Annotated in this window: 55 protein-coding genes and 2 tRNA genes (2 of these 57 running past the window's edge); 22 read left to right on the top strand and 35 right to left on the bottom strand. The window is 65.3% G+C overall.

The window, feature by feature from the left end; all coding sequences use genetic code 11:
* Window positions 1–137 carry the 3' end of an FKBP-type peptidyl-prolyl cis-trans isomerase gene (locus tag ACVWZ5_RS18520; protein ID WP_084943141.1) on the top strand. The gene continues 481 nt to the left of window position 1, outside the view, so 137 of the gene's 618 nt are visible here — the last part of the coding sequence; the start codon falls outside the window, past its left edge; it ends in the stop codon at window positions 135–137.
* 76 nt (window positions 138–213) lie between these two features.
* On the opposite strand, the gene ACVWZ5_RS18515 is transcribed toward ACVWZ5_RS18520, so the two are convergent.
* The 3 genes from ACVWZ5_RS18515 to ACVWZ5_RS18505 form a co-directional block, all read right to left on the bottom strand.
* Complete coding sequence (locus tag ACVWZ5_RS18515) at window positions 214–459, bottom strand: PA4570 family protein (protein ID WP_028691179.1); 246 nt, start codon at window positions 457–459, stop codon at window positions 214–216.
* A 151-nt stretch (window positions 460–610) separates the two neighbouring features.
* Entirely contained in the window at window positions 611–952 is a 342-nt protein-coding gene (locus ACVWZ5_RS18510; protein ID WP_023382397.1) for a zinc ribbon domain-containing protein YjdM, read from the bottom strand.
* 155 nt (window positions 953–1,107) lie between these two features.
* Complete coding sequence (locus ACVWZ5_RS18505; protein WP_062572777.1) at window positions 1,108–2,076, bottom strand: polyprenyl synthetase family protein; 969 nt, start codon at window positions 2,074–2,076, stop codon at window positions 1,108–1,110.
* Window positions 2,077–2,321: 245 nt separating this feature from the next.
* Here ACVWZ5_RS18505 and rplU point away from each other — a divergent pair, with 245 nt between their 5' ends.
* The 5 genes from rplU to ACVWZ5_RS18480 all read left to right on the top strand — a co-directional run bounded on the left by rplU (window position 2,322) and on the right by ACVWZ5_RS18480 (window position 6,019).
* Entirely contained in the window at window positions 2,322–2,636 is a 315-nt protein-coding gene (gene rplU / locus ACVWZ5_RS18500) for a 50S ribosomal protein L21 (protein WP_003247466.1), read from the top strand.
* Window positions 2,637–2,673: 37 nt separating this feature from the next.
* The gene (rpmA, locus tag ACVWZ5_RS18495; protein WP_003247464.1) at window positions 2,674–2,931 is read left to right on the top strand and encodes a 50S ribosomal protein L27; all 258 of its coding nucleotides are present in this window, start codon (window positions 2,674–2,676) and stop codon (window positions 2,929–2,931) included.
* Window positions 2,932–3,119: 188 nt separating this feature from the next.
* Window positions 3,120–4,343 (top strand): Obg family GTPase CgtA, encoded by a 1,224-nt coding sequence (gene cgtA, locus ACVWZ5_RS18490; protein ID WP_062572778.1) that lies wholly within the window; start codon window positions 3,120–3,122, stop codon window positions 4,341–4,343.
* Between the two features lie 87 nt (window positions 4,344–4,430).
* Window positions 4,431–5,549, top strand: coding sequence for a glutamate 5-kinase (gene proB / locus ACVWZ5_RS18485; RefSeq protein ID WP_028691175.1), 1,119 nt, complete (start codon window positions 4,431–4,433; stop codon window positions 5,547–5,549).
* A gap of 23 nt (window positions 5,550–5,572) precedes the next feature.
* Window positions 5,573–6,019 (top strand): CreA family protein, encoded by a 447-nt coding sequence (locus tag ACVWZ5_RS18480; RefSeq protein WP_162175267.1) that lies wholly within the window; start codon window positions 5,573–5,575, stop codon window positions 6,017–6,019.
* A gap of 96 nt (window positions 6,020–6,115) precedes the next feature.
* Here ACVWZ5_RS18480 and mksF read toward each other — a convergent pair whose 3' ends face one another.
* The 3 genes from mksF to mksB are packed head-to-tail and all read right to left on the bottom strand — an operon-like array spanning window position 6,116 to window position 10,930.
* Window positions 6,116–8,947: an Mks condensin complex protein MksF gene (gene mksF / locus ACVWZ5_RS18475; protein WP_457340780.1), complete on the bottom strand. Its 2,832-nt coding sequence runs from the start codon at window positions 8,945–8,947 to the stop codon at window positions 6,116–6,118.
* A complete protein-coding gene (gene mksE, locus ACVWZ5_RS18470; RefSeq protein ID WP_011532174.1) occupies window positions 8,944–9,651 on the bottom strand; it encodes an Mks condensin complex protein MksE in 708 nt (235 codons plus the stop codon). The genes mksF and mksE overlap by 4 nt, the downstream gene beginning before the upstream one ends.
* Window positions 9,641–10,930 (bottom strand): Mks condensin complex protein MksB, encoded by a 1,290-nt coding sequence (gene mksB / locus ACVWZ5_RS18465; RefSeq protein WP_050706885.1) that lies wholly within the window; start codon window positions 10,928–10,930, stop codon window positions 9,641–9,643. The genes mksE and mksB overlap by 11 nt, the downstream gene beginning before the upstream one ends.
* Window positions 10,931–11,149: 219 nt before the next feature.
* Between mksB and ACVWZ5_RS18460 the strand changes: the two genes are divergently transcribed.
* Both ACVWZ5_RS18460 and rimI read left to right on the top strand, forming a co-directional pair.
* A complete protein-coding gene (locus ACVWZ5_RS18460; RefSeq protein ID WP_062572781.1) occupies window positions 11,150–11,941 on the top strand; it encodes a hypothetical protein in 792 nt (263 codons plus the stop codon).
* Window positions 11,938–12,393 (top strand): ribosomal protein S18-alanine N-acetyltransferase, encoded by a 456-nt coding sequence (rimI, locus tag ACVWZ5_RS18455; protein ID WP_050706883.1) that lies wholly within the window; start codon window positions 11,938–11,940, stop codon window positions 12,391–12,393. Before ACVWZ5_RS18460 ends, rimI begins: the two co-directional genes overlap by 4 nt.
* Before the next feature lie 126 nt (window positions 12,394–12,519).
* On the opposite strand, the gene ACVWZ5_RS18450 is transcribed toward rimI, so the two are convergent.
* Window positions 12,520–13,683 (bottom strand): hypothetical protein, encoded by a 1,164-nt coding sequence (locus ACVWZ5_RS18450; protein ID WP_062572782.1) that lies wholly within the window; start codon window positions 13,681–13,683, stop codon window positions 12,520–12,522.
* 66 nt (window positions 13,684–13,749) lie between these two features.
* Between ACVWZ5_RS18450 and ACVWZ5_RS18445 the strand changes: the two genes are divergently transcribed.
* On the top strand, window positions 13,750–14,334 hold the full coding sequence (locus ACVWZ5_RS18445; protein WP_186599268.1) for a YcbK family protein: 585 nt from the start codon (window positions 13,750–13,752) through the stop codon (window positions 14,332–14,334).
* Here the strand turns inward: ACVWZ5_RS18445 and ACVWZ5_RS18440 are convergent.
* The gene (locus ACVWZ5_RS18440; RefSeq protein WP_186599269.1) at window positions 14,274–15,179 is read right to left on the bottom strand and encodes a LysR substrate-binding domain-containing protein; all 906 of its coding nucleotides are present in this window, start codon (window positions 15,177–15,179) and stop codon (window positions 14,274–14,276) included. The genes ACVWZ5_RS18445 and ACVWZ5_RS18440 overlap by 61 nt on opposite strands.
* 219 nt (window positions 15,180–15,398) lie before the next feature.
* Between ACVWZ5_RS18440 and ACVWZ5_RS18435 the strand changes: the two genes are divergently transcribed.
* Window positions 15,399–16,013 (top strand): LysE family translocator, encoded by a 615-nt coding sequence (locus tag ACVWZ5_RS18435; protein ID WP_096048718.1) that lies wholly within the window; start codon window positions 15,399–15,401, stop codon window positions 16,011–16,013.
* Between the two features lie 54 nt (window positions 16,014–16,067).
* Here the strand turns inward: ACVWZ5_RS18435 and ACVWZ5_RS18430 are convergent.
* Window positions 16,068–16,144, bottom strand: a tRNA-Met gene (locus ACVWZ5_RS18430).
* Window positions 16,145–16,240: 96 nt separating this feature from the next.
* Entirely contained in the window at window positions 16,241–17,164 is a 924-nt protein-coding gene (locus ACVWZ5_RS18425; protein ID WP_457340782.1) for a FecR family protein, read from the bottom strand.
* A gap of 201 nt (window positions 17,165–17,365) precedes the next feature.
* Here ACVWZ5_RS18425 and ACVWZ5_RS18420 point away from each other — a divergent pair, with 201 nt between their 5' ends.
* On the top strand, window positions 17,366–18,580 hold the full coding sequence (locus ACVWZ5_RS18420) for an MFS transporter (protein WP_186599270.1): 1,215 nt from the start codon (window positions 17,366–17,368) through the stop codon (window positions 18,578–18,580).
* Between the two features lie 42 nt (window positions 18,581–18,622).
* Here ACVWZ5_RS18420 and ACVWZ5_RS18415 read toward each other — a convergent pair whose 3' ends face one another.
* Window positions 18,623–19,375, bottom strand: a complete 753-nt coding sequence (locus ACVWZ5_RS18415; protein WP_084943152.1) for an RHS repeat-associated core domain-containing protein — start codon at window positions 19,373–19,375, stop codon at window positions 18,623–18,625.
* Between the two features lie 500 nt (window positions 19,376–19,875).
* Here ACVWZ5_RS18415 and ACVWZ5_RS18410 point away from each other — a divergent pair, with 500 nt between their 5' ends.
* Window positions 19,876–21,036 (top strand): MFS transporter, encoded by a 1,161-nt coding sequence (locus tag ACVWZ5_RS18410; protein ID WP_028691163.1) that lies wholly within the window; start codon window positions 19,876–19,878, stop codon window positions 21,034–21,036.
* Between the two features lie 22 nt (window positions 21,037–21,058).
* Here ACVWZ5_RS18410 and ACVWZ5_RS18405 read toward each other — a convergent pair whose 3' ends face one another.
* The 3 genes from ACVWZ5_RS18405 to ACVWZ5_RS18395 form a co-directional block, all read right to left on the bottom strand.
* A complete protein-coding gene (locus ACVWZ5_RS18405; protein WP_457340779.1) occupies window positions 21,059–23,533 on the bottom strand; it encodes a TonB-dependent siderophore receptor in 2,475 nt (824 codons plus the stop codon).
* Window positions 23,534–23,628: 95 nt separating this feature from the next.
* Window positions 23,629–24,579, bottom strand: coding sequence for a FecR domain-containing protein (locus ACVWZ5_RS18400; protein WP_336198035.1), 951 nt, complete (start codon window positions 24,577–24,579; stop codon window positions 23,629–23,631).
* On the bottom strand, window positions 24,572–25,087 hold the full coding sequence (locus ACVWZ5_RS18395; protein ID WP_336198034.1) for a sigma-70 family RNA polymerase sigma factor: 516 nt from the start codon (window positions 25,085–25,087) through the stop codon (window positions 24,572–24,574). The genes ACVWZ5_RS18400 and ACVWZ5_RS18395 overlap by 8 nt, the downstream gene beginning before the upstream one ends.
* Window positions 25,088–25,255: 168 nt before the next feature.
* On the opposite strand from ACVWZ5_RS18395, the gene ACVWZ5_RS18390 reads away from it, so the two are divergent.
* The 3 genes from ACVWZ5_RS18390 to ACVWZ5_RS18380 all read left to right on the top strand — a co-directional run bounded on the left by ACVWZ5_RS18390 (window position 25,256) and on the right by ACVWZ5_RS18380 (window position 29,511).
* On the top strand, window positions 25,256–25,882 hold the full coding sequence (locus ACVWZ5_RS18390; protein WP_084943160.1) for a DNA-3-methyladenine glycosylase family protein: 627 nt from the start codon (window positions 25,256–25,258) through the stop codon (window positions 25,880–25,882).
* Between the two features lie 113 nt (window positions 25,883–25,995).
* A complete protein-coding gene (gene ada / locus ACVWZ5_RS18385; RefSeq protein WP_062572792.1) occupies window positions 25,996–27,054 on the top strand; it encodes a bifunctional DNA-binding transcriptional regulator/O6-methylguanine-DNA methyltransferase Ada in 1,059 nt (352 codons plus the stop codon).
* A gap of 54 nt (window positions 27,055–27,108) precedes the next feature.
* Window positions 27,109–29,511 (top strand): DUF3772 domain-containing protein, encoded by a 2,403-nt coding sequence (locus tag ACVWZ5_RS18380; protein ID WP_062572793.1) that lies wholly within the window; start codon window positions 27,109–27,111, stop codon window positions 29,509–29,511.
* 158 nt (window positions 29,512–29,669) lie between these two features.
* On the opposite strand, the gene ACVWZ5_RS18375 is transcribed toward ACVWZ5_RS18380, so the two are convergent.
* The 4 genes from ACVWZ5_RS18375 to ACVWZ5_RS18360 form a co-directional block, all read right to left on the bottom strand.
* A complete protein-coding gene (locus ACVWZ5_RS18375; protein ID WP_084943163.1) occupies window positions 29,670–29,927 on the bottom strand; it encodes a hypothetical protein in 258 nt (85 codons plus the stop codon).
* 756 nt (window positions 29,928–30,683) lie between these two features.
* Complete coding sequence (locus ACVWZ5_RS18370; protein ID WP_457340778.1) at window positions 30,684–32,114, bottom strand: aldehyde dehydrogenase family protein; 1,431 nt, start codon at window positions 32,112–32,114, stop codon at window positions 30,684–30,686.
* Between the two features lie 13 nt (window positions 32,115–32,127).
* On the bottom strand, window positions 32,128–33,627 hold the full coding sequence (locus ACVWZ5_RS18365) for a cytosine permease (protein ID WP_435768248.1): 1,500 nt from the start codon (window positions 33,625–33,627) through the stop codon (window positions 32,128–32,130).
* Window positions 33,628–33,714: 87 nt separating this feature from the next.
* Entirely contained in the window at window positions 33,715–34,104 is a 390-nt protein-coding gene (locus tag ACVWZ5_RS18360; protein WP_062572798.1) for a YybH family protein, read from the bottom strand.
* 444 nt (window positions 34,105–34,548) lie between these two features.
* Between ACVWZ5_RS18360 and ACVWZ5_RS18355 the strand changes: the two genes are divergently transcribed.
* From ACVWZ5_RS18355 to ACVWZ5_RS18330, 6 genes are read left to right on the top strand one after another with little or no spacing between them, the layout of a single operon-like run.
* A complete protein-coding gene (locus tag ACVWZ5_RS18355) occupies window positions 34,549–34,695 on the top strand; it encodes a hypothetical protein (RefSeq protein ID WP_155721629.1) in 147 nt (48 codons plus the stop codon).
* Window positions 34,696–34,731: 36 nt separating this feature from the next.
* Window positions 34,732–35,352 carry an isochorismate family cysteine hydrolase YcaC gene (ycaC, locus tag ACVWZ5_RS18350; RefSeq protein WP_062572799.1) on the top strand — a complete coding sequence of 207 codons (621 nt, stop codon included), beginning with the start codon at window positions 34,732–34,734 and terminating at the stop codon, window positions 35,350–35,352.
* Between the two features lie 60 nt (window positions 35,353–35,412).
* On the top strand, window positions 35,413–37,569 hold the full coding sequence (locus tag ACVWZ5_RS18345; protein WP_457340777.1) for an FUSC family protein: 2,157 nt from the start codon (window positions 35,413–35,415) through the stop codon (window positions 37,567–37,569).
* Entirely contained in the window at window positions 37,559–37,765 is a 207-nt protein-coding gene (locus ACVWZ5_RS18340) for a DUF1656 domain-containing protein (RefSeq protein ID WP_050703708.1), read from the top strand. Before ACVWZ5_RS18345 ends, ACVWZ5_RS18340 begins: the two co-directional genes overlap by 11 nt.
* Before the next feature lie 9 nt (window positions 37,766–37,774).
* The gene (locus tag ACVWZ5_RS18335) at window positions 37,775–38,719 is read left to right on the top strand and encodes an HlyD family efflux transporter periplasmic adaptor subunit (RefSeq protein ID WP_084943184.1); all 945 of its coding nucleotides are present in this window, start codon (window positions 37,775–37,777) and stop codon (window positions 38,717–38,719) included.
* A gap of 38 nt (window positions 38,720–38,757) precedes the next feature.
* Window positions 38,758–39,684: a LysR substrate-binding domain-containing protein gene (locus ACVWZ5_RS18330; protein WP_062572801.1), complete on the top strand. Its 927-nt coding sequence runs from the start codon at window positions 38,758–38,760 to the stop codon at window positions 39,682–39,684.
* Here ACVWZ5_RS18330 and ACVWZ5_RS18325 read toward each other — a convergent pair.
* The 11 genes from ACVWZ5_RS18325 to ACVWZ5_RS18275 form a co-directional block, all read right to left on the bottom strand.
* Window positions 39,662–40,831, bottom strand: a complete 1,170-nt coding sequence (locus tag ACVWZ5_RS18325) for an MFS transporter (RefSeq protein WP_062572802.1) — start codon at window positions 40,829–40,831, stop codon at window positions 39,662–39,664. The genes ACVWZ5_RS18330 and ACVWZ5_RS18325 overlap by 23 nt on opposite strands.
* 211 nt (window positions 40,832–41,042) lie before the next feature.
* Window positions 41,043–41,333 (bottom strand): cupin domain-containing protein, encoded by a 291-nt coding sequence (locus ACVWZ5_RS18320; protein ID WP_062572803.1) that lies wholly within the window; start codon window positions 41,331–41,333, stop codon window positions 41,043–41,045.
* 167 nt (window positions 41,334–41,500) lie between these two features.
* On the bottom strand, window positions 41,501–42,601 hold the full coding sequence (ychF, locus tag ACVWZ5_RS18315; RefSeq protein WP_062572804.1) for a redox-regulated ATPase YchF: 1,101 nt from the start codon (window positions 42,599–42,601) through the stop codon (window positions 41,501–41,503).
* A gap of 23 nt (window positions 42,602–42,624) precedes the next feature.
* Entirely contained in the window at window positions 42,625–43,209 is a 585-nt protein-coding gene (gene pth / locus ACVWZ5_RS18310; protein ID WP_023629555.1) for an aminoacyl-tRNA hydrolase, read from the bottom strand.
* A gap of 79 nt (window positions 43,210–43,288) precedes the next feature.
* Window positions 43,289–43,885 carry a 50S ribosomal protein L25/general stress protein Ctc gene (locus ACVWZ5_RS18305; RefSeq protein WP_062572805.1) on the bottom strand — a complete coding sequence of 199 codons (597 nt, stop codon included), beginning with the start codon at window positions 43,883–43,885 and terminating at the stop codon, window positions 43,289–43,291.
* Window positions 43,886–44,008: 123 nt separating this feature from the next.
* Window positions 44,009–44,950, bottom strand: a complete 942-nt coding sequence (locus ACVWZ5_RS18300; protein ID WP_016391678.1) for a ribose-phosphate pyrophosphokinase — start codon at window positions 44,948–44,950, stop codon at window positions 44,009–44,011.
* Between the two features lie 45 nt (window positions 44,951–44,995).
* Window positions 44,996–45,070 (bottom strand) — tRNA-Gln (locus ACVWZ5_RS18295).
* 20 nt (window positions 45,071–45,090) lie between these two features.
* Entirely contained in the window at window positions 45,091–45,951 is an 861-nt protein-coding gene (ispE, locus tag ACVWZ5_RS18290) for a 4-(cytidine 5'-diphospho)-2-C-methyl-D-erythritol kinase (RefSeq protein ID WP_062572806.1), read from the bottom strand.
* Between the two features lie 4 nt (window positions 45,952–45,955).
* Window positions 45,956–46,573 (bottom strand): lipoprotein insertase outer membrane protein LolB, encoded by a 618-nt coding sequence (gene lolB / locus ACVWZ5_RS18285; RefSeq protein WP_028691147.1) that lies wholly within the window; start codon window positions 46,571–46,573, stop codon window positions 45,956–45,958.
* A 3-nt stretch (window positions 46,574–46,576) separates the two neighbouring features.
* Window positions 46,577–48,298: a tetratricopeptide repeat protein gene (locus ACVWZ5_RS18280; RefSeq protein WP_062572807.1), complete on the bottom strand. Its 1,722-nt coding sequence runs from the start codon at window positions 48,296–48,298 to the stop codon at window positions 46,577–46,579.
* Between the two features lie 557 nt (window positions 48,299–48,855).
* A complete protein-coding gene (locus ACVWZ5_RS18275) occupies window positions 48,856–49,638 on the bottom strand; it encodes a class I SAM-dependent methyltransferase (RefSeq protein ID WP_028691558.1) in 783 nt (260 codons plus the stop codon).
* A 96-nt stretch (window positions 49,639–49,734) separates the two neighbouring features.
* On the opposite strand from ACVWZ5_RS18275, the gene ACVWZ5_RS18270 reads away from it, so the two are divergent.
* Complete coding sequence (locus ACVWZ5_RS18270; RefSeq protein ID WP_280071465.1) at window positions 49,735–50,355, top strand: energy transducer TonB; 621 nt, start codon at window positions 49,735–49,737, stop codon at window positions 50,353–50,355.
* A gap of 2 nt (window positions 50,356–50,357) precedes the next feature.
* Here the strand turns inward: ACVWZ5_RS18270 and ACVWZ5_RS18265 are convergent, their stop codons facing one another.
* The 6 genes from ACVWZ5_RS18265 to adk form a co-directional block, all read right to left on the bottom strand.
* The gene (locus ACVWZ5_RS18265; protein ID WP_280071464.1) at window positions 50,358–51,047 is read right to left on the bottom strand and encodes an extensin-like domain-containing protein; all 690 of its coding nucleotides are present in this window, start codon (window positions 51,045–51,047) and stop codon (window positions 50,358–50,360) included.
* A gap of 6 nt (window positions 51,048–51,053) precedes the next feature.
* Window positions 51,054–51,884, bottom strand: coding sequence for an isocitrate lyase/PEP mutase family protein (locus ACVWZ5_RS18260; protein WP_457340776.1), 831 nt, complete (start codon window positions 51,882–51,884; stop codon window positions 51,054–51,056).
* Window positions 51,885–51,906: 22 nt separating this feature from the next.
* On the bottom strand, window positions 51,907–52,776 hold the full coding sequence (locus tag ACVWZ5_RS18255; RefSeq protein WP_084943548.1) for a DUF72 domain-containing protein: 870 nt from the start codon (window positions 52,774–52,776) through the stop codon (window positions 51,907–51,909).
* A 3-nt stretch (window positions 52,777–52,779) separates the two neighbouring features.
* Window positions 52,780–53,070, bottom strand: coding sequence for a hypothetical protein (locus tag ACVWZ5_RS18250; RefSeq protein WP_028691563.1), 291 nt, complete (start codon window positions 53,068–53,070; stop codon window positions 52,780–52,782).
* A gap of 132 nt (window positions 53,071–53,202) precedes the next feature.
* On the bottom strand, window positions 53,203–53,877 hold the full coding sequence (gene tsaB, locus ACVWZ5_RS18245; protein WP_280071463.1) for a tRNA (adenosine(37)-N6)-threonylcarbamoyltransferase complex dimerization subunit type 1 TsaB: 675 nt from the start codon (window positions 53,875–53,877) through the stop codon (window positions 53,203–53,205).
* 90 nt (window positions 53,878–53,967) lie between these two features.
* Window positions 53,968–54,058, bottom strand: partial view of an adenylate kinase gene (gene adk, locus ACVWZ5_RS18240; RefSeq protein WP_028691565.1) — the 3' end only. 560 nt of this gene lie beyond the right edge of the window; only the last 91 of its 651 coding nucleotides appear in the window; its start codon lies beyond the right edge, outside the window; its stop codon occupies window positions 53,968–53,970.

Raw genomic sequence — 54,058 nt, 5'->3', positions numbered from 1 at the left:
CCCTGCAACTGATGAGCGCCGGCAGCAAATGGCGCCTGTACGTGCCGAGCGAGCTGGCCTACGGCGCCCAGGGCGTCGGCAGCATCCCGCCGCACAGCACCCTGGTGTTCGACGTCGAGCTGCTCGACGTTCTGTAATGCCTGATCGCGGGGCAAGCCCGCTCCCACTGGTGCTCTGCTACCTCGTGGGAGCGGGCTTGCCCCGCGATGCGTTTCAGTTCCAATCCGTTCCCCCCGGGCGCAACGCCCGCGCGTAGCAGAACAGAAACAGATTCCTCACCAGCTCCTTTAGCACCCCGGGTTCACTCGAATTCAGCCCCGTGAGGTCCAGGTCACCCTGGTCACGCAGTTCGTCGAGCGCGTCTTCCTCGAGCACGGCGCACACTTCGCCGGTTTCGCGATGCAGGATGCGCAGGTAGGGGTGGGGGCGGTCGAGCCAGGCGTCGATCAGATAGGTCATGGCTACTCTCCTTGGATAGCGTTTCCAATGAGAATAATTCTTATTATCAAAATAGCAAGTGACTATTGGAAGAATTCTTCCGAATGGTGCAGGCGATCCTGTTGCAGGATCTGTCAGGGCCGCCCGTTGGGCAGCCCTGGGGGGCAGGCGATCAGACCTTGCGCACGAACTCGGACTTGAGCTTCATCGCGCCGATGCCGTCGATCTTGCAGTCGATGTCGTGGTCGCCGTCGCACAGGCGGATGTTCTTGACCTTGGTGCCGACCTTGACCACCAGGGACGACCCCTTGACCTTGAGGTCCTTGATCACGGTGACGGTGTCGCCGTCCTGCAGGACATTGCCGACCGAATCCTTCTTCACCACGTCGTCGCTGGCGGCTTCGGCTTCGCCGCTGGCCGACCACTCGTGGGCGCATTCGGGGCAGATCAGTTGAGTGCCATCCTCATAGGTGTATTCGGAGTTGCATTTGGGGCAGGGTGGCAGAGTGCTCACGGCGTTTCCTTTCAAGTACAGGCGGGTAAAGGCGCACATTGTATAGGGTTTAGTGATTTCCTGCACAAACGCATCGCGGGGCAAGCCCGCTCCCACGCCATGATGTGTGCTGGCGTGGGAGCGGGCTTGCCCCGCGATGAGGGTGTTGCGATGAATCAGTGGGTACGCGCGACCGCGAACTCGCTCAGCTCGACCAGGGCATCCCGGTACTCGCTGGCCGGCAGCACTTCCAGGCAGGCGATGGCGCGGGCGACGTAGTCGCGGGCCATCTGCGCGGTGTAGTCCAGGGCGCCGGACGCCTCGACGGCGATGCGGATCTGCTCGAGGTCTTCCAGGCCACCCTTCTGGATCGCCTGGCGCACCAGCGCGGCCTGCTCCGGGGTGCCTTCGCGCATGGTGTAGATCAGCGGCAGGGTCGGCTTGCCTTCGGCCAGGTCGTCACCGACGTTCTTGCCCAGGGTCTCGGAGTCGCCCTTGTAGTCCAGCAGGTCGTCGACCAGCTGGAAGGCCACGCCCAGGTGGTCGCCGAAGGTGCGCAGGGCTTCGCGCTGCTCGTCGCTGGCCTGGGCGAGGGCGGCGGCGCTGTGGGTCGAGGCCTCGAACAGCATGGCGGTCTTGCCGCGGATGACGTCCATGTAAACCTCTTCGGTGGTGCTGGCGTCGCGCACGCGCGACAGCTGCAGTACCTCGCCCTCGGCGATCACCCGGGTGGCCTTGGACAGGATCTGCATGACCGGCATCGAGCCCAGCTCGACCATCATCTCGAACGAACGCGAATAGAGGAAGTCGCCCACCAGCACGCTCGGCGCGTTGCCCCACAGGGCGTTGGCGGTGGAGCGGCCACGGCGCATGCCGGACATGTCGACCACGTCGTCGTGCAGCAGGGTGGCGGTGTGCAGGAACTCGATGGTCGCCGCCAGCAGACGCAGGTCGTCGCCTTCGCGGCCCAGGGCCTTGCCGCACAGCAGCACCAGCAGGGGACGCAGGCGCTTGCCGCCAGCGGACGTGATATAGTCACCGATCTTCGATACCAGCGGGACGCGCGAGGTCAGCTGCTTCTTGATGATCTCGTCGACGGCGCTGAAATCGTCAGCTACCGCGCGGTAGAAGGATTGGGGTTGCATCGGCTGCTCCATTGAGGTTGCGCGGCATGCTAGGTCGCAGGTACCGGTGTGTCAAGGCGCGCTGCCCGTGGCCCCGGGCCGGCACTTGCAAGCATTTATAGGGTTGCGTACAATCGCGCACCCTAACTTTCCTGGGCAGCACCTGCCTTACGCAATTGCACCGGGCCGTTCCAGCCCTGTGCAGCCATGCCAGCCAATACTCATCATATAAAGCGCTGGGTGAGCAGGATTATCGGAGAAATACCATGTCTTACGCAGTAATCGTTACCGGCGGCAAGCAGTACAAAGTCGCTGAAGGTGAATTCCTCAAGATCGAAAAACTGGAAGTCGCCACTGGCGAATCCGTGACCTTCGATCGCGTTCTGCTGGTCGCCAACGGTGAAGAAGTCACCATCGGCGCTCCAGTTGTTGCTGGCGCTAAAGTAGTGGCCGAAGTCGTTTCGCAAGGCCGCCACGACAAGGTTCGCATCATCAAGTTCCGTCGTCGTAAGCACCACATGAAGCGCATGGGCCACCGCCAGTGGTTCACCGAAATCAAAATCACCGGTATCCAGGCTTAATCGCCCCGATCCCCTGAATTTATTGGAGAATTGAACCATGGCTCACAAGAAGGCTGGTGGTAGTACTCGTAACGGTCGCGACTCAGAATCTAAACGCCTTGGCGTGAAGATGTATGGCGGCCAGGTGATCAAGCCGGGCAACATCATCGTCCGTCAGCGCGGCACCGAATTCCACGCTGGCTACGGCGTTGGCATGGGCAAGGATCACACCCTGTTCGCCAAGATCGAAGGCGTGATCAAGTTCGAGAAGAAAGGCGAGTTCATGCGCCGTTACGTGAGCATCGTCGCCGCTTAATCGCGACGTCGCTCCAGAAGCCCCGTCATGCGACGGGGCTTTTTCGTTTGTGGTGAGCCTCTTGCAAAGCTGTTTGAATGGGCTGCCGGCGTTGGTTTCTGGTTCGTACGGGGCCGCCGCGCTCATCTTCGCAAGAGCCTCATGGTTTTCTGGTTTTCGACTCGTCATCCGACGAGAGGCGGTTTTGAATGAAGTTTGTAGACGAAGTATCGATCCGGGTTAAGGCCGGTGACGGCGGCAACGGTTGCATGAGCTTCCGCCGCGAGAAGTTCATCGAGAACGGCGGTCCCAACGGCGGTGACGGCGGCGATGGCGGCTCGGTGTACATGGTGGCCGACGAGAACCTCAATACCCTCGTCGACTACCGCTACACCCGTCACCACGAAGCCCAGCGCGGCTCCAACGGCGGCAGCACAGACTGCACCGGCAAGAAGGGTGACGACCTGTTCCTGCGCGTGCCGGTGGGCACCACCGTGATCGACGCAGCCACCCAGGAAGTCATCGGTGACCTGGTCACCCCGGGGCAGAAGCTGATGGTCGCCCAGGGCGGCTGGCACGGCCTGGGCAACACCCGCTTCAAGTCCAGCACCAACCGTGCGCCGCGCCAGACTACCCCGGGCAAGCCCGGCGATCAGCGCGACCTGAAGATGGAAATGAAGGTCCTGGCCGACGTCGGCCTGCTGGGCCTGCCGAACGCCGGCAAGAGCACCTTCATCCGTTCGGTCTCGGCCGCCAAGCCGAAAGTCGCCGACTACCCGTTCACCACCCTGGTGCCGAACCTGGGCGTGGTCAGCGTCGACCGCTGGAAGAGCTTCGTCATCGCCGACATCCCCGGCCTGATCGAAGGCGCCTCCGAAGGCGCCGGCCTGGGTATCCGCTTCCTCAAGCACCTGGCCCGTACCCGCGTGCTGCTGCACCTGGTCGACCTGGCGCCGCTGGACGGCAGCAGCCCGGCCGATGCCGCCGAGATCATCATCAACGAGCTGGCGCAGTTCAGCCCGGCGCTGGTCGACCGTGAACGCTGGCTGGTGCTGAACAAGGCCGACATGATCATGGACGACGAGCGTGACGAGCGCGTCAAGGAAGTGGTCGAGCGCCTGAACTGGGAGGGCCCGGTCTATGTGATCTCGGCCATCGCCAAGCAGGGCACCGAGAAGCTCAGCCACGACCTGATGCGCTACCTCGAGGACCGTGCCGACCGTATGGCCAACGACCCGGCCTACGCCGAGGAACTGGCCGAGCTCGACCAGCGCATTGAGGACGAGGCCCGCGCCCAGCTGCAGGCCCTGGACGATGCCCGCACCCTGCGCCGCACCGGTGTCAAGAGCGTGCACGACATCGGCGACGATGACGACTGGGATGATTTCGAGGACGACGAAGACGGCCCGGAAATCATTTACGTGCGCGACTGATCGGTTGCAGTACACTAAACGCCGCTCTCTGGAGCGGCGTTTTTGTATCCACGGTATCTACAGATTCGACATAGGTTGGAAGAGAAGATGCGAAGCAAGGTGACTGGCGCCAGGCGCTGGGTCGTGAAGATCGGTAGCGCGCTGCTGACCGCCGATGGCAAGGGCCTCGATCGCGGCGCCATGGCGGTATGGGTCGAGCAGATGGTGGCCCTGCGCGAAGCGGGCGTGGAACTGGTGCTGGTCTCTTCCGGAGCCGTGGCCGCCGGCATGAGCCAGCTGGGCTGGACCTCGCGACCGAGCGCGATGAACGAGCTGCAGGCCGCCGCCTCGATCGGCCAGATGCGCCTGGTGCAGGCCTGGGAGTCGAGCTTCGGCGAGCACGGCAAGCACACCGCGCAGATCTTGCTGACCCACGACGACCTCTCCGACCGCAAGCGTTACCTCAACGCCCGCAGCACCCTGCGCACCCTGGTCGACCTGGGCGTGGTGCCGGTGATCAACGAGAACGACACCGTGGTCACCGACGAGATCCGCTTCGGCGACAACGACACCCTGGCTGCGCTGGTGGCCAACCTGGTGGAAGCCGACCTGCTGGTGATCCTCACCGACCGCGACGGCATGTTCGACGCCGACCCGCGCAACAACCCCGAAGCCCAGCTGATCTACGAAGCCCGTGCCGACGATCCGTCGCTGGATGCCGTGGCCGGCGGCACCGGCGGTGCCCTGGGCCGCGGCGGCATGCAGACCAAGCTGCGCGCCGCGCGCCTGGCCGCCCGTTCCGGTGCCCATACCATCATCATCGGTGGCCGTATCGAGCGCGTGCTGGATCGCCTCAAGGCTGGTGAACGCCTGGGCACCCTGCTTTCGCCCGAGCGCGGTATGCTCGCCGCGCGCAAGCAGTGGCTGGCCGGCCACCTGCAGACCCGTGGCACCCTGGTGCTCGACGACGGCGCCGTGAAGGCCTTGCGCGAATCGAACAAGAGCCTGCTGCCGGTGGGCGTGAAGACCGTGCAGGGCAGCTTCCGTCGCGGCGAGATGGTGGTCTGCGTCGGCCCCGACGGCCTGGAAGTGGCCCGTGGCCTGGCCAACTACAGCGCCCTGGAGGCGCAGAAGATCATCGGCCAGCCGTCCGACGCCATCGAGAGCCTGCTGGGCTACAGCGCCGAGCCTGAGCTGGTGCACCGCGACAACCTGGTCCTGGTCTGAAGGAGATCACCGTGCTGAAAAGGATGTTTGCCGTGGCGGCGATGCTGCTGCCGATGCTGGCCGGGGCCGAGGAGATCGGCCAGGTGTCCACTGTGTTCAAGTTCGTCGGGCCCAACGACCGTATCGTGGTCGAGGCGTTCGATGATCCGAAGGTCGACGGCGTGACCTGCTACCTGTCGCGGGCCAAGACTGGCGGTATCAAGGGGGGCTTGGGGTTGGCCGAGGACCGTGCCGAGGCGTCGATCGCCTGCCGTCAGGTCGGGCCGATCCACTTCAAGGGTGACTTGAAGGATGGCGAGGAAGTGTTCAAGGAGCGCACGTCGCTGGTGTTCAAGACCATGCAGGTGGTGCGTTTTCTCGACAAGAAGCGCAATACGCTGGTGTACCTGGTGTACAGCGATCGCCTGATCGAAGGCAGCCCGCAAAATGCGGTAACGGCGATTCCGATTGTGCCTTGGGCGCAGCAGTAATACCCGGTTGAAATGATCGCGGGGCAAGCCCGCTCCCACGCCATGAGTGCTTGGCGTGGGAGCGGGCTTGCCCCGCGATGCTTTCTGCTGTCTGAATCAGGCCAGTTCCTCGGCCTCATCCTCACGCACGATCGCCTTCACCTCGTCGCGACGGCTGATGTACTTCCAGTCCGCTTCGTCGATGTAGATGCCATTCGGCCCGCTGCCGCCTTCCAGGTCGATCGCCACCCGGGCCGACACCTGCGGCTTCACGCTCGCCAGGATCGGCACGAAGCCCAGCTGCTGGCTGGTCTCCAGCAACGCCGCCTGGTTGCGTTCGTCGATGTCCGCCGCCTCGTCGAGGTAGTACGGCAGGCGAATGCGCCCGGCCAGGTCGCGGTCCATCAGGTGCAGCAACAGGTACATGTTGGTCAGCGCCTTGATGGTCATGGTGGTGCCGTTGGACGCGGCGCCGTCGATGTCGGCGTGGATCACCGGCTGGCCGTTGATCTTGGTGATCTCGAAGGCCAGTTCGAACAGGTCCTTCAGGCCCAGCTGGTTGTGGTTGGCCGCCACCAGCCGCGCCAGGTACTCCTTGGCCTCTTCGTTCTTGTGATCCTGTTCGGCGCTTTGCGTCAGGTCGAACACCGACAGGGTTTCGCCTTCTTCGTACTGGCCGGCGCTGTGGATGATCTGGTCGATGTGCCGGAGCGCTTCCTTGTTCGGTGCCAGCACCACGCGGAAGCTCTCCAGGTTGGACACCTGGCGCTTGTTGATCTCGCGGTTGAACAGCGCCAGCTGGTGCTCGAGGCTGTCGTAGTCGCTGCGGATGTTGCGCAGGGTCCGGGCGATGTCGGTGACTGCGGCGCGGCGGGCCTTGGCCAGGGTCAGCGCTTCCTCGGTGCGGTGCGAGTAGGCGTTGATCAACAGCTGCAGGCGGCGCTCCATGTCGTCCTCGCTGTCGAACTTGGCCACGCCTTTGAGGCGCACCTGGGCGTACAGCGCCTCGATCTGGTTGTCCACGCGCTGCAGCGCCTGCCAGCTGTCCTGGTAGTCGTTGAGCAGCGGCAGCAGGTTGTCCATGGAGTCGTCGATGGCTTCCATGAACGGCGTGCCGAACGGCAGGTCGGCCGGCAGCAACTGGCGGCGGCGCAGGGCGTCTTCGAGGGTGCGCTGCTTGGCTTCGAGGTCGGCGATCTGCCGACCCACCAGCTGCAGCTTGGCCGACAGCTGCTGGACGCGCTCGGTGAAGGCGTCGCTGGAGCGCTTGAGCTCATCCTGGGCGGCTTCCAGCTGGCCCAGTTGCTCCATCTTCTCCGGCTCTTCGGCGGCCAGGGTCTCGGTGCGGCGGAAGTCTTCCAGGGCCTTCTGCGCATCCAGCACCTGCTGGTACAGGGCCTCGGTCTGCGCCTTGCTGGCGGCGCGGTCGAGGGCCACGGCCTGCTGGGTCTTGAGCTGCTTGAGTTCTTTTTCCAGGCGCTCCTTCTGGTCGCGCAGGGCGGCGCGGTCGGCCAGGGCCTGCAGCGCGGGTGGGTCGATGTGCGAGATGTCGATGGACAGGCCCGGCACTTCGAAGCGTTCGCCCTTGAAGCGGTCGAGCACGCCTTCGAGGGTCTTCACCCACACATCGCTGTCGTCCAGCTCGATGCCACGGTCGCCCAGCGGCAGGCTGAACAGCGCGCCGTTGAACAGGCGCATCAGGCGGTCGACGTCCTGCTGCGAGAACTCTTCGCGCAGGCGGGCATAGCTGTTGTTGTCGGCGTGGTCGAGTTGCTGCTTGACCGCCTTGACGCGTTTTTCCAGGTCGCGCACGCGCTCGTCGAGGTCTTCGGCGGAGAACTGGCGCGACTGGGCCAGGGCACCGGCCAGTTCGTCGTGGGCATCCTTGGCGGCCAGCAGCTGCTGTTCCAGCACCTTGACGTCGGTGACCAGGGCGAAGCGGTGCTTGAGCACCGACAGCTCACCCAGCCAGCGCTGGATACCGGTGATCTCCCGTTCCAGGCGCATCAGCTCCTGGGTGCCGCCGCGCTGGTCGTTCTGCAGGCGGTCCTGCTCGCCACGGTAGTGCTCGGCCTGGATGGTCAGCTCTTCCTTGCGCGCCATGGCGTATTCCTGCCAGGTGCCCAGCAGGTTGTCGAGCAAGGGCGAGATGCGGTGCAGCTTGCCGCGCAGGATGTCGCGCTGGGCCACGCCGCCGGCCAGGGCCTCGACCAGCGGGCCTGCGGCCACCAGGGCGTTGTAGTCGCCCTCCATGCGGCGCACGTCGCGGAAGGCCTCTTCGCAGGCGGCGATGTAGTCGACGCTGCCCGAGCGCAGGCTGTGCTCGAAGGCATCGAGGAACAGCTGCTTGAGCTTGGCGGCGGTGATCTCGCGCATGTGCAGCAGGTTGATGAACAGCGCGCGGAAGGTCTTAAGGCTCTGCTCGCTGGTCGAGCGCAGCGGGATCAGGGTCAGGTCCAGCGGCACCGAGGTGTGGCCGCCGACCAGCAGCCGGCGCAGTTCATCCGGCTTGAGCTCGTAGGCTTTCAGGCCATGGCGCTCGAGGTTGGTGAACAGCTCCTTCTGGCGCAGGCAGGTGTCGTCTTTCTGGTAGTGGGCCAGGTCCAGCTCGCCCTGGTAGGCGAAGAACTGGTGGCCGAAGCCGCCGCCCGGGCCGCGGCCGACCACGCCGATCACGTGCGGGCCGTGGGGCAGGTTCAGCTCGGTGAGGATGTAGCTGGTGTCGCTGGCGAAGTAGAAGCGGCGCGACTGCTCCAGGCTGTACTTGCCGAAGCTCATGTCGGACATGCGCGCCAGGATCGGGAACTGCAGGGCGTTGATCGACGCCGATTTACCCAGGTTGTTGGCGCCATAGACCGACAGCGGGTGCTCCAGGGGGAACAGGCCGAGGCTGTAGCCGGCAGTGTTGAGCAGTGCGAAGCGGCGGATGCCGTAGCGTTCCTGGCTCATGCGTCAATCTCCTGTTGCTCTTCGCGGATCGCCCGGGCCAGGGCATCCTCTTCGCTTTCCTCGCCATCGAACGGGGTGAGGTCGAGCGGGTCGTCGGTGCGGTTGAGTTCTTCGGGCGTCTCTTCCACCACCAGCACGGGCACCGGCAGCGGCAGGTCGCTGTGCAGGGTGGCGGCCAGGTCGCGGTCCTGCTGGACTGACAGGCAGACATCGAGGAAGCGGTGCATCGGCGGCATGAAGCGATAGATGCCGCCTTCCTCGAAGGCGAAGCCCAGCTGGGTCATGCGGCGCATGATCTTTTCTTCGAGCTCGTCGACGGTCTGCACTTCGGCCTGCAGGAACAGGTCGCGGTACTTGTCCAGCAGCGACGGCAGTTCGTCGCGGCCGATGCTGCCGCCGTCGAGCACGGCCATCGGGTCGCGGCCCTGGTCGGCCAGGTGCTCGACCAGGATGAAGGTGAACAGCGACAGGCGCTGGGCGGTCTTGTTGACCTGCGCGGCGGCCTGCTCGGGGACGAAGTAGTAGAAGCCGCGGGTGTCGCAGACCAGCTCGAAGCCCAGGGCCTTGAACAGGGTGCGGTACTGGTCCTGGAAGTTCGACAGCTGGGCGTACAGCTCCGGATCGCGGCGGCTGATATGGAAGCCCTTGAACAGCTCGCGGAAGATCGGCGCGAGCTGGGACAGTTCGGAAAGATCAAGATGCATGGACGGGGCTCGCGGTGGATTCGGTCGGGGTCGCCGGCTTGTTGTCGCGGCTGGAGGTCAGGGCGAAGGAGCGCAGGCTGACCAGGTGTTCGCGGGTGAGGTATTGCTGGCGATCGAGGCGCTCGCGGCTGAAGCGCTTCTCGCGCGACAGGCGCGAGAACCAGTACAGCAGTTCGTCGGTGGCGCCCTCGGGCTCCTGCTCCAGCAGCCAGACCATCAGGTCCGGCAGCGGCAGGGCGTCCTCGCAGCGTTCGAGCATCTCTTTGACCGTGCGCGGGGCACGGGGCAGCGGGCCCTTTTGCGTCTTGTGCGCCTTGGGGAAACGCGCAGGCTTGGGCTCGAAGCGGGCCAGGGCGTAGACGTACGCCTCGACCTGGCTGGCGCTGCCGAGGAAGGTGCTCTGCGGACGGGTGAACAGCGGCATGGCGGCCTGCGGCACGGCGTCGATGCCCTTCTTGCGGATCACCGACAAGGCCAGGGCAGCGCCACGGGTCACGGCATTGTGCCGGCGCGCTTCTTCACGCAGCGGCAGCAGCAGTTCGCGGGCGTGACGCAGGGTCAGCTGGGCGCTGGTCTGCATTTCGAGAATGCGCGCATGGGTGCGCAGCAGCATGTCGTCGTCGACCAGGTGGCCGAGGCGCGCCTGCTCGCCCAAAAGGCGCAGCAGCACGGTCTCGACCTTGCGCACGCCCTGCTCGAAGGCGCCGTCGGCATTGACCAGCTGGATCATCGGCTCGACGTACTCGTCCCAGGTCGCCAGTACTTCGGCGTAGCGCTGGCGCAGGGGGATCTGCCGGTTGCTGGTCTTGGCCCGCTCGGCCACGGCCACCAGCGCCTGCTCGTCGTTGTCGAGCTTCTTCAGCACGTCGCGCACGCGCATGTCGAGCAGGCGCAACTGGCGCGCCAGGTCGTCGCTGTCGCGGTTGTCGAAGGCGTCCTGGATATGCCCGGCCAGGCGTTCCAGGTGGCGCAGGTAGGCCTCGATCTCCAGGCACAGGCCCAGCCGGTGTTCGCGGCGCAGGTAGGCGAGGAAGTCGTGGATCTGCGCGTTGAGCTCGAATCGGTTCGGGCTCTTGGCCACCGGGACCAGGATGTCCAGGCGGATCCACACGTCGAGCAGCTGGGTGATGTCCTGCGGTGTGCTTTCCACCTGCTGGCGGGCCAGCTGCTGGCGCAGCTCGACCAGGCTCAGGGTGCCCTGGTCGAAGCGCTCGCACAGCGGCTCGATCAGGGCCCAGTGTTCGGCTAGGGCGCGCAGGACGCGCTTGGGTTCGATCATTGGCGGGTCGACTCGTTGCCAAATAAAAGGGGCGATTGTACTGCATCCAAGGGGGAGGATTTCACCCCTTGGTCTGTTATGGGGATAACCCTGATGCTCAAAGGGGGATTCACCCCGTCGGAGCGGGCTTGGCCCGCGCTGGCTGACAATCTGTTGCGGCGCATCCTGGGCAACGGCGTTAGAATGCTCGCCTGATTTCGTCCACCGGATACCCGCGCCTTGCTGATCGAGTCCCGCCGCCGTGCCTACCTGTCCGCCATGCAAGTGGTGCACTGGCTGCCGCGCGCCGAACTGCCGTTCGCCGCGCCGTCGCGGCCGGAGCTGCTGTTGCCGGTGGCGCCGGTCGAGGACGTTGGCTTCGAGGTGCGTCCAGCCGCCCCCACGCCTGCGCCGGGCGCCACCCCGACGGCGCCCCAGGCGCGCGCCGAGCGGCCGAAGATCGAAATCCCGCGCCCGGGCAGCGTGCCGAAACCGGCCGCCAAGCCGGTCGAGGCCGAGCAGGAGGCCCCCGCGCCACGCCCGGCGCCGGTGCCGCCACCGCGCTTCGCCCTGCAGTTGCTGCGCGCCGGCAGTTGCCTGCTGCTGGTCGAGCTGGCAACCGGCCAGCCGTTCCAGAGCCGCGACCCGTCCTACCTGCTGCTCAAGGACATGCTGCGTGCCGCCGGCCTGCCGGATGCGCCGCAGATAATCGGCGAGCCGGTGCGCTGGCCGCTGCTGATGCGCGGCAACATGGACCAGGGCCCGGACGCCGCCCGCGACTTCGTCCAGGGTTTCATCGCCGCGCGCCTGGAAGAGGCGCCGTGCACCTGCTTGTGGCTGTTTGGCCTGCCGGCCATCCGCTTCGCCGGCCAGGCCGATGCCCAAGCCTACTACCAAGAACTTGAGGTCGACCTGCTCGGCAACGCCTGGGCCTTGCCCGGCCTTGAACTGTTGATGGACGAGCCGCAACGCAAGGCGGACGTCTGGAAAGCCATGCGCCGGCTGATGGCGCGCTGGAAGAGCGTTGAATGAGTGACTCGATCAGTTTCCGCCCGGCAACCGAGGCGGATCTGGATGCCCTGCTTAAGATCGAATATGCCGCCTTCAGCCACCCCTGGACCCGCGGCATCTTCCTGGATGCGCTGAAGTCCTACGAAGTGTGGCTGATGTTCGTTGGCCAGCAGCAGGTCGGCCATGGCGTGATCAACGTGATCATCGACGAGGCGCACCTGCTCAACATCACCGTCAAGCCTGAGAACCAGGGCTGCGGGCTGGGCCTGCGCCTGCTCGAGCACCTGATGGCGCGGGCCTACCAGCTCAATGGCCGCGAGTGTTTCCTCGAAGTGCGCGCCAGCAACCAGTCGGCCTATCGCCTGTATGAGCGCTATGGGTTCAACGAGATTGGCCGGCGCCGTGACTACTACCCGGTGGCGGGTGGGCGGGAAGACGCACTGGTGATGGCCTGTACGTTGCTCGAAGACTGAGCGCTATGCCCTGTAGGGGATAATCCAGCCCTTCAGGATGCGCTGTCGTGCAGGGAACTATCCCTTGCGGGAGCGGCCTCGTGCCGTGAAAGGGCCGCTCCTGCAGGGATCGCGTGAGCAGTCGGCTCAGATCTGCGGGTGTTCCACTTCGATCGGCTTGCGCAGATCTCGCAGGCTGCGCGTCACCGTCCCGGTATTGCACTTGGCCGCCGCCTGCTCCGGCGTCATGTCACGGATTGTGCGGTAGAACAGCTCGCAGGTCTGCTTCTTCTGGGTTACCTGCCACTTGCTGGTGCAGGCCTGCAGGGTGAGCTTGGCGTCGGCCTGCGGGTTGCGTCCCATGCCGGCCTGCCAGCAGGCGGCGGAGAGGTCCTGGCCCATCATCTTCAGGCCTGCGGCGTCGGCCTTGTCCTGGTCGCCGTCGTAGCTTTTCGGATCGGCCGCGTACCAGATCGCGCTCGGGTGGTTGGCGCCGAGCACGGGTACCTTGGCGCCGCCCGGCTCGGGCGTGATGCTGACCAGCCCCAGCACGTTGACCTTCGGCCCGTACTGCTGCTGGATCCAGCTGCGCACCGGCGCGCCGAAGGCGACCATCGGCAGGGCACCCTTGCCGTCATGGGTGAGGGCGACTTCCTTGACCATGCGCACCTGATAGTCGTTGAAGTAGCTGTAGACCCCCTCCAGGTCCTTGCCCGCGCTGGCGGGCGCGGCGATCGGGGCGATGTCGACGATGGTCTGGTAGGCCGGGGTCTGGGTGGCCTCGACACCGTTGAAGGTCAGAAGCGCGGCCCAGCGGTCGGTGGTGTTTGACTTCAGGTAGTCCTGGTAGCGGGTCAGCGAGTAGTCCGGCGGGAAGTGCAGCAGCTCGATACTGCGGCGGTTCTCCAAGGCCATTCCCAGGGGCAGGAACAGGTACCAGCTGTAGTCCCAGCCGCCTTTCTGGTTGAGGCGGGTGGCGCCCTGGTAGGCCAGCTCGCCGCTGTCGAGCAGCTTGCGCAAGGGTTCGGTATAGCTGGCCGGCACGCCGGTGATGCTGGCATGCAGCTTGTCGTTGTCGCGGTTCACCGTGACCTTGGCGTTGGCGTAGCCATCGCGTTGCACGCTCTGGGTGAGGTAGTGCTCGACCGTCTGTTCGAGTGTCCAGTCGCGGTAGCAGATCACGTTGCAGTTGTTGGGGTAGGCGAACAAGCGGGTGACCCGTTGGGCATCGCCCAGGTCGATCTGCGCGTCGGCCATGGCCAGGCCGCTGAAGGTGAGGGCGGCCAGGCCCGATACCGCAATCTTGTGCATGCTTAACTCCTTGTCAGTGGCCGCCGGGACGGCGGGCGCGTCCATGGTGGATGAAGAGGTGGGGCAATGAAAAGCGCCAGGACATGGCTATTGGCTAGCGCGCTGGTCGGGCTGGGTGCGGTCCAGGCCGATGAACGCGATGTGTGGATGTTCGCCCAATGGGCCGGGGATCACGAGAACCGCAAGTTTCGTGAAATGCTGGTGGAGGCCCGGCTATATGGCGTGGTGCCGATCCATCAGTTGCTGCGCTCGGCCTCGGACTGGCGCCTGTGCCAGGCCTCGCCCTTCGCGGTGCCGCCGGCGAGCCACTGGCCGGCGGTGCGCTCGACGCTGGCCTTGATCCAGACCCTGGACCGCCAGGGCATCCTGCCTCAGTTCGAAGTGGTGTCGGCCTACCGCGATCCCAGGCTCAATGCCTGTGCCGGCGGCGCGCCGAGCAGTGCGCACATGCGCGCCTTCGCCGTCGACCTGCTGCTACCGCGCGGGGTCGACCCGAGCCCGCTGTGCCGCTTCTGGCAGCAGCACGGCCAGGCCTGGAACATGGGCCTTGGCCGTTACCCCTCGGGGCGCATCCATATCGACACGGCCGGCTATCGCACCTGGGGCGGTGACGGCGAGGCCGGATCGTCGTTCTGCAGCAAGCCCAGGTGAGCCAGGCAGGCCTGGCACTCATTGCCGACCCACTGCGCGAAACGCTGGCGCTTGCTGCCGTCATCCAGTGGTTGCGGGCTGAGCAGGTGGTAGCCGGAGCCATCGCGCAGGAAGCCGAAGGGCGCTTGTAGCTGGCCATTATCCAGTTCGTCGCGGACCATCAGCGCGGAGGCGATGGCCAGCCCCATGCCCGCGCTGGCGGCCTGGATCGACAGATAGAAGTGCTCGAAGTCGCTGCGCGCCGTTTGCCGGATATCCTGGCCGCTCAGGCGCAGCCAAGTGGCCCAGGCATCGGGGCGGGTGGCGCTGTGCAGCAGGCGTTGGCCCTTGGGACCCGGCGTGGCGACCGGGCCGATCCATTCATCGCAGATCTTCAGGCTGTGCAGTTGGCGGTCCCAGTGGAAGTCATCGCGGCGCAGGGCCAGGTCGATGCCGCTGCGGGCGAAGTCCACCGGGCCGCCGGCGGCCACCAGGTGCAGTTGCAGGTCCGGGTGCCGGGCATGGAAGCGTGGCAGTCGAGGGATCAGCCAGCGCATGGCGATGGTCGGCTCGCACGACACCACCAGTACGTTGTCGTGGGCTTGCTGGTGCAGGCGCTGCACGGCGCCTTCCAGCTGCTCGAAGATCGCCTGGGTGGTGGCCTGCAGGTCGCGCCCGGCGCGGGTGAGGAAGATCGCCCGGTTGCGCCGCTCGAACAGTTCCACGCCGAGGCTTTCCTCCAGCAGGCGCACCTGGCGGCTGACAGCGCCGTGGGTGACGTGCAACTGCTCGGCGGCGCGCACGAAGCTTTCGCTGCGTGCGGCAATGTCGAAGTAGCGAAAGGCAGTGAGGGGAGGCAGTTTCATGTGCTGGCCTGTTCCGGTGCTATCGCGGGGCAAGCCCGCTCCCACAAGTGCGGCGTGAAGCGCTCGTGGGAGCGGGCTTGCCCCGCGACGGCGCCGGTAGAATTCATGATGATCTGTCAGGAAAACTAGCAGATCAGCCTCACTATAAATCGATTTTTACTCGTTCAAAGCAACAGGATAATCCCATCTTCCGTGAATTTTCATCGAGGATACCTGTTCGTGAACGAACTCATCGCCGTCGCCCTCTTCACCCTCCTGGCCGTCATCAGCCCCGGCGCCGACTTCGCCATGGTCACCCGCAGCAGTTACGCACAGGGCCGCAAGGCCGGTCTCGCGGCAGCGGTAGGTATCGCCCTGGGCGTGCAGGTGCATGTGTTGTACACCGTGCTCGGTATCGCCGTGATCATCAGCCAGAGCCCAACCCTGTTCCTGGCCATGAAGGTGGTGGGAGCGGGCTACCTGGTGTACCTGGGCTATAAATCGCTGACCAACACCACGCGCATAAGTCTCGAAGGCCTGGCGCACAGCGAGGCCAGTGTGGCCAGTGCATTACGCACGGGCTTTCTGACCAATGCGTTGAACCCCAAGACCATGCTCTTCGTGGTCAGTGCCTACACCCAGGTGGTGCAGCCCGGCAGCCCACTGGCACTGGACTTCGCCTATGGCGCGTTCATGTCGTTCGCCCATTGGGTGTGGTTCAGCCTGGTGGCGGTGTTTTTCTCCAATCACCTGTTGCGTCGGGCGATGATCGAGCGACAGGTGGTGGTCGATCGGGTCATCGGCGTGGCGTTGATCGGGCTGGGGCTGGCCGTGGTCGTGGCGGGTGTGAAGTAGATTTTTCGCAGGCAAAGAAAAAGGGCTTATCTTTCGATAAGCCCTTTTAGAAGGTGGTGGCTACACAGGGACTTGAACCCCGGACCCCAGCATTATGAATGCTATGCTCTAACCAACTGAGCTATGTAGCCAACTTGGCGCGCATTATTAGCTCGAATCGCGATCCTGTCAACAACGTTTTCAAAAAAAATTTCCAACCTTTCAAAAACTTAGCCGGGCAGGGCGCTTCAGCGCACGACCAGCCAGTGGCCGAGCAGGTTGTGCAGGCGCAGTTGCTGATCGGCAGCCAGGCGCTCGAGGCTCTGCGCCGGGTGGTCGAGGTCGAAATCGCCGCTGACCCGCTGGTAGGTGGCCTGCTCGTTCAGCATCAAGACACGCTGGCCTCGGTAATCGGCCAGGCGTTCCAGCACTTCGCTCAACGGCAGGTTCCTGGCCTTCAACTGGCCGTTGCGCCAGGCATCGGCCAATTTGGCGTCGATCTTCTCGACCGGATTGATGCGGCTTTCGCTGAAAGTCACCCGCTCGCCGGCATTGACCAGGCGCTGGTCGCCACCCTGCAACACCGCAGCCTTGCCGGCGAACACCACCAGTTCGTCGTAGTCGGCATGGCGGGCGATCTGCAGGCGGGTGCCGAACACCTGGATCCGGGTGTCATCGACCTGCACCTCCAGGGCACGGCCATCGAGCATCACCTCCAGGTAAACCTGCCCCTGCACCAGGTGCAACTGGCGGGTGCGGCCACGCAGGTCGACATTTATCGCGCTGGCGCTGTCCAGGTGCAGGGTCGAGCCATCGGCCAGGCGCACGCTGCGGCGCTCGCCGCTGTCGGTGTGCAGTTCGCTGCCCAGGCGCTGCATCACGGGCCAGTAGAGCCAGGCCAATGCGCCCACCAGCAGCAGAAACAGTAGCGCCAGGCACAACCTGGCCCAGCTGCGGCGGACCTTGGCGATGCGTGGTCGCGGGCGCGCCGCTGGAACCTGCAATTGCTGCCAGTAGGCTTCGAGCTGGGCATAGGCCCTGGCGTTGAGCGGGTCCTGGCACCAGCTGGCGAATGCCTGGCGCAGGGCCTCGTCGCAGCCGGGTTGGCGCAGGCGCGAGAACCAGTCCAGGGCTTCCTGCTCGGGGTCGGGCGTTGGCTGCAAGGCGGGCATCGGGCTCATGGGATCGGTCTGCTCGCAGGGGGAGGGCGGTTTCGCCCCGCATTTACAGGGAAGAGGAGAAAGGATGCTAAATATATTGAGAATTATTTACAAGTACGTGTCGGATGGAAGGCTCTCCGAAATAAAAAGGTAGCTTCGTATCTATTTGTTTCACGATAATCGGATCCCAATCCGCGGACGGACATCCAGCCCATGGCCATCAGCAGTACCACGACCTCCAGCGCCAGCAACCCGGCCAACCAGGCCTCGCCGCTGGTGATGCGCATCATCGGTTTCTGCGCCCTGGCGCACCTGATCAACGACCTGATCCAGTCGGTGCTGCCGGCGATCTACCCGATGCTCAAGGCCAACTACGGCCTGAGCTTCGCCCAGATCGGCCTGATCACCCTGACCTTCCAGATCACTGCCTCGTTATTGCAGCCGTGGGTGGGCTTTTTCACCGACAAGCGGCCTACACCGAACCTGTTGCCGCTAGGCACCCTGTGCACCCTGGTGGGTATCGTGATGCTGGCCTTCGTCGGCAGCTTCCCGATGATCCTGCTGGCCTCGGCGCTGGTGGGCATCGGTTCGTCGACCTTCCACCCCGAGACCTCGCGCATCGCCCGGCTGGCCTCCGGCGGGCGCTTCGGCCTGGCCCAGTCGAGCTTCCAGGTCGGCGGCAATGCCGGCTCCGCGCTCGGCCCGCTGCTGGCGGCGGCGATCGTCATTCCCTTCGGCCAGACCCATGTCGCCTGGTTCGGCCTGGCCGGTCTGTTCTTCTTCGCCGTGACCCTGATGCTGCGCCGCTGGTACAAGGAGCACCTCAACCAGGCCAAGGCGCGCAAGGCGGTGCAGGCCACCCACGGTATCTCGCGCCAGCGGGTGATCCTGGCGCTGGTGGTGCTGGGCCTGCTGGTGTTCTCCAAGTACTTCTATATGTCCAGCTTCACCAGCTACTTCACCTTCTACCTGATCGAGAAGTTCCAGCTGTCGGTGGCGAGTTCCCAGTTGCACCTGTTCCTGTTCCTCGGCGCGGTGGCGGCGGGCACGTTCTTCGGCGGGCCGATCGGTGACCGTATCGGGCGCAAGGCGGTGATCTGGTTCTCGATCCTCGGGGTGGCGCCGTTCACCCTGGCGCTGCCGTATGCCGACCTGTTCTGGACCACCGTGCTCAGCGTTGTGATCGGTTTCGTCCTGGCGTCGGCGTTCTCGGCCATCGTGGTGTATGCCCAGGAACTGGTGCCGGGCAATGTCGGGATGATCGCCGGGATCTTCTTCGGGTTGATGTTCGGCTTCGGCGGGATTGGCGCGGCGCTGCTGGGGTATGTGGCGGATCTGCGTGGGATCGAGTATGTGTATGGGGTTTGCTCGTTCCTGCCGTTGTTTGGGTTGTTGGCGGTGTTTTTGCCGGCTACGGCCAAGAAATGACGGGTTTGGACTAGGCCTCTCTATAGAGAGGCCTAATGTTTTTCAGGCTTCACTTCTGATTTCGCTCAAGATATCTCGGGGTTGGCTGTCTTGTAATACGTCAAGGCGTTTAATAGTTGCTGTTATTTTTTCTGTTAATGGCGAGACCTTTTTTAGTAGGTAGTTTGAGTATTTTGCATTGTCTTTGGGGTTGTTGGATCTAGCCGCTATTTTAAGTAATTCTAGTTTGCTTTTGCGGTGTTCTAGTTTTGCTTCCCTGATCTCCAGTTTCTTGATATGTTGCGTGTCTTTTTTTGTAATGCCTACATAATTTTCCCAGCTTGGGTAGTAATGTAGTGTGCTGTTCTCGGCTATGGTTTTGCTCGCGACAGCATCATTGAATGATATTCTGATAGTCTTCCCTAAACTGACGTCGTAGTTTTTAGGTGTTGACTTTAGTATTCCTTTAGGGGCGGCTGGTGAGTGACCTGAGGAATCAAGCAAGTTAATGGGGTCTCCTAAACAGTAGGCATAGGTGTTGATTCCACCATCGTCAAAAGGGCTGACGCTGTCGGGAGAGCCGAATCGCATAATTGTGGAGTGGTATGCCCGATAGCCATCTCCGAGTAAATAGTAGTTTAATAGATCGCGGGGCTCAGCATTGAATCCAAGCAGCGATAACATTCGGTTGCTGGCTTGATCATATCCAAATGCGCAAAATTTTAGGCGATGGATCGTCTGAGAGTTCTGCAGCAAAAGAGGCGAACCTTGCACATCAGTGCCCAGTAAAGTTGTTTGTGCAGTGTTGACTGGCATGGCAGCGGCCTGAGAGAGCTAATAAAAGCTTGAATTTGGGCCGTCTGTGGTGGGTTGGCAACTGTCAGAAATATCAGGTGGTTGTTTCAAGGCTGCGTAATGGTGGGGTTGCAAACCGGCCCTTCGCTGCTTGACCATTGGACCAAGAACCGCTGTTGTGATTAGCGGATTGACGCCTCAGGGCTCCCTGGCCTAGAGTGCCGCCTCCTCTCCACCTGCGTAGTCGATGCAATGCGCCGTACCCGTAGTCTCCGCTCACACCGCCAGCCTGTCGCCCCGACAGCGCGCCGCGCGTGGCCGATCGACACGGTGCTCAAGCGTCGACGCAGCGTGCTGTTCGCCTTCACCTTCTCGCCACACCTTGCCCTGAACTGATCCGCGCCCCTGCATCCCGCACCTTCGCGGCGTGATCGCGGGCGCCTGCGTTCGAACATCTTTCAGCGGATTTTCCAGTCGGCCAGGGCCAGAGCCCCTGCGCGCCGGCTTGCAAGGAGTGGTACATGAACATGCGTTTGCTGGCGGGCCTGTTGTTCGCCGTGTCGGTGGTCGGTTTCAGCCTCGGGGCGAGCCTGCCGCTGGTGTCGTTGCGCCTGCACGAGGCGGGGGCGGGGACACTGGAGATCGGCATCATCTCGGCGATCCCGGCGGCGGGCATGATGCTCTCGGCGTTCATGGTCGACGCCTGCTGCCGGCACCTGACCCGCCGGGTCATCTACCTGCTCAGCTTCAGCCTGTGCACCCTGAGCATCGCCCTGCTGGAATGGGCCTTCGACTCGATGCTGTGGCTGGCGCTGCTGCGCCTGGGGCTCGGCATCGGCATGGGCATCGCGATCATCCTCGGCGAGTCGTGGGTCAACGAGCTGTGCCCGGAGCACAACCGCGGCAAGATCATGGCCCTGTACGCCACCAGCTTCACCGGCTTCCAGGTACTCGGCCCGGCGTTGCTGGCGCTGCTCGGCGCCGACAGTCCTTGGCTGACCGGCGTGGTCACCGTCTGTTACGGCCTGGCGCTGCTGTGCATCCTGTTCACCGTGCCCAATGACCATGTCGAGCATGGCGACGAAGGCGAGAAGAGCTTCGGCCTGGCCGGCTTCTTCCGCGTCGCCCCGGCGCTGTGCGTGGCGGTGCTGTTCTTCTCGTTCTTCGATGCCGTGGTGCTGTCGCTGCTGCCGGTGTATGCCAGCAGTCACGGCTTTGCCGTGGGCGTGGCGGCGCTGATGGTGACCGTGGTGTTCGCCGGCGACATGATCTTCCAGCTGCCGCTGGGCTGGCTTGCCGACCGGGTCGAGCGTACCGGGCTGCACCTGGTGTGCGGGCTGGTGGCGATGAGCATCGGCATCGCCTTGCCCTGGCTGCTGCAGATGACCTGGCTGCTGTGGCCGTTGCTGGTGGTGCTCGGGGCAGTGGCGGGCGGCATCTACACACTGGCGCTGGTGCTGATCGGGCAGCGCTTCAGGGGTCAGGACCTGGTGACGGCCAACGCCAGTGTTGGCCTGCTGTGGGGTGTCGGCAGCCTGGTCGGGCCGCTGGTCAGCGGCGCGGCGATGGATGTGGCGCCCCATGGCCTGCCCATGGCGCTGGCGCTGATGGCGGGACTGTTCGTGTGCTTCGCCCGCCAGGCCTATCGCCGGGCGGGCAAGCTTCAGGCGGTGGCGGACTGACCCCCAGCCATCGCGGGGCAGGTCAGAACGTTCCGCGCAAGGTCACCGACACGTTGCGCGGGTCGCCCCAGTAGTAGCCGGTCGGCGTCGGCGCCACCTGGCGGTAGTACTTCTTGTCGAACAGGTTGTTGGCGTTCAGCTGCAGCGAGTAGTTGTCGTTGAAGCGGTAGTTCACCATCGCGTTGTACACCGCATACCCCGACTGCGAGGCTTCGGCGCTGCCGCTGCGGTTGTAGATGTCGCTCTGCGCCTGCACGCCGCCGCCCACGGTCCAGGCCTGCAGCTCGCCCGGCAGGCGATAGCTGGTGAACAGGCGCAGCATGCGCTTGGGGTCGGTGGTGCGGATCGGGTTGCCGTTGTTGCCGGTGGTGTCCTTGAGGTATTCGGTGGTGTTGTAGGTGTAGCCGCCGGTCACGTTCCAGCCCGGCAGCACTTCGCCGGAAATCTCCAGCTCGAAGCCCTGGCTGCGGTTCTTGCCCGCGGCGACCTTGCAATAGCCGCTGGTGTAGTTGGGCAGGCACGGGTTCGGCCCGCTGAGGTCGTCCAGCGCGTTGCCGACCTGGTAGATGCGGAAGAACGCCAGCGAGGTGTTCAGCCGGCCCTCGTAGAACTCGCCCTTGATCCCCGTCTCGTAGGCTTCGCCGGTGACCGGTTCGAGCACGGAGCCGGCGGCATCGGTGTTGGTCTGCGGGTTGAAGATCTCGGTATAGCTGGCGTAGGTGCTGAAGTTCTCGTTCAGGTCGTAGATCAGCGCGGCGTACGGCACGATCTCGTTGTCGACGCTGAACTTGCCGCTGGCCTTGGTGTTGTTCTCCTGCTCGTAGTCGTACCAGTTGGCGCGTGCGCCGATGATCGCGGTCAGCGGGTCGGCCAGGGAGATGCGCCAGGTGGCGTAGGCGCCTTCCTGGGTGGTGCGGGTGCGCACCGGGTGGGCGGTGATGTTGATGTGCGGGTTGGCCAGGCTGGTCTTCGGGTCCCAGGTGCGGATGTCGAACACGCCCGATTGCACATTGTTGGTGGCCGAGGCGTAGGAGTCGTTGCGGATGCGCTCGACACCCAGCATCAGCTCGTGGGTGCGGCCGAGCAAATCGAACGGGCCGTTGAGGGTGGCGCTGAGGTTGTTCTGCAGGCTCTCGCCGCCATCGCCTTCGGTCACCTGGTAGCTCATCAGGTAAGGGTTGCGGGTCGGGTTGGCGGTGCCGGTGGCGCGGGTGAAGTAGGTCTGCTTGAAGCCGTTGTCGTCCAGCTCGAAGTGGGTGCGCTGGGCCATCAGCTTGAGCGTCCAGTCGTTGTCGAAACGGTGTTCGAGCTCGGCGAAAGCCTGCAGGTTGCTGCGGTTCCAGCGGTTCCAGTCGGCGCCCAGGTAGGTGCTGCGGCCGAACGGCAGCGGCGAGCCGTCGTAGTCGGCCGGCAGGTTGCCCCAGGCGCCGGTGGCGTCGAGCTGGGTCCATTCCAGGCCGGTGGTGAGGGTGGTGCTGTCGTCGAGGTCGAAGGCCATCACCCCGTACAGCACGTCCTTGCGCTCCTGGCGCGATTGCTGGAAGTGGTCCTTCTCGTCGTGTACCGCGATCACCCGGCCACGCACGTTGCCTGTCTCGGTCAACGGCCCGGAGAGGTCGGCGACGTAGCGCTGGGCGTCCCAGGTGCCGAGGGTGACGCTGCCTTCGCCCTGGAACTCATAGGTGGGCCGCTTGCGCACCAGGTTGACGGTGCCCGAGGGGTTGCCGGCGCCGCGCAGCATGCCGGTGGCGCCGCGCAGGACCTCGGCGCGGTCGAGGATCGCCGAGTCGCTCTGGATGAACGAGCCGCCGCCGCTGCTCTGCACCACGGTGGCGCCGTCGTACTGGATGGCATCGATCTGGTAGCCGCGCGAGAAGTACTGCACCCGCTCGCTGTCGGTGAGGTTGACCACCACGCCGGGGGTCTGTTCGAGCAGGTTGGTGAGGTTGGTGATGTTCTGGTCGTCGATCCGCTGGCGGGTGACCACGGTCACCGACTGCGGGGTGTGGCGGATGCTTTGCGGGGTCTTGCCGATGGTCACCGCCCCGGTGGTGTAGGAGCCGCTGTGCTCGGTGGTCTCGCCCAGGCGGTTGCTGGAGATGCTGGTGGCGCCCAGTTGCAGGGCGTCGCCGACGTCCAGGGCAGGGAGCAGCAAAAAGCTCTTGTCGCTTTCCTGCTGGACCTGCACCTCGCTGCCCCGCAGCAGGATCTGCAGGGCCTGGGCGCTGTCATGCCGGCCTTGGACGCCCTGGGTGGTCTTGCCCCGCAGGCTGCCGGCGTCGAACGACAGGTTCAGCCCGCCCTGGCGCGCCAGCTGGTCCAGCGCGGCGGCCAGCGGGCCGGCCGCGATGTTCCAGTCGCGCGGCTGGCTCTGGCTGGCGGGCGCGGCAAGGGCGAGGGGCGGCGGCAGGCCGGCGCAGGCCACGCCCAGGCCCAGGGCGGCGGCGCGGATGGCATGGCGCAGGGGGGCGTTGCGGGGGGAACACGGGCGGATCATGAAGCGCTCCTGAAGGTTGGCAGACCACTGTTCGGGCTTGTTTCCTTCAGGCCGGACGAGAATGAGATTCCACCTCATTTATTTTTTTGATGTTTTCAGGCGGCGCCGATGCTCACCCAGAAGCGCGTGCGGTAGTCGACGCGCACCGGCAGGCTGCGGGCGACCAGCAGCAGGACCTGGTCGGTGTCGGCCAGCTGGAAGGTGCCGGAAACCTTCAGCCCTGCCACCTCCGGCGCACAGCGCAGCAGGCCGGGGCGGTAGCGAGACAGTTCGTCGGTGAACTCGCCCAGGGGCATCTGCTGCACGCTGAGCACGCCGTCGGTCCAGCCCCAGGGGTCACCGTGCAGGTTGGCGGGCTGGAAGTCGCCCTGGGCGAACACCTGCAGCACCTCGCCGGGCTTGACCCGATGCGCGGCGGCGGTGGCGGGGAACAGCGTCACCTCGCCCCGGCGCACGGCCAGCAGCAGGCCTTGGGCGTTTTCCCGCAGCAGCAGTTGGCCGCCCAGGGTGCTCAGGGCGCCGACGTGGGTGTCGATGTTGAACGGCCGGTTGTCGTTGGCGTTGCCGTCCAGGCTGACCTCGCCGCGCAGCAGGTTCAGCCGGCGCTGCTCGGCGCTGTAGCGCAGGTCGATGGCGCTGGCGGTGTTCAGGCGGATCAGGCTGCCGTCGCTGGCCAGCAGCTCGCGGCGCTCGCCGGTAGCGGTGCGGCTGTCGGCCATCAGCGCCGGCAGGCCCAGGGGCTCGCGCGCGGCCCAGCCGACACTGGCGCCGAGCGCGAGCAGCGACAGTAGCTTGAGGTGGTCGCGCCGGCTCATGCGGCGGCGTTCGCTGCCGGCCAGGGTCTGGCGGCTCAGCTCGGCGGGCAGGCTGGCCAGTTCGTCGCCGAGGCTGCTGACCCGCTGCCAGGCCTGGGCATGCTGCGGGTGGCTGGCCAGCCAGCGCTGGAACTGCTGTTCGGTGCGTGGGCCGGGGCTGTCGTAGCGCAGTTTCACCAGCCATTCGATGGCTTGGTCGACCTGGGCCTGGCTCGGATCCTGGTCAGGCATCGGCGTAGCGGATCCGGTAGCAGACACCCAGGGCCTTGACCAGGTCGCGCTCGACCGTGGCCCGGGAAACGTCCAGGCGCTGCGCGACCTGGGTGAGGGTGAGGCCGTCGAGCTGTGCCAGCAGGAACGCCTGGCGCACCCGTGGCTTGAGGCGTTGCAGGGCGCGGTCGAGGCGTTCGAGGGTGTCGAGGATCAGCAGGCGCTGTTCCTCGCTGGGGGCTTCTTGCTCGGGCAGGTTGGCCAAGCTCTCGAGGTAGGCTTTTTCCAGGGCGCGGCGGCGGAACTGGTCGATCATCAGGCCGCGGGCGATGCTGCTCAGGTAGGCCCGTGGCTCCTTGAGCGGTGAAACCTGGCGCGCCTTGAGCAGGCGCACGAAGGTGTCCTGGGCCAGGTCCGCGGCGTGCTCCCGGCAGCCGACCCGGGCGCCGAGCCAGCCGCGCAGCCAGCGGTGGTGCGCCTGATAAAGCAGATCGACCTCGGCCGGTTTCAGCGTGTCTTCGATCTGCATCGTCTGGAGAGCCTGCCTGGATAATGTGATTGTTAATAGTTCTCAATTCTATGCGGGGCGATGCGGTCGGATCAATGGCAGGCCTCTGACTTGATGAGCAAGATTGAGCGTTTCACCGATGAACGGTTGGGCTAGGCTAGGGGATCGTGACTTGTGCGAACGCCTTTGATGATCCTTGCAGACCTATCCCCGCAGGCCTTTGAAGATGCCGCTGCATGGCTGGCCGGGCAGGACCCGGACTGGGCGCGGCATATTGCCGCCGTGGGGCCTTGCCTGCACCGTGCCACGCCCGGGCGCGAGCCGTACGAGGCGCTGGTGCGGGCCATCGCCTACCAGCAATTGCATGCACGGGCGGCCGAGGCGATCCTCGGGCGGTTGCTGGCGCTGTTCCCGGATGGGGTGTTTCCCGCGCCCGAACAGCTGCTGGCGGTGACGCCTGAGGCGATGCGCGCCTGTGGGTTCTCCGCGAGCAAGATTGCCACGGTTCACGGGATCGCCCAGGCGCGATTGGAGGGCGTGGTGCCTAGCCGGGAAGAGGCGCTGAGCCTGCCGGACGCCGCGCTGGTCGAGCGTCTGGTGGCGCTGCGTGGGGTAGGGCGCTGGACGGTGGAGATGCTGCTGATCTACAGCCTGGAGCGATCGGATATCCTGCCGGTGGATGATTTTGGCGTGCGCGAGGGGTATCGGCGCATGAAAGGCTTGGACAAGGCGCCGACGCCTGCGCAGATGCGGGCGCTGGGTGGTGCGTGGAGTCCTCATCGCACCGTGGCGGCCTGGTACCTGTGGCGGGCTTGAAGCTTTCCTGCATGGCCCCGCGATAGGGCCTGTGAAAACACCGCAAGAATCGGAGTTCCACGCATCATCCACCCTGCCAGGCTGACGCTATCGAATCCCAGGAGAGGCCCCTGATGAAGCCCGCCCCGACCACCTACACCACCGACGCCGAACGCTGGCACGCCGTGCAGGCTCGCGACACGGCCGCCACAGGCCACTTTGTCTACGCCGTGCGCACCACCGGCGTGTATTGCCAGCCTGCCTGCAAGTCGCGCCTGGCCAAGCGCGAGAACGTCGAATTTTTCAGCACCGCTGCCCAGGCCGAGGCCGCCGGTTATCGCCCTTGCAAGCGCTGCAAGGGTGGGCAGGGCAGCCGGCGTACCGAGCTGGTGGCCCGCGCCTGCCGCCTGATCGAGGCCAGCCCGACCGTGCCCAACCTCGACCAGCTCGGCAGCGAGCTGAACGTCAGCCCGTTCCACCTGCACCGCCTGTTCAAGGCCGAGACCGGCCTGACCCCCAAGGCCTATGCCTCGGCCTTCCGCGCCCAGCGTCTGCGCGAGCGCCTGGACGCCGCTGGCAGCGTCACCGAAGCCATCTTCGACGCCGGCTACAACTCCAACAGCCGCTTTTACGAAAGCGCCGGCGAGCGCCTCGGTATGCGCCCCAGGGAATACCGTGCCGGCGGCCAGGGCGCGACCATTCGCTTTGCCCTGGCCCAGTGCTCACTTGGGGCGATCCTGGTGGCCCAGAGCGAACGGGGCATCTGCGCGATCCTGCTCGGTGACGAGCCCGAGCCCTTGCTCAAGGACCTGCAGGACAAATTCCCCAAGGCCCTGCTGATCGGCGGCGATGACGCCTTCGAGCGGCTGGTGGCCGAGGTGATCGGCTTCGTCGAGGCGCCGGCCCTGGGCCTGGCGCTGCCCCTGGATGTGCAGGGCACGGCGTTCCAGGAGCGAGTCTGGCAGGCGCTGCGCGAGGTGCCGGCCGGGACCACGGTCAGCTACACCGACATCGCCGAGCGCATCGGCGCGCCCAAGGCCGTGCGGGCCGTCGCCCAGGCCTGCGCGGCCAACGCGATCGCCGTGGCCATTCCCTGCCACCGGGTGGTACGCCGCGACGGCGACCTCAGCGGCTACCGTTGGGGCATCGAACGCAAGCGCCAGCTGCTGGACCGAGAGACGGCACTCTCCTGAGCCTCCAGACCGCGTAGAATCCACGCCCTGTCGAGTTGTGTAGAGGAACCTTCGATGAGGCGTGTCAGCCTTGACCGATTCTATGCGGGGATTTTCGCCCTGCTGTTGTGCCTGGCCGTGCCGGCATGGGCCCAGCCGGCCACGCCGGTATCGCGCCTGGCCGTGGCCGAGCAGCAGGTGCTGGACGAGAACGCCAGCCTGGAGGAGTTGAGCGAGCGGCTCGACCAGATCCGCCAGGGCGTCACCAGCAACGCCAACGACGACCTGCTCGCGCAGTTGCGCCAGTCGGCCCTGCAGGTGCAGCGCCAGGCCGATGTGCTGGCCACCCAGCGCACCGCCGACGTGCAGCGCCTGGACGACCAGCTCAACGTGCTCGGCCCGCCGCTGGAGGAGGAGGCCGAGAGCCTGACCCGCCAGCGCAAGCAGCTCACTGACGAAAAAAACAAGGTGGTTGCCGAGCAGAAGGACGCCACCACGCTGACCCAGTCGGCCCGTGACTTGTCCACGCAGATCGTCAACTTGCGCCGCAGCCTGTTCAACTCGCAGATCACCAGCCGCGCCGCCAGCCCGTTGAGCCCGGCGTTCTGGTCGAGCCTGATCCGCCCCACCGACGACGATGTGGCGCGCCTGCGCGACCTGCGTGGCGAGGTGTCGGACGCCATGGCCAGCGCTTTCAGCGCCGAGCACCGCTGGTTGTTCATCACCGCGCTGGTGGCGGCGGTGCTGGTCTGGACCCTGGTGCGCCGGATATTGGAGCGCCTGCTGGCCGACGCCATGATCCGCTGGCTGCCCGAAGGCCGCCTGCGCCGCAGCGCCCTGGCGCTGAGTGTCAGCCTGGCGACCCTGGGCACCATTTCCGGCTCGGTGTCGTTGCTGCGCTGGGGCCTGGAGAGCAGCGCGGATCTGGGCACGGACCTCGCCAGCCTGACCAACCATATCCTCGCCCTGGTGATCTTCAGCGCCTTCATCTCGGGCCTGGGCCGCGCCATGCTGATGTTGCAGCGTCCGTCCTGGCGCCTGCCGCCGATCCCCGACGAGGTGGCCAGCGCACTGGGCTGGTTCCCCAAGGTCCTGGCCCTGGCGCTGATGGTGCTGCTCACCCAGGAACGCATCAACAGCGTGATCGGCAGCAGTCTGGCGCTGACCCTGGCGACCAATGGCCTGACCACGCTAGTGGTGTCGCTGCTGTTCGTCGTGGCCCTGCTGCGCTATCGCCGCGCCCACCGCCAGCATGACCTGGAGCGCCCCAAGGGCCTGGCCGGGCTGATCCCGTTCGTGATCGTGATGTGGGTGCTGGCGATCCTGCTGACCCTGCTTACCGGTTACCTGACGCTGGCCTACTTCCTCACCGGCAAGCTGCTGTGGATCAGCGTGGTGGTGGTCTGTGCCTACTTGCTGGTCACGGTGTTCGGCGACCTGTGCGAGACCCTGCTGTCGCCGCGCCAGCCCGGTGGCCTGGCGCTGGCCTCGGCGCTTGGCCTGCAGCAACGCCACCAGGCCCAGGCCAGCACGGTGCTGGCGGGCATCGGCCGCACGCTGCTGCTGTTCGCCGCCGCGCTGCTGGTGTTCATGCCTTCGGGCACCAGCCCGGGCGAGTTGCTGCTGAGCCTGGCGGACTGGGACGGCACCGGCGGCAAGGTCCTGGGCAACCTGAACATCGTGCCCCAGGACATCTTCCTGGCCGTGGCGATCTTCATCGGTGGCTGGTTCGCCATCCGCGTGGTCAAGCGCTGGCTGAGCGAGCGCCTGCTGCCGGAGACCGACATGGACGCCGGCATGCGCGCCTCGCTGGTGACGCTGGTCGGCTACCTGGGCTTCCTGTTCCTGGCCATGCTGGTGATGTCTACCCTGCACATCAATCTGACCAGCCTGACCTGGGTGGTCAGTGCGCTGTCGGTGGGTATCGGTTTCGGCCTGCAGCAGATCGTGCAGAACTTCATCTCCGGCCTGATCCTGCTCACCGAGCGCCCGGTGAAGGTGGGCGACTGGGTGAGCCTGGCCGGTGTCGAGGGTGATATTCGCCGGATCAACGTGCGCGCCACCGAGATCCAGATGTCCGACCGCTCGACGGTGATCGTGCCCAACTCGCAGTTCATCTCGCAGAACGTGCGCAACGTGACCATGGCCAATGCCTTGGGCGTAGTTGGCATTACCTTGACGCTGCCGCTGGAGACTGACCCGGCGAAGGTGCGCGAGGTGTTGCTGGCGGCGTACAAGGAGCATGAGTCGATCCTCGATGCGCCGGCCACGTCGGTGACCTTCAAGGACCTGACCAGCAGTGGCATGGTGATCGGTGTAAGCGGTTACGTGGCCTCGCCGCGGCAGGTGTCGAGCACGCGCAGCGATCTGCTGTTCACCATCCTCGGGCGTTTGCGTGACGAAGGCATCGCCCTGTCGTCGCCGCAGAGCATGGTGCTGGTGCAGGAGAACGGGCGACCGGCCGACGAGCCGGCGTGAGGCCATCTCGGCTCTTGTAGGAGCGGCCTTGTGTCGCGAAAGGGCCGCAAAGCGGCCCCGGCGATCTGTCTTGTGGCGCAGACCCTGGGGCCGCTTCGCAGCCCTTTCGCGACACAAGGCCGCTCCTACAGAGATCGCGCAGGGCAGGTCTCTTGGCGTCAGCCGCAAGAGCAGCGGTTCAGCGCATGTTCCGCCAACGCCCGCCCCATCTGCACGTTGTGCGCGGCGTTCACCAGCATTCCCAGCCCGGGTTCGCCGGCCAGGGCGCAACAGTATTCGTCGATGGTGTCTTCGATACCGCGCATCAGCTGGATGGCGTGCAGCAGCGCCTCGGTGGTGGGCATATCGTCGTTGATGGTGAAGAAGGGGCGGTTGAGCGATTTGGCAGGGGGTGGATCGGGAACGATCTTTTTCATGGGAAGCACTCATTTCGATTGGAAAGGTGCCGCCTCCAGATCCCTCTCACAGGATGAGGGTGGCAGCCGTACGCGGGGTGAGAGACCGGTCGAAATGAGCAAATGCCGGCCAGGCCTGGGCCTGCCCGCGCACAGCCGCCATGGCAGTGCTGCGTACTTCATTTCGACGGTGGCAGGCTCTCACCCCTGGTCGCCGGTAAGACGACTTGGGGAAGTTAGTCCTGCTGATGGTCCTCGACAATTCAGACGCGTCGGCAGCGTGCGTAGGGTAATTCCCAAGCTATTCTGCTTTGAAGCACTTTGTTTCAGGTTCGGAAATGTCTTACGGCTGAAGAGGTATTGATCGTCGTGGGAGCGGGCTTGACCCACGATGGTGCTCCAAGTGATATCGCGAGAAGGCGACCATGTGTTCGCCGATAGCCTTGCAGCGCCTATGAGATCGAGCGCCGCCCGCGCGGCGCATCGCGACGCAAGGCCGCTCCTACATCTGTTTCGGGCCAGTCAATCCTGTGCCATTAGCGGGTCCGCCTTGTTGGTACGACGCGGTTTCAGTGTAGGCACCACTAGCGCCTCACCTGTCTCAAGGCATGCATCAAGGCGGGCAACCATGGCCTGACAGGTTCGGCAAGTTGCAACAAATGTGGGAGCGGCCTTGCGTCGCGATGCGCCGCGCGGGCGGCGCTCGATCTCGCAGGCGCTGCAAGGCTGCCGTCGAACACCTGCCAGTCTCACGCGCCTGTGAAAGGGCTCAGCTACTCACCCCAAACACCGCGTCACATGCTTCACCGACTGATACCCCGAAAGCCCCCAAGGCCCAAGCTCTCGCCCAATCCCGCTGCCCTTGGTCCCGCCCCACGAGGTCTCGACGAACACCGCCTGCACCGAGTTGATCCACACATGCCCGACCTCCAGCGCATCGGCCACGCGCTCGGCGCGCTCCAGGTCGGCGGAGCAGACGGTGGCCACCAGGCCGAAGCGGCTGTCGTTGGCCTGGGCGATTGCTTCGGCCTCGTTGCCGAAGCGCCGCGCGCACAGCACCGGGCCGAAGATCTCCTCGCTCCACAGGCGGCTGCTCACCGGAACATCCACGTACAGCGTCGGGCTGACGAACCAGCCGTCGCGGTCCAGCGCCTTGCCGCCGGCCAGGCACTTCAGGCCCTCTTCGCGGGCGGTGGCGAAATAGCCGACGACCTTGAGCCACTGCGCCTGGCTGGTCAGCGGCCCCATGTCCACTTCTTCCGCCAGCGGGTTGCCCACGCGCAAGGCTTCCAGGGCTGCCTGCAAGCGCGGCAGCAGGGTGTCGGCGATGCCGTCCTGCACCAGCAGGCGCGAGGTGGCCGAGCACATCTGCCCGGCGTTCCAGGTGATGCCGGCGACGATCCACTCCACGGCCTGGTCGACATCGCAATCGTCGAACACCACGATGGCCGACTTGCCGCCCAGCTCCAGCGTCACCGGTCGGCACTGGGCCGCGGCGGCGCGCATCACCTGGCTGCCGACGCCGTTGCTGCCGGTGAACGACAGTTTGTCCAGGCCATGGTGACCACTGAGGGCGGCGCCGGTCTCGGCCTTGCCGCCCACGATGTTCAGCACGCCGGCCGGCAGGCCCAGCAGCTCGGCGATCTGGCCGTAGGCCTGCTCGATCAGCGGGGTGACTTCGGAAGGTTTGAGCACTACGGTGCAGCCGGCAGCCAGGGCCGGGGCGAGCTTCCAGGCGCTGGTCACCAGCGGGAAGTTCCACGGCACGATCAGGCCGACCACGCCCACCGGCTCAAGACGGGTACGGGCAGTGAAGCCCGGCGCGGCCAGGGGCACGTCGCGGTTCTTCGCAGGCAGTTGCTCGGCGAGGTTGGCGTAGTAGGCGAAGGTGGCGATGGCGTCGTCCAGGTCGATTTCGGCCTCATGGCGCGGCTTGCCGTTGTTGCGCATCTGCAGGGCGATCAGTTCGTCGCGGCGCTGGCCTAGCTGTTCGGCGAAGCCGCGCAAGTAGGCGGCGCGCTCGGCGGCGCTGACCGTCTTCCACGATGCCAGGGCGCGACGCGCGGCGGCTACGGCCTGGTCGACCTGGGCGCTGCTGGCGGCCATCAGTTCGGCGAACGGCTGGCCGTCGGACGGGTTGTGGACAACGATGCAGTCGCTGCCATGGCCTTCGACCCAGCGGCCGTCGATGTAGTGAGGTGTGGTCATGGTCGGATTCCAGTCAGGCCATTTCGGCGGTGGTCACGGGCTTTACGGGCGTGCTCTTGCAGCGCACCCAGCGCGGGCCGCGAGGGCCATACACGCCAGCGGGTTCGGGGAACAGGTTGAGCAGGATCAGGTACAGCACGGCGGCGATACCCAGGGTCACCGGCAGGCTCAGGTCGATGCCGCCGGCCAGTTCGCCCAGCGGGCCGACGAACTGCCCCGGCAGGTTGACGAAGCACAGGCCGACCACAGCGCTGGGGATCCACGCGCCCATGCCGCGCCAGTTCCAGCCGTGGTCGAACCAGTAGTGGCCGCCCTGCTGGCCGCGGGTGAACACCTGCAGGTCGTCGGCGTGGTAGAAGCCGCGGCGGGTGATCAGGCCGAGGATCATGATCACCATCCACGGGCTTGTGCAGGTGATGATCAGCACCGCGAAGGTCGACACGCTCTGCACCAGGTTGAAGGTGAAGCGGCCGACGAAGATGAAGCCGATGGCCAGCACGCCGATCAGCAGGGTGGCGGCGGCGCGGCTGAGCAGGCGCGGGAACACGCTGGACATGTCCAGGCCGGTGCCGTACAGCGCCGTGGTGCCGGTGGACATGCCGCCGATCACCGCGATCAGGCACACCGGCAGGAAGAACCAGCCCGGCGAGATCGCCAGCAGGCCGCCGACGTAGTTGTTGGCGGCGATGTAGTCCGGTGCCTGGCTGGCCACCAGGGTGGCGGTGCACAGGCCGAACAGGAACGGAATCATCGTGGCGGCCTGGGCGAGGATCACTGCCAGCATGATGCGCGACTTGGCGGTCTCGCGCGGGATATAGCGCGACCAGTCCCCAAGGAAGGCGCCGAACGACACCGGGTTGCTCATGGCCAGTATCGCCGCGCCGACGAATGCCGCCCAGAAGCCGGCCTGGCCGAGGTTGACGCTGCCGGCGTAGCCCGCGTCGAAGGGCCCGGCGAAGGCGAAGATGCCCAGCAGGAACAACAGGCTCGAGGCCCACACCGCGATCTTGTTGACCCACAGCATGAAGCGAAAGCCAAAGATGCACACCACCAGCACCAGCACCGCGAACAGGCCGTAGGCCAGGCCCAGGGTCAGGTCGGTTTCCGGCAGGCCGGCCAGGCGCTTGGCGCCGCCGACCAGGGCATCGCCCGAGCTCCACACCGACAGCGAGAAGAACGCCACGGCGGTCAGCAGCGACAGGAACGAGCCGACGATACGCCCGTGCACGCCGAAGTGGGCGCCGGACGATACCGCGTTGTTGGTGCCGTTGAGCGCGCCGAACAGGCCCATCGGCGCGAGGATCAACGCGCCCACGCCGACGCCGAGCAGGATTGCCCAGACGCCGGCCTGGAACGACAGCCCGAACAGCACCGGGAAGCTGCCCAGCACGGCGGTGGCGAAGGTGTTGGCGCCGCCGAAGATCAGGCGGAACAGGTCCAGCGGGGTGGCGTCGCGTTGATCGTCGGGGATCTGTTCGACGCCATTGGTCTCGATACCGGTCGAGTGGCTCATGGTGATGCTCCAGCGCGAATGTTGTCGGCCGTCGGGCGGCCTTGTTGTGGGTGCGATGGCAGTGCGGCAGGGCCGCTTGAAAGGGAATCAGGCCGGCGAGATGACCGACAAGTGTTCGTGACAGGCCAGCCAGCGTTCGCCGTGCAGGCGAAAGACGATGGTCTCGCGCTCGTTCAGGTCTAGGGTTTCACCGGCGACGCGCAGGCGCGTGGCCACATCGTGCATGAAGACCGCCACGTCGCCCTGCAGGCTCACCTGCGCGTTGCTGGACTCACAGCCGAGCACGGCGAATCCGTCCACCTGCCAGCTGGCCCAGAGATCTTCATAGGCGCGGCGTGACAGCAGCGGTTGCGGCACGGTGTGGAAAAGGAAGGTGGCGTCTTCGCTGAAGCAGGCGAAGTAGCGGGCGGTGTCGTTGCTGGCGAAGGCGGCGACGAGGTCGGCGGCGGCCTGCCGTACCTGGAGTGTCTGGTCCACGGGAGTGGCCTCACGGTTTATTGTGATTGTTGGTGAAGCGATTCTGGTGGGGGCGGGCGGGGGGAAAAATCGCTGTGGGCAAATAATCAGTTCAGGAAATCGTGAACCAATGGGCTGACCGACCAAGTAACCGACCAAGTAGCGCTGCTAAAAATTGCCGATCCATTAGGTCGGTGATTGGGGGCAGGCACTTCATCATCGTTCCCCCAGCGCAACTCTGAGGGTTCATCAATGGGCCTACCGCCCTGCGCCTCTCCTCTCTACCGTTAGCCCTGTCGCCCGCCTGGCCCCATGCCGCACGGGTATTTGCCACGGCCCGCCGACTGACGGTCGCTTCGTTCAGCCTGCGTTGCCTACTCTCATAGTCCCCACTGTGGATGTGTGGGGCGTGGCCCGACCGCAGCGGCCAGGATGGCCTGTTCTCCACGCCAAGAGGAGAGAACGATGAGCAATTTCTCGCAGGCTGCCAACGTTGAAGGCCAGGTGCCACGACTCGACCCCGGAAACGCCGCGATGCTGCTGATCGAGAGCTACACCAGGGCCCAGGCCGTCGTCACCGGTCATGAGCAACTAGACTCGCAACGCAACTGACTCTGGCTGTTCCCCATCCAAGCAAGGAGATCCACCATGGCATTCCAATACAAGCGTCTGGACAAGAACAACGCCGCGGTACTGCTGGTCGATCACCAGACCGGGCTGTTGTCGCTGGTGCGCGACATCGACCCGGACCGGTTCAAGAACAACGTGCTGGCGCTGTCCGACCTGGCCAAGTACTTCAAGCTGCCGACCATCCTCACCACCAGCTTCGAGACCGGTCCCAACGGCCCGCTGGTGCCCGAGCTCAAGGAGCAGTTCCCCGACGCGCCCTACATCGCCCGCCCCGGCAACATCAACGCCTGGGACAACGAGGACTTCGTCAAGGCGGTGAAGGCCACCGGCAAGAAGCAGCTGATCATCGCCGGCGTGGTCACCGAGGTGTGCGTGGCCTTCCCGGCGCTGTCGGCGCTGGAGGAGGGCTTCGACGTGTTCGTGGTCACCGACGCCTCCGGCACCTTCAACGAACTGACCCGCGACTCGGCCTGGCGTCGCATGGAGGCCGCCGGTGCCCAGCTGATGACCTGGTTCGGCGTGGCCTGCGAGCTGCACCGTGACTGGCGCAACGATATCGAAGGATTGGGCACGTTGTTCTCCAACCACATTCCCGACTACCGTAACCTGATGACCAGCTACAGCAAGCTGGCCAAGTGACGGTGTGTCCGGGCCCCGCTGCCGGGGCCCGGATCCGCCTTGTCGGTTACGAGGTAATGGATGGCTCCACTGATTGCCTATTTCAGGCTTGCCCTGCGCCCCGGGCGCGATGTACTGCTGTTCGCGCTGCGCACGGTGGTGGCGGGCCTGCTGTGTCTCTACCTGGCGTTCGTGTTCGACCTGGAACAACCGAAATGGGCGCTGATGACGGTGATCATCATCAGCCTGCCGCTGGCCGGCATGACCCTCAAGCGCAGCCTCGCGCAGGTGCTCGGCACCGTAGTCGGCGCAGTGGTGGCCGTGCTGCTGATGGCGCTGTTCGCGCAGATGCCGTACACCCTGTTGGTCAGCCTGGCGCTGTGGCTGGGGCTGTGCACCGCCGGTGGCACTTTGCTGCGCTATACCGATTCCCATGCCTTCGTGCTCAGCGGCTTTACCGCGGTGGTGGTGGCCATGCTGGCCGTACCCGAGCCCGAGGGCACATTCATGCTGGCCGTCACACGGGTTACCGAGACTTTGCTGGCGGTGGCCTGCGTGGCTGTGGTCAGCCTGCTGACGGCCCGTCCGCAGGCGGTGGCCAACAGCTATTTCGCCAAAGTCGACAGCTTGCTGAAACTGATCGCCCAGCACGCCGCCGAGGTGGTCCGCACCGAGGAGGACGAGGCCGCATTCGGTCAGCGTCAGGCCCAGTTGATCGCCGAGGTCAGCGCGCTGGAGGGGTTGCGTCGGCACCTGTACTTCGATGCCCCGCACCTGCGCAGCGGCGATGGGCTGGTGCAACTGTTCGCCAACCAGCTGGTGCTGCTGGTTTCGCGACTGCTGGTGCTGCGTCAGCAGCGTGAGCTGATCAAGGCGCACTGGCATGGGCCGCTGCCCGCGGATATCCAGCTGCTGCGCGACGCCGAACTGGCGAGCCTGGATGCGCTGGCGCGTGACGGTATGGCGCTCTCGGCAGCGGACCGCGAGGCCCTGCGCACCCTGCACAAGGGGTTCGATGACGCCGCCGACCGTGCGGAATTTCTCAATGAGCCACTGCCCCCGCACCTGCGCGCCCTGGCCTGGGCCTTGCGCTGGGAGCAGGCGCGCCTGCTGCAGCAACTGGACGAGCTGATCGAGCTGAACGAGGCGATCCAGCAGGGCCGTCTGGCCAGTTGTCCCCAGCAGCAGGGGCGCGCCAGCGCCTTGCACCTGGACTGGCCGCTGGCGGCGATGAACGCCGTGCGCGCCAGCCTGGCCCTGTTGCTGATCGGCGGATTGTGGATCGAGAGTGCCTGGGATGGCGCGCGTTCGGCGGTGATCCTGATGGGCGTGATGTGTTCGCTGATGGCGACCTTGCCCCGACCGCTGCTGGCCAGCCAGAACTATAACCGCGGGCTGTTGGTGGGCATGGGCTTGTCGGCGCTCTATCAGTTCGCCCTGCTGCCGCTGTTCACCGACTTCGAGATGCTTGCCCTGTGCCTGGCACCGTTGCTGTACCTGGCGGCGGTCGGCCTGGCCAATCCGATGACCGCGGGGATCGGCATGGGCATCGGTCTGATCAGCTTGCTGATGATCGGGCCGCAGAATATCGGGGCCTATCACAACAGCGATATCCAGTGGTTCGAGTTCGCCGGTGGCTACCTGGTGGCCGGGGTCCTGGCGATGGCCGTGTTCGCGCTGGTCTTTCCGTTCAATGCGCAGAAACGCATCGCCCGATTGTTTCGCCAGACCCGTGAGGATGTGCGCCGCCAGGTGCTCGAAAACGGTTCGCTGGCCGGGCAGTTCGCCTTCGAGAGCCTGCTGCTTGATCGCCTGTCGGCGCTGATCGGTCTGTTGCCGGCCGCTGCGGACATGACCTCGCGCGAGCGTGTCGAGTGCGCGCTGGTATGCCCGGCGCTGGCTATCGCCCTGGGCCAGGCGCGCGCCTTGTCCAACAGTGACCTGGCGTTGCCGTCGGCGACCCGGACACGCTTGCGGGAAAGCCTGCAGGGCGTCGCCGACTTTGTCGGTGGCCAGGGCGCGGTGGCGCTCGATCCGCTGTTGCGGGAACTGGACGACCAGGCGCAGTTGCTCGATGCTCTGCATGGCGCGCCAGGGCAGATGGGGCGTGACGCCTTGCGCCGACTGTTCATCCTGCGGGTGGCGCTGGCGGTGGCCGGGCAGTTGCTGGCGCGTTATCGCCAGGTGCTGGAAGCTGAACGATCGCGGCTGTTGCCGGAGGTGGCCAATGCCCATTGATTTCGAGGTGGGCGGGGTCTACCTGCCGCCCATCGCCCAGGCGCTGCTGCTGGCGCTGCCGTTGTTTCTGCTGGTCGATGCCTTGTTGCGCCGGGTAGGCGTGCTGGCATTCGTCTGGCATCCGGCGCTGTTCCAGGGTGCCTTGTACACCGCGATTTGCGCGGCCCTGTTGTTGTGGATGGGAGTGAGCAGGTAGATGTCGTCGATCAAGCCGCTGTTGTCGCGCAGCCTGACCTTGGTCATGCTGGCCGTTGCCATCGTGCTGGGCTGGCTGGCCTGGACGCACTATACCCAGGCGCCCTGGACCCGCGACGCACGGGTGCGGGCCGATGTGGTCACCCTGGCGGCGGAGGTCAGCGGCCGGATCGTCGCCCTGCCGGTGCGGGACAATCAGTTCGTGCACAAGGGCGACCTGCTGTTGCGCATCGACCCGGCGCGCTATGAACTGGCCGTGCTGCATGCACGGCGCGCGGTCGAGGTGGCACGGGCAGCCTTGGGGCAGTCGCAGGCGAACATCGTCGCCAACCAGGCGTTGCTCAAGCAGCGGCGTAGCGAGGAACAGCGCCGCGGCAAGCTGCAGTCACTGTCGGCCATTTCCGCCGAGGAGTGGGAAAAGTCCAAGACTGACGTGGCTGTGGCCCAGGCCGACCTGCTGCGCGAGCAGTCCAGCCTCGGCCTGGCGCAAGCCAATGTGCAACTGGCCGAAGCCACGCTGGAACAGGCACAGCTTGACCTGCAGCGCACCGAGGTGCTGGCGCCGGTCAATGGTCATGTCACCAACCTGCTGACCCGCCAGGGCGACTTCGCGCAACCGGGCGCCGCGTTGCTGGCGTTGGTGGACAGCGATTCGTTCCATGTCAGTGGCTACTTCGAAGAGACCAAGCTGCCGCGCATCGCCGTCGGCAGCCGGGCGCGCATCGTGCTGATGAATGGCCAGGCGTTGCAGGGCACGGTGGAGAGCATCGCCTACGCCATCACTGACCGTGAGAACCAGCCGGGCAACCGCCTGCTGGCCAACGTCAACCCGAACTACACCTGGGTCAAGCTGGCCCAGCGCGTGCCGGTACGCCTGCGCCTGGAGCCTCAGGCTGCCGAGGCGCCTGCTTTGCGGGCCGGGACCACCGCCACTGTGACGATCCTCGAAGAATGACGGATGATGCAGCAGTGAGCCGTGGACGAGTGTTGCCGATGTTCGACCTGAACGACCTTTATCTTTACGCCAAGGTGGTGGAGCACGGCGGCTTCGCGCCTGCCGGGCGCATACTTGGCCTGCCAAAGTCACGCCTCAGCCGGCGCGTGGCCAAGCTCGAGGAGCGCCTGGGCGTGCGCCTGATCCAGCGCTCCACGCGGCAGTTTCAGGTCACCGAGGTGGGGCTGGAGTATTACCGCCATTGCCTGGGCATGCTCGAACAGGCCGTCGCCGCCGAGGATGCGGTCGAACGCAACCGCGCCGAGCCCCGTGGCATCGTGCGCCTGGCCAGCAGCACCGCGTTGCTCGATTCGCGCCTGGCGCCGATGCTGGCGAGCTTCATGGCGCAATGCCCGGTGGTCGAACTGCTGGTCAAGAGCTACAACCGCCGGGTGGATGTGATCGGCGAGGGCTTTGACCTGGTGCTCAGCGTGCAGCACCAGCCACTGGAAAGCAGCGAGCTGGTGATGCGTCGCCTGGCCCCGAGCCGGCAGTGTCTGGTGGCCGCGCCGGGCCTGTTGGCCGAACACGGGCGCCCGCTGTCGCCGGAAGGGCTCCAGGTTCTGCCGAGCTTGAACTGGGGCGCCAATGTGCAGGACGCCTCCTGGATGCTGGTCGGGCCCGCAGGCGCCGAGGCTGCCGTGCGCCATCGACCCCGCGTGGTGTCGGACGACCTCACGGTGCTGCGCGAGGCCGCCCTGGCCGGGGTGGGCGCGGTGTTGCTGCCCGAGGAGGCGGTGCGCGACGACCTGGCCGCCGGACGGCTGGTCCATGTCCTCGACGACTGGGCGCCACGGGAAGGGGAGGTGGTGGCGTTGTTCCCTTCCCGTCGCGGGTTGATGCCCGCGGTGCGCAAGCTGATCGACTACCTGGCCGATGCCTTCGAGCAGGAGCAGCAGGCCGCTACGCCGGTTCGCGCTCGTTGAAACCAGGTTCTGCGGGTGGGCGGGCCGACCAGAACGCCAGGCCTGCCGCCAACGCGGTCAGCGCGGCGCCGGCCCAGGGGGTGGCCGCCAGCGTCGCCCCGGTGATCACCACGCCGCCGATGGCCGAACCCAGCCCGACACCGAGGTGCATGGCCGACATGTTCAGGCTCATGCCGGCCGGGAAGGTGTCCGGGCCACGGGTCGCCAGGTAGCTCTGTACCACGGGCGAGGTGGTCCAGCTCAGCCCGCCCCAGAGCATCATTGCCGGCAGGAACAGCCAGGGCGTGCCGACGCTCAGGGGCAGTACCAGCAAACTCGCGAGGTAGAGCAGCGGCGCCAGGGCGATGCAGCGGCCTGCGCCGAGCCGGTCCGCCATCCAGCCGCCGACATAGCCGCCCGAGACGCCGGCGATACCGAAGATGGCGAACAGGGCCGCCAGCCATTGCACCGGTATGTCGGCGACCTGCCGGGCATAGGGCGCCAGGTAGGCGAACACCGTGAAGTGCCCGGCGATCATCAACAGCGACACGCCCTGGGCGGCGACCAGGCGACTGTCGCGCAGATGGCGCAGGTAGCTGCCCAGGGCGATGCGTTCGCTGCTCTGCAGTTGCGGCAGTCCGCGCCAGGCCATCAGCAGCACTGCGATCGCCAGCAGGCTCAGGCCAGTGAACACCCCGCGCCAGCCCAGCATGTCGCATAGCAGCATCCCGGCGGGCACGCCGAGTACCAGCGAACTGCAGATGCCCATGAAGATCACGCCGATGGCACGGCCACGCAGGGCTTCGGGCACCAGGCGCGTGGCCATCAAGGTGCAGGTCAGGCAGGTGAGGGCGCTGGTCGTGGCCATGCCGATGCGGGCGAGCAGCAGCGCGGTATATCCCGGCGCCAGGGCCGCGGCGAGGTTGCACAAGGCGAACAGGGCCAGGGTGATGCAAAGCAGTCGGCGCAACGGGAAACGGGTGGTCAGCAGGGGAGAGAAGGGTGCGGCGAGGGCGAAGCTCAGGGAGAAGACCGTGGTCAGTTGCCCGGCGATCCCCAGCGGGACCTGCAGGCCATCGGCCAGGGCCGGCAGGATGCCGACCGTGATGTTTTCCGCCATGCCCGTGACGAATGTCGCCAGGGCCAGCAGCCAGATACGCGGGCTCATGTGTTGCCTCCGATAAACGGGCCGGCCAAGGTCCGGACCCATTTGTCCCGACGGTTGACCGGCAGTGGTCAGGTCCATCGGGTTTCGAGGCAGTGCTTCGGTTATCCCGGTTCAAGCAGGGAAAATTGTAGACGGTTGCGCAAGGTGGGTGAAGCACGTCGACATAAAGACATGGCGCCGACCCTGTAGGAGCCGGCCCCCCACAGGTGAACTACTTCAACTCGGTCTCGATGAACACGATCTCGTGGTCACTGGCATTGATCACATTGTGCTCGACCCCCGCCTTGCGAAAATAACTCTGCCCCGCTACCAGCGCCGCCTGCTTCTCACCTTCCGGGGTCTCCAGCAGCAGGGTGCCATCGGTCATCGGTACCACCACATAGTCACGGCCATGCAGATGACGCCCGGTTTCGGCGCCAGGGGCAAAGCGCCATTCGGTAACGATCACTTCGTCGGTGTCCACCTGCACGGTGGGGATAGCCTGGGGGCGAGCGTGCTTCATGAGCCGGTCCTGTCTGCGCAAAAGCGTTCAGCCTGAACCCGGCTGCGGGGGCAATAAATGCAAATCTGCTGGCAGTCAGTCAGAGAAAAGCTCACCTAACCCGCAGAAAAAAGAAAGCCCCTTGAACGCTAACGCTCAAGGGGCTTTACCCATCGTGGCCTGTTGGCTCAGACGTTGAAACGGAAGTGCATCACGTCACCGTCCTTGACGATGTAGTCCTTGCCTTCCAGGCGCCACTTGCCGGCTTCCTTGGCGCCGCTTTCACCCTTGAACTGGATGAAGTCGTCGTAGGCCACCACTTCGGCGCGGATGAAGCCTTTCTCGAAGTCGGTGTGGATCACGCCGGCCGCCTGTGGGGCGGTAGCGCCCACGCGTACGGTCCAGGCACGCACTTCCTGCACGCCTGCGGTGAAGTAGGTCTGCAGGTTGAGCAACTCGTAACCGGCGCGGATCACGCGGTTCAGGCCAGGCTCTTCCAGACCCAGGGCCTCGAGGAACATGTCTTTCTCTTCACCGTCGTCCAGCTCGGCGATCTCGGCTTCGATCTTGTTGCACACCGGCACCACCACCGCGCCTTCTTCCTCGGCAATGGCCTTGACCACGTCCAGGTGCGGGTTGTTGTCGAAGCCGTCTTCGGCGACGTTGGCGATGTACATCACCGGCTTGCTGGTCAGCAGGTGGAAGCCGCGGATCATCGCCTTGTCTTCGGCGCTCATGTTCTTCATCAGGCTGCGTGCAGGCTTGCCTTCGGTGAAGTGGGGGATGAGCTGCTCGAGGATGGCCTTCTGAGCCAGGGCTTCCTTGTCGCCGCCCTTGGCGTTGCGGGCGACCTTCTGCAATTGCTTCTCGCAGCTGTCGAGGTCGGCGAAGATCAGTTCGAGGTCGATGATCTCGATGTCGCGCTTGGGGTCGACGCTGTTGGAGACGTGGATCACGTTCTCGTCTTCGAAGCAGCGCACCACGTGGGCGATGGCGTCGGTCTCGCGGATGTTGGCGAGGAACTTGTTGCCCAGGCCTTCACCCTTGGAGGCACCGGCGACCAGGCCGGCGATGTCGACGAACTCCATGGTGGTCGGCAGGATGCGGTTCGGCTTGACGATCTCGGCCAGCGCGTTGAGGCGCGCGTCGGGCATCGGCACGATGCCGCTGTTCGGCTCGATGGTGCAGAAGGGGAAGTTCTCCGCCGCGATGCCGGACTTGGTCAGGGCGTTGAACAGGGTGGACTTGCCGACGTTGGGCAGGCCGACGATGCCGCAATTGAAACCCATGGGTATTCCCCTTTCGTAAAGTGTCAGGCCTTCTGGCTGTGCAGTTCGCGCATGGCCTTGGCGAAGTCGCCGGCCAGCACGTCGGGCATCACGCCGAGGGCAAAATCGATGCTGGCGTCGAGCTTCTCCTGCTCGGCGCGTGGCGCCCGGCCCAGGACGAAGTTGGAGACCAGTTTGGCGTCGCCCGGGTGGCCGATGCCAAGCCGCAGGCGGTGAAAGTCGTTCTGGTTGCCGAGCTGCGCGATGATGTCGCGCAGGCCGTTGTGCCCACCGTGGCCGCCGCCTCTCTTGAGTTTGGCGACGCCGGGAGGCAGGTCGAGTTCGTCGTGGGCCACCAGGATCGCTTCCGGCTTGATGCGGAAGAAATTGGCCAGAGCCGCCACGGACTGGCCGCTACGGTTCATGTAGGTGGTGGGGATCAACAGGCGAACATCGTTGCCCTGATGGCTGAACTTAGCCGTCAGGCCGAAATACTTTTTGTCAGCGGACAGCGAAACGCGCTGGGCGCTGGCGAGGCGTTCAACGAAAAGAGCCCCTGCGTTATGCCGGGTCTGTTCGTATTCGGGGCCGGGGTTACCCAGGCCGACGATCAACTGGATGGCGGTCACGTCAGGGGCTCTTCCTTGGAGTTGGTGGGTTACGGTGCGCGCGGCACTGTAACCCGATCAACGCCGGCGTGCGAGTGGATTACTCGGCAGCGCCTTCAGCAGCTTCAGCGGCAACGCGCGGGGCGTGGACGTTGGCAACAGCTTTGTCATCACCGTGGGCCAGAGCAACGAACTCTACGCCTTTCGGAGCTTTCAGGTCCGACAGGTGGATGATGGTGCCGACTTCGGCCTTGGACAGGTCGACTTCGATGAACTCAGGCAGGTCCTTGGCTTCGCAGGACACTTCGATCTCGGAAACGACGTGCGAGATCTCGCCGCCTTTCTTGATCGGGGCTTCTTCACCGACGAAGTGAACTGGAACCTTGGCGGTCAGCTTCTGGCCCGCAACGACGCGAACGAAGTCGGCGTGCATGATGAAGCCTTTGGCCGGGTGACGCTGCATGGCCTTGACCACGACGTTCTGCTTGGCGCCGTCGACGTTCAGTTCGATCACGTGGCTGAAGGCAGCTTCGTTTTCGAACAGCTTGGCGATTTCCTTGGCCACGATGGTCAGGGATTGGGCTTCTTTATCGCCACCGTAGACAACGGCAGGGATGCTGGCGGAGTGACGCAGGCGGCGGCTCGCACCTTTCCCCAGGTCAGTACGCGCTTGGGCGTTCAGGATGAAGTCAGTCATTTTGTTTCTCCAAATTAGCCTCCCGAAAGGCGTTTGCGACCAGCGCCAGACGGGGATGGCAAAAAAGCCCCGCCCCAACAACCAGTGTTGGGGCGGGGCGCTTTTCGTCAGCGAGTGTTCCGCTTAGCGGAACATCGCGCTGATCGATTCTTCATTGCTGATGCGGCGGACCGCTTCAGCAACAACCGGTGCGATATCCAGCTGGCGGATACGGTCACAGGCTTGAGCAGCGGCGGACAGCGGCACGGTGTTGGTCACCACCAGCTCGTCCAGTACCGACTTCTCGATGTTCTCGATCGCGCGGCCCGACAGGACAGGGTGCGTGCAGTAGGCGTAGACCTTGGCGGCACCGTGTTCTTTCAGGGCCTTGGCCGCGTGGCACAGGGTGCCGGCGGTGTCGACCATGTCGTCTACCAGGATGCAGGTGCGTCCTTCGACGTCGCCGATGATGTGCATCACCTCGGAGTGGTTAGCCTTTTCGCGGCGCTTGTCGATGATCCCGAGATCGACACCCAGGGACTTGGCGACGGCGCGAGCACGCACCACGCCACCGATGTCCGGGGAAACGATCATCAGGTTCTCGAAACGCTGGTCCTCGATGTCGTCGACCAGTACGGGCGAGCCGTAGATGTTGTCGACGGGGATATCGAAGAAACCCTGGATCTGGTCAGCGTGCAGGTCGACGGTGAGAACACGGTCGATACCCACGACAGTGAGCATGTCAGCGACGACTTTGGCGCTGATGGCTACACGTGCCGAACGCGGACGGCGGTCCTGGCGGGCGTATCCGAAGTAGGGAATCACGGCGGTGATTCGCGACGCTGAGGAGCGGCGGAAGGCATCTGCCATCACGACCAGTTCCATCAGATTGTCGTTGGTTGGAGCACAGGTGGGCTGAATGATGAAGACGTCCTTACCGCGGACATTTTCATTGATTTCAGCACTGATTTCACCGTCGGAGAATTTACCGACAGAAACATCACCCAGTGGAATATGCAGCTGACGTACGACACGCCGAGCCAGATCGGGGTTGGCATTCCCCGTGAAGACCATCATCTTGGACACGCGCAGTACCTGAAGGCTGAGGGTAACCTGGATGAGTATAAGAAATGGCAGGGGCGGCTGGATTCGAACCAACGCATGGCAGGATCAAAACCTGCTGCCTTACCGCTTGGCGACGCCCCTGTATCTGTTGCTGCGAATTCTTATGAACTCGACTTCTTGATCAGAACTTGCAGCTTGCGATGCAACATCGAAACATTGCTTCCTTTCGCCACAAACCCTGTTTGGGTCTCTGAAAGAAGGGCCAGAACTCTATCAGCTTCGGCTTTGCTTGGGAAGGCCCCAAACACACAACTTCCAGTTCCGGTCATTCGTGCTTCGGTGAATTTACCCAGTGAAATCAGCGCATTGCGAACTTCAGGATACCGTTGCTCTACTACCGGTTGGCAGTCATTTCGACTGTTTCCCTCGGGAACGGGGCGCATCTTAAGGGGGAGGGAATCACGTGTCAACTCCGGATGCGAAAAAATTTCCGCTGTGCTGACAGACACTTGCGGCACCAGCACGACATACCAGGGTTCCTCGGGGTCGACCGGGGTCAGCTGCTCGCCGACACCCTGGGCGAAGGCCGCGTGGCCACGGACGAACACCGGCACATCGGCGCCGAGCGACAGGCCCAGGCTGGCCAGGCGGTCTTCGTCCCAGTCCAGCTGCCACAGGTGGGCGAGCGCCAGCAGGGTGGTGGCAGCGTCCGAGCTGCCGCCACCGATGCCGCCGCCCATGGGCAACACCTTGTGCAGCCAGATGTCGGCGCCGAGCGGGGTGCCGGACTGTGCCTGCAGCAGGCGTGCGGCGCGGACGATCAGGTTGCTGTCGTGGGGCACGCCTTCAATTTCAGTCCGCAGGCGAATCTGGCCGTCATCGCGCAGGGCGAAGCTCAGTTCGTCGCCGTGCTCGAGGAACTGGAACACGGTTTCCAGCTCGTGGTAGCCGTCGGCGCGGCGGCCGGTGATGTGCAGCCACAGGTTGAGCTTGGCCGGGGCGGGCAGGGTCAGCTTGTGCATTGTATTAATGCCCCAGCTGGCGTGGCTGCCAGTCCTTGACCACCAGGGTCACGTCGATGTTCTCGCCGTGCAGCTTGAGGCGCTCGGGCAGCCAGTAGCCGTTCTGCTCCACATAGCTCAGGTACTCGACCTGCCAGCCATCCTGGTGAAGGCTGGCCAGGCGGCTGTCGCCGTCGAGAGTCAGCTGGCTCTTGCTGTCCGGGGCGGGCAGGCCGCGCACCCACCAGACCAGGTGCGACACCGGCAGGCGCCAGCCCAGTTGCTCTTCCAGCAGCGCCTCGGGGTTGGCGGCCTCGTAGCGGCCCTGGTTGGCCACTTCCAGCACCACGCCGCCGGGGCGCCCGGTCAGGCGCGCCGCGCCGCGGCCCAGGGGGCCGGCCAGGCGGATGTCGTAGTAGTCCTGGCGTTGCAGCCAGAACAGCGTGCCGCTGCCGGAGTCGCGCGGGGCGCGGATGCCGACCTTGCCGTTGATCTGCCAGCCGTCGAGGCTGCCCAGTTGCTGTTTGTGCTCGCGCCACAGCTGCGGGTTGCCCTGGCCCTGTACGGCTTCCTTGCTGCCGAAGCCGGCGCAACCGGCGAGCAGGGCGATGAGGGTGAAGGTGATGCAATGACGCAGGAACATGGTTTAAAGGCTCTCGGATCCGGTCAGGCGCAGCAAGGTCTTGCGCAGGATGGGGCTGTCGGCCTGGGCTTCGAAGCCCTTGGCCCAGACTTGGCGGGCTTCGCGGCGCTTGCCGTTGGCCCAGAGGACTTCGCCCAGGTGGGCGGCGACTTCATGGTCGGGGAAGCGCTCGAAGGCCCGGCGCAGCTGGCGTTCGGCTTCCTCCAGGTTGCCCATGCGATAGGCCACCCAGCCCAGGCTGTCGAGCACCGCAGGGTCGTCCGGGGTGAGCTGGTGGGCCTTGTCGATCAGCGCCTTGGCCTCGCTGTAGCGGGTGGTGCGGTCGGCCAGGGTGTAGCCCAGGGCGTTGAGGGCCATGGCGTTTTCCGGCTCGCGGGCAAGGATGGCGCGCAGGTCTTTCTCCATCTGCCCCAGGTCGTTGCGTTTCTCGGCGAGCATGGCGCGGGTGTAGAGCAGGTTGAGGTCGTCCGGGTAGCGCTTGATCGCCTGCTCCAGCACTTGACCGGCCTGGGCCTCCTTGCCGTTGTTGCCCAGGCTTTCGGCTTCGATCAGGTACAGCTGGATGGCGTAGTCCGGCTGGGCCTCACGGGCTTCGGCGAGTATCCGCGAAGCCTCGGCGCTGCGACCGTTGGCGATGAGGATATCGGCCTGGCGCAGTTGCGCCGGCAGATAGTCCGGGCCGGGGCCGACCAGGGCGTATTCGCGCAGGGCGGCGGCTGGTTGGCTGCGTTCTTCGCGGATGCGGCCCAGGTTGAGGTGGGCGGCGTCGACGTTGGTGTCACGCTCGACCAGTTCCTGCAGGTAGCCCTCGGCTTCGTCCCAGTGCTTGGTTTCCAGGCACACCAGGGCCAGCGAGTAGCGGATCTCGTCGTCTTCGGGGTACTGCTGCAACAGGCTCTCGAACTCGGCCTTGGCGTCGTCGATGCGGTCCTGCTCGACCAGGGTGCGGGCGTAGGTCAGGCGCAGGCGCTTGTCCTCGGGGTTGTCGCGGATCGCCCCACGCAGCAGTGGCAGGGCCTCTGGGCCACGGTCCAGGGCCTGCAGCAGGCGGGCGCGCAGCAGCACCGGGGCGATCTCGCCGTTCTGCGGCGGGTGGGCTTCGAGCAGGTCGAGGGCTTGTTGCGGCTTGTCGTCCTGATTGAGCAGCAGGGCCTTGCCGAACACCAACTGGCCGTTGTCGGGGTATTTCACCAGCAGGCGGTCGAAGCTCTGCATCAGGCCATCGCGGGTGCTCTGGTCAGTCTCGGCGGCCGCCAGGGCGAGGAAATCGAAGTGGGTGTCGCCCTGGCCCTGCAGTACCTTTTCCATATAAGTCATGGAGTCGTCGTAGCGTCCGGCGCGGGCCAGCTGGATGGCCGCGGCGCGTTGGGCGTCGAGGTTCTGCGGGTCGTTGCGGGCCCAGATCAGCGCGGTGTCCAGGGCTGGTTCGTCGGCGCCGAGGTATTCGGCGATGCGATAGGCTCGCTCGGAGACGGCCGGATCCTGGGTCTTTTCGGCCTGGTCGACGTAGTTGGCCAGGGCGATATCGAAGCGGTTGCGCTGGCCGGCGAGCTCCGCAACCAGCAGGCTGTACAGGGTGTCCTGCTTGAACGATCCGTACACCACGGGCTTTTCCGCGCTCTTGCCGGCGTCGGTTGCGGGCGACTGGGCGTCCGTCTTCGGGGCCAGGCTCTGGCAGCCTTGAAGCAGGGCGAGGGCAAGCAGCAATGCGTAGGATTTGTTCATAGAGGCTTATTAAAGAGGCTAAACCGGCGGTCGGAGCATGATGACACAAGCGTGATGGCAAACCCACCTGCGAAGGTCGTGGTGTGAAGCGGTGCTTCGGAGTATAGGGACAATGAGCCGGGGCGGTGGTTCGCAATCACTCACGGCATCCTGCCCTTGCCCTTGCCCTTGCCCTTGCCCTTGCCCTTGCCCTTGCCGTTGTTTTTGCTTTTGCTTCTAAGCGCGCGGTAGTTCAGGCAACACCAATTGCGACTTCAGGAGGCCGAACGCAGGTCTTGCGGAGGGAGGTGACGGGCATGGATGCCCGTCAAGCGCTGCGCCCCAGGATGGGGCGTTCAGCGCGGTCCTCCCGGGAGCAAGACCGGAGTGAGGGAACCCGGAGCGAAGCGCAGGGCCGGATGAATGGAGCGCCACGGCTTTGGTTACTTTGGCCACGACCAAAGTAACCCGCCGTAAGGGCGGAAAGGTGACTATGCGTCGACATCGCAAATGAATGCGCCTACAACTTCAAAAACAAACACCACCCGAAACTAACGAACTAACGAACTAACCAACAGTCAAGCCTTCAAAGCCTTCTTGGGATATATATCGTACCGACTCGACTTCCCCTCCAGACTATGACTCGGCTTGGCCCCCTCGATAATAGGCGCCTTGCGCGGCCGCTTGACCACCACCCGATGCGTGGCGAGCGCCAAAGCCGCCTCGAGCAACGCCGGCGCATCCAGGTCATCGCCGACCAAAGGCCTGAACACCCGCATTTCCTTCTTCACCAACGCACTCTTGTCCCGATGCGGAAACATCGGATCCAGATAGATCACCTGCGGCGCCTCCCCCTCCCAAGCCCGCATCCGCTCGATCGCATTGCCGGTCAGCAAGCGCATGCGCGCAACGATCGGAGCAATTTCCTCATCGCCACGCGCCCGCACCAGACCATCCTCCAGCAGCGCGGCAATCAACGGCTGACGCTCGATCAGGGTCATCTGGCAACCCAGGCTGGCCAACACGAACGCATCCTTGCCCAGCCCCGCCGTAGCGTCGAGCACCTGCGGCCGCACGCCCTGGGCGATGCCCACGGCCTTGGCGATCATCTGCCCGTTGCCACCACCGTACAACCGCCGGTGCGCCGCCTGCCCCTCGACGAAATCCACCCGCACCGGCCCCGGCGCCTGCGGCCCGAGCTGCTGGATCTGCAGCCCTTCGTCCCCCAGCTGCACGGCGAATTCCGCGGCTTCATCGACCAACGGCAAGCCCAGCCGCTCGGCCCATGCCTCGGCCTGCGCCTGGAACTGCGGGGCCAGTGCCTCGACCCTGATACCTGCGCCTTGCTGCTGCTCTACCATCCGTTCCCGCACTCGAAAAAAATTAATGAAACCCCGGCCAGAGCCGATACAGGCAATATCCCGCTATTCTGCCAGAGCTCAACGTCCGCGACTGCCATGTCAGACACTCTTCCCATCGGCTTGACCTATTTGTCGCCCGTCGGCAACTACGGTCGACAGAATACCCAGGCACTGGGTGGCGTCAGCCATCTGTGGCAGGATTTCTTCGCCCGGGCCATGGCAGAGCAGCCGCAAGGCGAAGTCGACTCCTTCAGCCAGGCGCTGATGCAGTGCGACCAGGACAGCGGCGAACCAGTCGGCGGCGCCCGTGCACTGGCGCTGATCGACGCCCAGCGCGCCCTGCCGGTTCACGATACCGAAGTAACCCCGCCCGAGCCCCTGTTCCTGCCCAAGGCGGAACTGGAAGCCAAGCTGCTGCCGCCCGCCCCCGAGCCCTTCGACACCGTCGAACTGATCGAGCAACAGCGCCAGCTCGACATCAGCAACAGCTGGCTGCGCCCGGTGGTCATGAGCCAAGGCCACCCCATCGCTGAGCCCGGCCCCGGCCCATCGCCACGGCCGCTGTTCCTGCCGATCGCCGAGCTCGAGACCCATCTGCTCGACCCTGCGCCCGAACCCTTCGACGAGCAGACCCTGGCCAAGCAGCAGAACGACCTGGAGTTCGACATCCACTGGGCGCGCCCGGTGGTGCTGAACAACGTGCGCGTGCACGCCTGAGTTCAACGGCAGATCTGCCAGAACCCCATGTCCAGGTGAAAGTGGTTGTGGTGCGCGGCGTTGTAGTCCGGCCCCAGTGCCGTGCTGAAGCTTTCGCAGGCCGCCGCCTGCACTTGCCGCAGGAAGTCAGCCTTGGGGCCCTCTCCCCGCCAGTCCTGGGCCAGCACGATGCGCTGCCCATCCTTCAGACGAAAACCACTGATATCAAGCGCATTGGCCGTGGCATGCTGGCTGAGCCGGCCTTGCTTGCGGTGGTAGACATTGCGGCAGGCGAAACTGCCCAGATGATCGACCTGGGCCACCGGCTGACCGAACACCCGCTGCGCTGCCGGCTGCAATCCATGCATTTCGAACAGTGCATAGGCCACCGCCAACGGACAACTGGCGAGGAAACTGCTGCTCAAGCGCGCCTGCCCACCCTCCACACGCCAGACGTTGCGCAGCGGGCAAGCGGCCTGCGGCGGGCTGTCACTCTGCGGTCGGTAACGCAGCGTGGTGGTCTGCAACGCCTGGCGGCATAGCTCGGGATCGTCGCGCAGGCGCGACAGCTTGTAAGGCGTCAGCAGATTCGGGGGCTGCCGAATATCCAGAGCGGCCCAGGGGTTCCAGGCAGCTGGCGGGCGCCAGCCCATCAACCAGGCGAGCAGCACAACCAACAGCAGGCTGAGCAACGCAGTCAACGCTCTACCCATGGGCCCTCAACGGCGGAACAGGTCGTTGAGCTGGGCAAATGGCAGGGCCTGCTCGCCATAGCCGAAGGTGCCTTGCTCGCGGATCTCCAGCGCGGCCCGCTGGAAGGCGCCCAACGCCGCACGCGCCAGCGACGAGCCGACACTGATGCGCTTCACACCAAGGTCCTGCAGCTGATTCACGCTCAACGGTACCCCCGGCATGCCCATCAGCACATTCACAGGCCTGGGCGCTACAGCCTGCACCACTGCCCGGATCTCGTCGACGCTGCGCAGGCCGGGCGCGTACAACACGTCCGCTCCGGCCTCGGCATAGGCCTGCAGGCGGCGAATGGTGTCATCCAGGTCGAGGCGCCCGTGCAGCAGGTTCTCGGCGCGGGCACAGAGGGTGAAGGGGAAGGACAGGCTGCGGGCGGCCGCGACGGCGGCACGCACCCGTGCCACGGAAAGCTCGAAATCGTAGATCGGCGCATCGCTACGCCCGCTGGCATCTTCGATCGAACCACCCACCAGCCCCGCTTCGCCAGCGCGCAGGATGGTCCGGGCGCAGTCTTCCGGCAGGTCGCCGAAGCCGTTTTCCAGATCGGCCGCCACCGGCAACGGCGTGGCATCGACAATGGCACGGGCATTGTCGAGGGTCTCCTCGGGCGTCAGCGCGCCTTCGGCATCCGGCCGCCCGAGGCTGAACGCCAACCCGGCACTGGTGGTGGCCAGCGCCTCGAAACCCAGGCTGGCCAGCAACCGTGCGGAGCCGGCATCCCACGGGTTGGGAATGACGAACGCGCCATCACGCTCATGCAGTGCCTTGAAGGCTTCGGCTCGCAGGGTTTGCACATCCATGGTTCAACCTCCGACAGTCAGATCACAGTAACCCCAGTTGTTCGACCTCAGGGGCACGCGGCAATTCAGGCAGCGCCGCCAAGCCTGGCAACAGGCACATCAGGCGCTGGTGAAAACGCTGGGCCAGTGCCGCGGCCAGACGGTTGTCCGAGGTATGCAGGAAGACGTACGGGCGGCGCCCCTCCTCGATCCAGGCGGCGACCTTGTCGACCCAGGGCGTGAGAAAGCGCTCGTTGGCCTCGAGCTCGGGATGGCCGATGAAACGCACCTGAGGGTACGGGGTAAAGGCCGCCGGGCGCGGCGGCACCTTGGGCTTCTTGGCCTGGGCATGGAGCACGGCGGGCTCGCGCGAAGCGCAGCTGAACAGCGCACGCGGATCCAGGCAGATGCGCTCGACACCGCGTTCATGCAACAGGCGATTGAGCTGGCGCTCCTCCTCGCCACGGGCAAAGAACGCGTCGTTGCGCACCTCCACCGCCACCGGCACGCCGATCTCGTCGAGAAAGTGCGCAAGCTCTGCGAGCCGCGTCGGCCCGAACATCGCCGGCAACTGCAGCCAGTAAGGCGACACGCGTTCGCCCAAGGGAGCCATCAGCCGGGTGAAGTCCAGCGCCGAATCGAGCTGTTCGCGCAGGTCGCCCGCGTGACTGACATCCCCGGGGAACTTCGCGGTGAACCGGAACCCAGCCGGCATGATCTGCGACCAACGCTCTACCGTTGTTGGCGCGGGGCGGGCATAGAACGTGGTGTTACCTTCGACGGCGTTGAATACCTGGCTGTACAGCCCGAGGAACTCGCTGGTACGGGCGTCGGCGGGGTACAGGTACTCGCGCCAGGCGTTTTCAGCCCAGGATGGGCAACCGAGAAAATAAGGGAGGGGTGATGGCGTCATCCATCAAATGTACAGGTCCAGCCCCAGCACTTCCATCTCCCAGTCGGTGAAGCCGGCAGTGGTCAGGTAGCTGGCCAGCGCCGTGGAGGTCCGCCGGTCGCGGGCACGGGGGAAGATCAGGTCCTGCTGGCGGGCCGGCAGGTTCTCGCCGCGACGGCTGGCACGGCTGACCTGCGCGTCGATGTCCTCGATGATCTCGGCGTCGGCTTCGTCGATGGCTTCGTCACGCGCCGGCGCCTTGCGAGGCGCACGCTTGATGGGGTAGCTCTGTGAGGAGAAGCCGTCGATACGCATGAAAGGGGCACTCAGGATCAATGATGGCAATTTAGCAGCATCAGGAATCCTTCGCTAATGCCCGAACTGATAACTGGACCACAGAACGCGCAAAAGGTTTTATCGTGAACGGCGATAGCCGACGAACTGCATTCAACGCGCCTTGGGCGTAGCCACATTATCGCGCAGGTAAACCGGTTGCGCCTGGTCGGCGGCGACCGCCTCGCCCCGCGCCCAGGCGAAGCCGGCCAGGGTGAGGATGTCCAGGGCATTGGGCAGGACGATGGCATCGCTGGCCGCGACCTGCACGGCCAGCCGCTCGGCATAGCCCCAGCCGGTGCCGGCGCCGAACCAATCGCCCTCCAGGTCTTGCGGCAGCGCAACCCGCTCCGGTGGCAGCACCGTTTCATGGCCGATCAGACGCATCTCGCCCTGCTCGGCGTGGTAGCAGCCCCAGTACACCTCGTCCATGCGCGCATCGATGGCCGCGGCCACCTGCTGCGCGCCTCGCTCACGCAGCGCGCCCTGGGCCAGGGCCGCCAGGTTGGACACCGGCAGCACCGGACGCTCGAGGGCGAAAGCCAGCCCCTGGACCACGCCGATGGCGATACGCACGCCGGTGAAGGCGCCCGGGCCACGGCCAAAGGCGATGGCGTCCAGCGCGCTCAGCGCCACACCCGAGTCAGCCAGCAGTTGCTTGATCATCGGCAGCAGCTTCTGCGCGTGCAGGCGTGGGGCCACCTCGTAGTGACTGGTCACCTTGCCGTCGTGCAGCAGGGCGACGGAACAGGCTTCGGTGGCGGTATCCAGGGCCAACAAGGTGGTCATCGAACGAGGTATCCAGGCGACAGGGGAAAAAGAGCGGCAGTATAAACGACAACGGCCCGCAAGCGGGCCGTCGTGACGCACGGTGATGGATCAGCTCAGGGCTGCCAGCACCTTGGCGGTGATCGACTCGACCGAGCCGACACCTTCGATGTGGCTGTACTTCGGCTTGCCGGCGTTGGCG

The sequence above is a fragment of the Pseudomonas sp. TE6283 genome, from assembly GCF_054060555.1.
Note: the sequence above shows the minus strand (reverse complement) of the source record. Positions and strands in the feature narration are given on the sequence as shown.

Coding starts and splice junctions, on each gene's coding strand:
- ACVWZ5_RS18515 (WP_028691179.1), bottom strand. CDS start 459: ATGACCTATCTGATCGACGCCTGGCTCGACCGCCCCCACCCCTACCTG.
- ACVWZ5_RS18505 (WP_062572777.1), bottom strand. CDS start 2,076: ATGCAACCCCAATCCTTCTACCGCGCGGTAGCTGACGATTTCAGCGCC.
- rplU (WP_003247466.1), top strand. CDS start 2,322: ATGTCTTACGCAGTAATCGTTACCGGCGGCAAGCAGTACAAAGTCGCT.
- rpmA (WP_003247464.1), top strand. CDS start 2,674: ATGGCTCACAAGAAGGCTGGTGGTAGTACTCGTAACGGTCGCGACTCA.
- cgtA (WP_062572778.1), top strand. CDS start 3,120: ATGAAGTTTGTAGACGAAGTATCGATCCGGGTTAAGGCCGGTGACGGC.
- proB (WP_028691175.1), top strand. CDS start 4,431: ATGCGAAGCAAGGTGACTGGCGCCAGGCGCTGGGTCGTGAAGATCGGT.
- ACVWZ5_RS18480 (WP_162175267.1), top strand. CDS start 5,573: ATGTTTGCCGTGGCGGCGATGCTGCTGCCGATGCTGGCCGGGGCCGAG.
- mksF (WP_457340780.1), bottom strand. CDS start 8,947: ATGAGCCAGGAACGCTACGGCATCCGCCGCTTCGCACTGCTCAACACT.
- mksE (WP_011532174.1), bottom strand. CDS start 9,651: ATGCATCTTGATCTTTCCGAACTGTCCCAGCTCGCGCCGATCTTCCGC.
- mksB (WP_050706885.1), bottom strand. CDS start 10,930: ATGATCGAACCCAAGCGCGTCCTGCGCGCCCTAGCCGAACACTGGGCC.
- rimI (WP_050706883.1), top strand. CDS start 11,938: ATGAGTGACTCGATCAGTTTCCGCCCGGCAACCGAGGCGGATCTGGAT.
- ACVWZ5_RS18450 (WP_062572782.1), bottom strand. CDS start 13,683: ATGCACAAGATTGCGGTATCGGGCCTGGCCGCCCTCACCTTCAGCGGC.
- ACVWZ5_RS18445 (WP_186599268.1), top strand. CDS start 13,750: ATGAAAAGCGCCAGGACATGGCTATTGGCTAGCGCGCTGGTCGGGCTG.
- ACVWZ5_RS18440 (WP_186599269.1), bottom strand. CDS start 15,179: ATGAAACTGCCTCCCCTCACTGCCTTTCGCTACTTCGACATTGCCGCA.
- ACVWZ5_RS18425 (WP_457340782.1), bottom strand. CDS start 17,164: ATGCCCGCCTTGCAGCCAACGCCCGACCCCGAGCAGGAAGCCCTGGAC.
- ACVWZ5_RS18420 (WP_186599270.1), top strand. CDS start 17,366: ATGGCCATCAGCAGTACCACGACCTCCAGCGCCAGCAACCCGGCCAAC.
- ACVWZ5_RS18415 (WP_084943152.1), bottom strand. CDS start 19,375: ATGCCAGTCAACACTGCACAAACAACTTTACTGGGCACTGATGTGCAA.
- ACVWZ5_RS18410 (WP_028691163.1), top strand. CDS start 19,876: ATGAACATGCGTTTGCTGGCGGGCCTGTTGTTCGCCGTGTCGGTGGTC.
- ACVWZ5_RS18405 (WP_457340779.1), bottom strand. CDS start 23,533: ATGATCCGCCCGTGTTCCCCCCGCAACGCCCCCCTGCGCCATGCCATC.
- ACVWZ5_RS18400 (WP_336198035.1), bottom strand. CDS start 24,579: ATGCCTGACCAGGATCCGAGCCAGGCCCAGGTCGACCAAGCCATCGAA.
- ACVWZ5_RS18395 (WP_336198034.1), bottom strand. CDS start 25,087: ATGCAGATCGAAGACACGCTGAAACCGGCCGAGGTCGATCTGCTTTAT.
- ACVWZ5_RS18390 (WP_084943160.1), top strand. CDS start 25,256: ATGATCCTTGCAGACCTATCCCCGCAGGCCTTTGAAGATGCCGCTGCA.
- ada (WP_062572792.1), top strand. CDS start 25,996: ATGAAGCCCGCCCCGACCACCTACACCACCGACGCCGAACGCTGGCAC.
- ACVWZ5_RS18380 (WP_062572793.1), top strand. CDS start 27,109: ATGAGGCGTGTCAGCCTTGACCGATTCTATGCGGGGATTTTCGCCCTG.
- ACVWZ5_RS18375 (WP_084943163.1), bottom strand. CDS start 29,927: ATGAAAAAGATCGTTCCCGATCCACCCCCTGCCAAATCGCTCAACCGC.
- ACVWZ5_RS18370 (WP_457340778.1), bottom strand. CDS start 32,114: ATGACCACACCTCACTACATCGACGGCCGCTGGGTCGAAGGCCATGGC.
- ACVWZ5_RS18365 (WP_435768248.1), bottom strand. CDS start 33,627: ATGAGCCACTCGACCGGTATCGAGACCAATGGCGTCGAACAGATCCCC.
- ACVWZ5_RS18355 (WP_155721629.1), top strand. CDS start 34,549: ATGAGCAATTTCTCGCAGGCTGCCAACGTTGAAGGCCAGGTGCCACGA.
- ycaC (WP_062572799.1), top strand. CDS start 34,732: ATGGCATTCCAATACAAGCGTCTGGACAAGAACAACGCCGCGGTACTG.
- ACVWZ5_RS18345 (WP_457340777.1), top strand. CDS start 35,413: ATGGCTCCACTGATTGCCTATTTCAGGCTTGCCCTGCGCCCCGGGCGC.
- ACVWZ5_RS18340 (WP_050703708.1), top strand. CDS start 37,559: ATGCCCATTGATTTCGAGGTGGGCGGGGTCTACCTGCCGCCCATCGCC.
- ACVWZ5_RS18330 (WP_062572801.1), top strand. CDS start 38,758: ATGTTCGACCTGAACGACCTTTATCTTTACGCCAAGGTGGTGGAGCAC.
- ACVWZ5_RS18325 (WP_062572802.1), bottom strand. CDS start 40,831: ATGAGCCCGCGTATCTGGCTGCTGGCCCTGGCGACATTCGTCACGGGC.
- ACVWZ5_RS18320 (WP_062572803.1), bottom strand. CDS start 41,333: ATGAAGCACGCTCGCCCCCAGGCTATCCCCACCGTGCAGGTGGACACC.
- ychF (WP_062572804.1), bottom strand. CDS start 42,601: ATGGGTTTCAATTGCGGCATCGTCGGCCTGCCCAACGTCGGCAAGTCC.
- ACVWZ5_RS18305 (WP_062572805.1), bottom strand. CDS start 43,885: ATGACTGACTTCATCCTGAACGCCCAAGCGCGTACTGACCTGGGGAAA.
- ispE (WP_062572806.1), bottom strand. CDS start 45,951: ATGCACAAGCTGACCCTGCCCGCCCCGGCCAAGCTCAACCTGTGGCTG.
- lolB (WP_028691147.1), bottom strand. CDS start 46,573: ATGTTCCTGCGTCATTGCATCACCTTCACCCTCATCGCCCTGCTCGCC.
- ACVWZ5_RS18280 (WP_062572807.1), bottom strand. CDS start 48,298: ATGAACAAATCCTACGCATTGCTGCTTGCCCTCGCCCTGCTTCAAGGC.
- ACVWZ5_RS18275 (WP_028691558.1), bottom strand. CDS start 49,638: ATGGTAGAGCAGCAGCAAGGCGCAGGTATCAGGGTCGAGGCACTGGCC.
- ACVWZ5_RS18270 (WP_280071465.1), top strand. CDS start 49,735: ATGTCAGACACTCTTCCCATCGGCTTGACCTATTTGTCGCCCGTCGGC.
- ACVWZ5_RS18265 (WP_280071464.1), bottom strand. CDS start 51,047: ATGGGTAGAGCGTTGACTGCGTTGCTCAGCCTGCTGTTGGTTGTGCTG.
- ACVWZ5_RS18260 (WP_457340776.1), bottom strand. CDS start 51,884: ATGGATGTGCAAACCCTGCGAGCCGAAGCCTTCAAGGCACTGCATGAG.
- ACVWZ5_RS18255 (WP_084943548.1), bottom strand. CDS start 52,776: ATGACGCCATCACCCCTCCCTTATTTTCTCGGTTGCCCATCCTGGGCT.
- ACVWZ5_RS18250 (WP_028691563.1), bottom strand. CDS start 53,070: ATGCGTATCGACGGCTTCTCCTCACAGAGCTACCCCATCAAGCGTGCG.
- tsaB (WP_280071463.1), bottom strand. CDS start 53,877: ATGACCACCTTGTTGGCCCTGGATACCGCCACCGAAGCCTGTTCCGTC.